Origin of the sequence: Desulfobacter sp., assembly GCA_028768525.1 — a bacterium.
GTDB lineage: Bacteria > Desulfobacterota > Desulfobacteria > Desulfobacterales > Desulfobacteraceae > Desulfobacter.
In genome coordinates this window covers 4,546,444-4,603,477 of sequence record CP054837.1, presented here as the reverse complement: position 1 = coordinate 4,603,477, position 57,034 = coordinate 4,546,444, and the positions used below count along the sequence as shown (strand labels likewise).

Here is a 57,034-nt window from a genome sequence, read left to right as displayed (position 1 = left end):
CCCGGTTCATGGTTTCGGTATCCCGGTCAGGGAGCAGCTTCATCCCCTCAACGGCCGGCACCAGGTCAGAGAGCACCAGCAGTTCGCCCTCGGCCACCCCGCCCTTGAGGATCACCAGATCCCCCATGGAAAATTCAGGGTCGGCCCTGCGGACGGCCAGGCGGTTCTCCGGGGTGCACAGGTAGATACGGCCGTCGTGGACCGCGCTTCTCGGAAGGGCAAACCGGCCGGCCAGGGGCCTGCCGGATAATTCCACGGTCACGTACATATTGGTAGCCAGGGGCGGCCGCTTGCCCGGAATCACACCGGCATAGGGGGTATCCACTGTGACAAAAAAGGTCAGGGCACCCGTGGCCGGATCGACCGCTTCACCGGTTCTGGAAAATAGTCCCTCCCACTCAATGGTCCGTCCGGTGTCCAGGGGCAGCCTCACCTTTGCCGAAATGCCCATGGCCCGGCGGATGGTATCGATTTCCGGAATCCGGGTAAAGGCTTCTACACTGTCCCTGGGCATCAGTTTGAGAAACTGGCGGGGGGTCAGCTGGACCGGCACCTCCGCCCGGCCGATGCCCTCGGCCTCCAGCATGACGCTCCCTGCCGGGGCAAACTGCATCTGCTCCACATTCACCTTGGATACCCGTCCGTCAAAGGGGGCAAGGATTTGTGTCCGGGCCACATCCAGGCGGCGCTCGGCCACCGAGGATTCCCCGGACCGCTTCTGGGCCAGCAGGGCCTTTTTCTGGGCCGGTATCAGCTTCAGGGTGTTTTTAAAATTGTTCACCGCGGTCTGCCGGGCCAGGAAACTGGTCTCTTCCCTTTCCAGGTCAGAGGCGGAGATAAACTGGCGGTCAAAGAGTTTGCGTTTCCGTTCCAGTTCCTGGGCTGCCAGCATCAGTGCCTTTTGCTCAATGGCCAGCAGCCGTTGGGTATTCTTTCTGGACTGCTCCAATTCCTTCAGCCGGGCATCCAGATTCATGACCTCGGCCACCCCTTTGGATTCGGCCAGGCCGTAGGACCGGGTATCAATTTTAAAAAGCAGCTCGCCCTTTTTGATGAAATGCCCTTTTTTGATCTTTTCATCCATGAAGACCACCTGGCCGCTGACCTCGGGGATGGCCTGCCAGGTCCGGTAGGGCTGTACATACCCATACCCCAGGGTTCTGGGTACCACAATCCCCTTTTCCAGGGGCATCACCCGCACCGCCCGGACCCGCTCCCGGTTTTCCAGGCGCACCGGCGGTTTCTTATTGGCCTCCATCACCACAAGGAACCCGATGCCGCAGATCACCGGAAGGATGATCACCAGTCGCTTGATGTATTTCATGGCTTATTTTCCTATTTCACCCGTAAAGGATTCCGGCGGCCGGCCGTAGAGGGAAAGGCAGGCGTTGTCCATCATCTTGTCCAGGCCCTCCCGGATGATTTTCATATGATCAGGATCGATATCCTTGACCAGGGTATCGTGCCAGCCCTTGAGCACCCCTAAAAACTGCCCTTCCATATCCCGGGTCCGCTGGGTCAAAAACACCCGCTTGACCCGGTGCTGGTCCGGGTCGGGCCTGCGCTCCAGCAGCCCCATTTTCTCCAGCTTGGCCACGGCCCTGGCCGTATAGGATTTATCCACATGGACGATCCTGGACATTTCATCCTGGCTCAGCCCGGGACGAAAAAAGAGGATGATCAAAAAGGTGTAATCCCCCGCCCCGATCCCAAGTTTCTTCATCTCGGTTCGCAAATGGCTCATGGTGAGCCGGAACAGCAGATTGATCCGCCGTGCAATGGCCTCTTCAACAAATGTATTATCCATAATCCTCCCTCAGTTGACTTTGCAACTGAGAATACCCAAAGTCAGTTGCAAAGTCAACTGAAAAAAAATCAACCTTAAGGCGAAAATTAAAACTTGGGGCTGTAGTGACGTTTCAGCCAGGAGCTTAAGCCGTCCAGGCCGGGGAAAAGCACTCGCTCGGTGATATTGCACTGGTCCAGCTTGTCCCGGCATTCCCACTTAAGTTCTGCCGGGATGATGATCCGCCTGAAGAGCTCCGGATGAAGTTCCAGCCAGTCATCCACCACCCGCCTGGGATTGGGCATGATGGAAAAAAGGGCGTATTGATTGACGATGCGGCCGTCAATGGAGGGGGGTTCAAAAAAGAGGAGGAATTCCTCGGGCTCCCCCAGGGAATCAAACTGGGTCAGGGTTTCCACATACCGGTGAAAGGCCTGCCCCCCGCTTCCCCCCCTGCCGTCAGGGCCGCACTCCTGTTCCCGGCGGCTGATGCTGGTGAGCAGTTCAACGGTAAAGGCCTGGGCCCCTTCGGTGTGGAGCTGGGTCTTTAGGACCCCGGGCAGCCGGTCATGGGCCATTTCATTGTTTACACACCAGATGGCCCCGTCGGTGTCAAAGCGGTCCAGGCTGGCCAGGGCAAAGTGGAGGGCCACAAAGGGCGAATAGGTCCAGTCCAGAAGCCGTGTGGGCAGCCCGTGGTGCTGGGCCACGGCCAGCAGATGCCAGAAAGAATCCGGATCCCCGGCCACCGAGGCCTGGGCGTATTTCCGGAAATTCCGCAGCAGGTGCTTCTCCAGCTGCCAATAGGCCCCGCCCAGGCGCATCAAAGAGGTTTCCAGGCGATAGCTGCTGTCGGAGAGCCCGCGGAACACATAGGGGGAACGGTAGCGGGAAATGGCCTGGTTCCAAGAGCCTTTGAACAATTCATCCTGGAGCTGCTCCCAGGATTCAACAATGGTGTCCGGCATGATACTCTCCTGATATGATTGTTTTAATGCTTATAACCGCCCGCCAGCCAAAAATCAATCCATCGCAACAAATGTTCAACCACCGGGCGGAACCCGCCCCCCGAACAGTGCTCAATCACAATGTCTCCATATATTTCAATTTAAATGCCTTGCCTTTTGCTGCTCTGGATATTATTCAAATCCGCATGTTATTCAACAACGGCACACCCATAATTATGATGCATTAAAAAGTACCATGGAAATTAAAATAAAATACGATACAAAAAATATCGACTGGAATAAGATTGCTGATACATTGAAATCAGTCGGCATGGCACACTATGAACCCCAAAAGCATAAAAAGGCCTTTCAAGCAAGTTACCGCACTGTCTTTTTATTTGACCGAAAGGTAATGGTTGGTTTTGGCAGGGCGATATCGGACGGCGCATACCAGGCCGCCATTTATGACTGTGCAGTGATTAAAGATTACCAAGGCCGCGGGCTTGGTAAACTCATTGTACAAGAACTGCTATCCGCACTTCCCGAGTGTAATGTTATTCTCTATGCATCTCCGGGGAAAGAGGGGTTTTACGAAAACCTCAATTTTAAGAGGATGAAAACCGGCATGGCATACTTTCTCAATCGTGACCGGATGACAGCAAAAGGCTTTACAGAATAACAATACTTATAGCGTGGTTATCCGTTTAACCCGTCTTGGTTGTCTTTCGGTTGGACGGCTTCAATCTTTTTTCTGATCTTTTCCAGCAGTTCGGCGGCCACATCGGCCTGGCCGGGATCAAGGTCTGGCAGCACCTGCTCAATGATTATGGCCTCTTTTTCCCGGGCCCTGTCAAGGGCCTGCCTGCCGGCCTCCGTCAGCACCAGGAGTTTGGACCGCTTGTGCATGGGATTTTCCGTATTCCGGATATATCCCGCCGCCATGAGACTATTGGCGGTCTTCTGGACGGACTGGCGGGAAATTCCCAATGACAGGGCGACCCTGGGTACGGTGACGCCATTCTCCTTTTCCAGCACCTTCATGAGCCGGCGCTGGGGGGTCCCCATGCCGGCCTGTTCATGGACCCTGTCCGTAATGGCGGCAAGACAGCCATGGAGGCTGTAGACCTCCAGGAACAGCCTGTGGATCAACCGCCCCCGGACCGCCCTTTCCCCGGTTTTCACAGCCACCGCCTGACCGTTCGGCAATAGGCCAGGTACTCCTCCCCGAACCGCCTTTCCATATAGGCCTCTTCCCTGGGGACCACATAGGCGGCCAGGTAAATGCCCAGGGGCAGCCAGGCGGCAAGCATCCATACACTGCCGGCCGCAGCACCCAGCCCCAGAAAAAAGGCTGAGCCGCCCACGTACATGGGGTTGCGGCTGAACCGGTAGGCGCCTGTACTCACGCAGCAGGCGGCGGGCTGATCTGTCGGGACATGGGTATCCACGGACTTGAATTTTTCATGGGCCAGTAACATGAACCCAAAGCCGGCCGCCCCAAACACAACCCCTGCGATACGCGGCCATAGCCCGGAGAGCAGCGGCAGCTCCAGGGGAAGGATGACGTGTAAAAGCCCGCCGGCCATAAGGCAGATGAAAAATACCGAAGGCGGCATAAAGGTGACACCGGGATTATCCTGGGATGTTTCAAGCCGGGATATATCTGTATTCATATCGTTCCTCCAGGGATTAAAATTGGCTCATGGTCAAAATATAGGTATTGACAACTAAGTTGTCAAGTTGACACCCAAATTCCCAATCCAAAATTCACTTGATAATTCTTTTGGTTCTTTCTATTGTTGTATATGCCTTTTAATCCGTTCACATTGGCCTTTGCCCGCCAATGGGCAGACCTTGAACCGGGATTTCTGGATTTTCATTTTAAGGAATCCCTGGGGCGGATACGCCTGGCCATCCTGGCGGCGGTTTTCTTCTATGCGGTATTCGGCATCCTGGACCATGTAATGGTGCCCGACAAAAAACTGGTTTTCTGGTCCATCCGGTATCTGGCGGTCATCCCCTTTGCCCTTGTGGTATTGTTCCTCTCATTTCGGCCTGGATTCAAAGAGAGAAGCGCCCCGCTCCTGTTCTCCATGTGCCTCATCGGCGGCCTGGGCATTGAATACATGATCATTCTGGCGGACCCGCCGGCCACCTATTCCTATTACGCCGGCCTCATCCTGGTTTTCATTACCGTTCATACATTTCTGAGCCTGCGGTTCTTATGGGCCAGCGCCTGCTCATGGTCCATTGTCATTTTATATGAAATCGCCGCCCTCTGGCTGTCGGATACCCCTGCCATTATTCTCATCAACAATAATTTCTTTTTCATATCTGCGGTATGTCTCTGTATGCTGGCCGGATATACCATGGAAATGAATGCCAGATACCGATACCTGGCCGCCCATATGCTGACCCTGGAAAAGGAAAAGGTGGGGCGGATCAACGAAGACCTGGACAGACTGGTCAGGGAGCGGACCAAAGAGCTATCCCGGGCCTACCACTGCATTAAGGTGGAAATGGATGAACGGGAGGAGAGCCAGGCCCGGCAGCTGAAACTGGAAAAAGAACTGAACCGGAAACAGAAGATGGAGGCCATCGGTACGTTGGCCGGCGGCATTGCCCATGATTTCAACAACATCCTGTCCGCAGTCATCGGGTATACGGAACTGGCCATGGATGAACCGGAGGAAGAAAAACGGCGGGACAACCACTCCCAGGTGGTTAAAGCGGCGCTCCGGGCCAAGGATCTCATCGGACAGATCCTTGCCTTCAGCCGCCAGGGCGAACATGAACTGGTCCCGTTAAACCTGAAACCTGTGGTGAAAGAAGCCCTGAAACTGCTCCGGGCCTCCCTTCCCGCGGGCATTGAAATAAAAACACGCCTGGAAACCGACAGCCTGGTCATGGCCGACCCCACCCAGATCCACCGCATCATCATTAATATCTGCACCAACGCCCTCCATGCCATGCCGGATCACACCGGTATCCTGGATATCGCCCTGGAAGAGGTAAACATGTATGCGCTGCTGGACATCAACAGGGATGGGCTGGCACCGGGAAATTATATCCAGCTCACCATCAGCGACACCGGCTGCGGCATGACGCCGGAAATCATGGAAAAAATTTTCGATCCATTCTTCACCACAAAAAAGACGGGCCAGGGGACTGGCATGGGGCTGTCCGTAGTCCACGGCATCATAGAACAATACCGGGGCAGCATCCGGGTATCCAGCGAACCGGGCAAAGGCACCACCTTTATCATCCGTCTCCCCTGTACCGGAAACGGGGCCGAAGAGCTTCAGGCCCTGTCACCAGATGCCATCCCAAGGGGCACCGAATCCATCCTGGTGCTGGATGACGAAATCGCCCTTTCCCGGATTCTTGAAAAGACCCTCACCGCACTGGGCTACAGTGTCACCGCATTTTTTACCCCCGAGGCGGCGCTTTCCCACCTCAAAGAGAATCCAGCACGTCCAGACCTGATCATCACCGATTTCGCCATGCCCAAAATGAACGGCATCCAGTTTGCCCAAAAAGTGAATGCCGGCACAGATATTCCTGTGATCCTCTGCACCGGCTACAGTGAAAACATCGCCCGTGAAAAAATGTCCTCAGCCAATATCAAGGGATTTTTGCTCAAGCCATTGACCCAGCAAACCATCGCCGAAACCGTTCGGCAGGTGCTGGACGGCTGAAAACCGGCCATTAAGAGCAGGAACGGGCCGCACATTCGGGTTTGACAGCTTCGCCGGCCTTGATCAGCAGGTTTCCCAGCCGGGTCCGAATGCCGGCGGCCAGTCCTGGATTCCGGGGCCGGGCGGCCCGGCGCAGCCGTATTAATTCCGCCTCCCTCCTGAAATCCATATCCTTCTGCTTTGCCATCAATGAATAGTAATACCAGTCATTTCCCATGGCGTCCTCCTTTTAAAACTGCCCCAGCCCGCTGAGCCCGGCATCACCCGGGCCGCCGGCCAACAGATCCTTGACGGCATCGGCCATCAGTTCAAGCCCCTTAAGTATTTCCTCCTCACCGGTCCAGGCCCATCCCAGCCGGAAAGCGTTCACAAAGCGCTGGTCCATATCAAACACCGGTCCCGGCACCATATTCACCCCTTTGTCAAGCAGGGAGATCAGCAGGGCAACACTGGAATATCCGTTGGGAAGGGTCACCCATACATAGAAACCGCCCCCGGGATTTCCCCATGTGACCCCCTTGGGCATGAGGTCATCAAGGGCACCCAGCATGACCGCCCTTCTCCGGGCGTAAATTTCCTTTGTCTTTTCCAGATGGGCATCAAAGGCCCCGGATCTAAGGAAGGCCGCGGCCACGCCCTGCATCAGGGGCGGCCCGGTCTGGGCCATGAGCCGCTTAATCCTTGTGAATTCGGCGATCCGCTGGGCCGACCCGATCATCCACCCCACCCTGAGCCCCGGCATCAGGGATTTGGACAGGGAGGATATTGAAATGGTCCGCTCAGGCCCCAGGATCTCCATCATGGAAGCGGGCCCTTCCCCGTCCAGACGCAGATCCTGGAAAATTTCGTCACTCAGCACCAGGTGGTCACCTTCCATTGCCCAGTCTGATATCTGCCGGCGCAGGGCATCCGGCATGACCTCGCCGGTGGGATTCTGGAATTCCGGGCAGATACTCAATATGGCACCCCTGCCCGACGGGGCCCCGGCCAGTTGGCCCGCCACATCGACGCCGGGCAGGTTGGTGATTGTTGACACCGAATTTCCCAGCCCGGCAAAGGCATCCACCACCCCCTGGAAACCGGGGGCTTCAATAATCACATGGCGGCTGTGCTCTGCGGCATCCAGGGCGGCGATACTCGCCCCCTGCTGGGAGCCCTGGGTAATCAAGACCTGCTCCGGCGAAACCATGACGCCGCTGTCTTTATACCTCCGGGCAATCAATTCCCTGAGTTCCGGATCCCCTTCAAGCTTCCCATAGGGCAGATAGGCCGCTTCATCCGTTTTCATGGCCAGGCCGACCATTTCAGCAAACAAGCCCTTATCCATGAGCCCGGGATCGGGGACCCCTTTGGCAAAATCAATGGTACCCGGCCGGGAGGCGGCACACATGAGATCACACAATCCCTTTGACACCCGTCGCCTCAACTGCCAGGCGGCCCGGCCGGACCGGGCATAGCCACTGGCTGCGCCCCGGCCTGAACCAGCATCCGCCTTGGGCTCCGGAGGAGCGGAGACAAAGGTGCCCCGACCCACGTAGCTTTCGGTGAGCCCCTTCTCTTTCAGGTCTTCCAAGGCCCTTCGCACGGTGGCCTGGGTGACGCCGATCTCTTTTGAAAATGCTGCCACCGTCGGCAGCTTATCCCCCGGGGACAGTTCATTATCCGATATGGCCTTTGCAATCCGCTCGGAAATCTGCAGGTATAAAGGCCGGTCCGATTTTTTGTCGATCTGAATAGAAACCATAACACCTCCACATTGATACCGAATTAATATGGTATTAATGTGGAGGTTGTCAAGCAGATAATTGCAGAATAATGGCGGACGCTAAAAAAATCGGCGGCCCCCCACCCCATTATGCCAGTTTATTTGTCGGATCCCCTTCCGAAATCATTTGATCCAACAGCACCTTTTCACTTCCCGTGGGCAGTATGCCCCTTAGGAGAACCTGGGCCACCTGCACCCCCTCCCCATTGAAAAACAAACCTTGGGCTTCTGCCCTGCCGTTATCCTCCAAGCGGTTCAGGGTAATCCGGCACTCAATGGTCTCATCAAAGTACACCGGCCGGATGAATTTAAATTCCATGCCCGAGGCCAGCCATCCCACCTGCCCGCCGAATTCACAGATCATCCCCCCGACCAGCAGCCCGTGGCAGATCAGGCCGTCAAAACCCTTGGACCGGGTCCACTGCCCATCGTAATGAACCGGGTTATAGTCCCGGGTCAGATCTCCGAAATCATTGGTTTCTTCCCGGCTGAAGGTTCTCTTGATCACAAAGGTGTCGCCTGTTTTCAGGCCGTGGGCGGCTTGCTCCCTCAGGGTTTGGGTCATGGGTGCTCTCCTGGAAATAAGTTCGGATTGACATAAAAATAAAAACGCCTCCACCGTACATTCCGCTAAGGGGAAAGCAGTACGATGGAGGCGCTTTTTAATGCTGTATCAGCGATTAATTCTTATAAAAGTTAATCCATCGGCCGTCCCTCTTCAACCCCGTGGCAGGCCACGAATCCACCGTTGTCCAGCTGGATCAGTTCGGGGACTTCCTGCCTGCAGCGGTCGTTGGCATAGACGCAGCGGCCATGAAAGACGCAACCTGTGGGAAGATGCACCGGAGTGGGGACCTCGCCCTTTAGCTTGATGTGCTTGGCCGCTTTCTCCCCCACCTTGGGGATGGCCGAAAGCAGGGCCCGGGTGTAGGGGTGGCGGGGCTCGTAAAACAGGTCATGGGCCGAGGCCAGTTCGCAGAGGGTGCCCAGGTAGAGCACGGCCACCCGGGTGGAGATATGGTGGACCACCGAAAGGTCATGGGTGATGAAGAGATAGGTCAGATCCAGGTCTTTTCTCAGTTCCATGAGCAGGTTGAGGATCTGGGCCTGGATGGAAACGTCCAGAGCCGAAACCGGTTCGTCTGCCACAATGAACTGTGGATCCAGGATCAGGCCCCTTGCAATGGAAATCCGCTGGCGCTGGCCGCCTGAGAATTCATGGGGGTAACGGGTGATCCAGGCCGGGTCGACACCCACCTTTTCCATGACGTCGGCCGCCTTGTCGGAGATCTCCGCCGGCGTCATCTTAGGGTTATGGAAGCGCAGGGGTTCTTCCAGGGTCTGGCGTACGGTCTTCCTGGGGTTCAGGGAGGCGTAGGGGTCCTGGAAAATCATCTGCATCTTTTTCCTGTAGGGCATCCACTGATCATGGGAGAGGTTATCGATACGCTCCCCGCCAAACCTGACCTCACCTGAGTTGGGCGGGTAAAGCCCCATGATCACCCGGGCCAGGGTGGATTTACCGCAGCCGCTCTCCCCGACCACGCTTAAGGTTTCCCCCTTGTTCACAAAGAGGGAGACATTATTCACCGCCTTGACCGTGGTCTTTTCAATCTGGAGTTTTCCGCCCTTAAAGGTCATCTGGTCCAGGAGGCCGCCGGAAATATCAAAGTGCTTCACCACATTGTCTATGGTTACTAAAGGTTGTTCAGTCGTCATTGTCTATCCTTTTTCGCTATTTCATATGGCAGGCCGCCATGATCCCGTTGCCCTTATCTTCCAGGACCGGCACTTTTTTAGTGCAGATATCCTGGCAAAGCTCGCACCTGGGGTTGAAGGCGCATCCCGGCGGAATGGCCGTCAGGGTGGGCATCATGCCCGGAATCTGTTTCAAGTCTTCCCCGGGGGGAATGGAGCCGGGGATGGAACCGATCAACCCGCTGGTATAAGGGTGAACCGGATGATGCACCACCGCATCCGTAGGGCCGTATTCAATGACCTTACCGGCGTACATGACCGCAATTTTTTCCGTCACCTGGGAAACCACCCCCAAATCGTGGGTGATGAGGATCAGGCCCATTTTTTCCGTTTCACACAGTTCCTGAAGCAGGTCCATGATTTCGGCCTGGATGGTAACGTCCAGGGCTGTGGTGGGCTCGTCGGCAATGATAATGGCCGGATCCACCAGCAGGGAGATGGCGATGATGATCCGCTGGCGCATCCCTCCGGACAATTCGTGGGGATACTGGTCCAGCCGCTCTTCAGGGGAGGGGATTTGGACTTTTTTCAGCTTCTCCAGGGCAATATTCCTTGCCTCGGTTTTAGAAACATTTTTATGGGCCAGGATGGTTTCCACCATCTGGTAGCCGATGGTGAATACCGGATTCAGGGTCATCATGGGGTCCTGAAAAATCATGGCAATCCGGTTGCCGCGGATTTTGCGCATCTTGGCATCGGAATATTTTGAAATCTCATTGCCCTCAAAAAAGATGCTGCCCCTGGAAATAAATCCCGGCTTGGAAATCAGGTTGATGATGGAAAAGCCGGTGACGGATTTTCCGGCCCCGCTCTCCCCGACCAGCCCTAAACGTTCGCCCGCATCCAGGGTAAAGCTGGCCCCGTCGATGGCGGTGATATCTCCGAACCTCAGGGCGAATTTCACCTCAAGGTCGTTTACTTCTAACAGATGTGACATGAAATCCTCCCTATCCTTTGTAGAGTTTGGGGTTGAGAACGTCCCTGAGCCAGTCGCCCAGCAGATTGATGACCAGGACAAAGACCACCAGCCAGATACCGGGGAAGATGGTGATCCACCAGGAACCTGAAAAGAAAAATTCCTGGCCGGCCCGGATCAGGGAACCAAGGGAGGGTTTGGTCACAGGCATACCCAGCCCCAGAAAGGAGAGGGCCGCCTCGCTCATGACGGCGTTGGCCACCTGGATGGTGGAAATGACCATCACAGAGGTCAGCGAGTTGGGTAGGATGTGGCGGAACATGATGGTCCACTTGGGCAGGCCGATCACCCTTGCCGCTTCCACATACTCCTTGTTCTTTTCGCCAATGACAGAGGCCCGGATGGTCCGGGCGAACATGGGCCAGTTGGACAGCCCGATGATAAGAGTCAACAGGGGAACGGCCAGCCGCTCAAAACTGCCCAGTCCGAAAACCACCTGGAAGATGGCGGACATGAAAATGGCCACCATAAGATAGGGAAAAGAGAACTGGATATCGGCCAGACGCATGAGAATGGCATCGGTCTTCCCCCCCATGTATCCGGCCAGCAGTCCCACAACAACGCCGATGATGCCCTGGAGGGCCACGGCGCCCAGGCCGATGATGATTGAGGTTCTAAGGCCGTAGAGCATGGTGGAGAGCATGTCGCGGCCCTGGTTGTCCGTGCCCAGAATAAATTCACTGGTGCCGTCGTCCATCCACACCGGGGGGATCTCCGAATTCATGATATCTATGTTGGCGGCATCGTAGGGATTCATGGGAGAAATCCAGGGTGCCGTTAATGCCAGAATCAAAAATATGGTCAGGACAATAAAGGAGAAAATCGCCACCTTGTCCCGCTTAAAGCTGTATAGAAAATAAGATTCTTTAAATTTTTCAAGTTTAGTTTTCATTTTGTCCCTGTAATTCTGACGGTGGGATTAATAAAGCCGTAGAGGACATCCACTACCGTATTAACAAATACGAACAGACAGGCCACCACCACCAGATAGGCGATGAGAAGCGAAATATCCGCCCGGTGCACAGCCTCCAGAAACATGAATCCCATGCCCGGCCACTGGAATACCAGCTCCGTGAGCAGGGTAAAGGCAAACATGATCCCGATCTGAACCCCGAATACCGTGATCACCGGCAGCAGGGTGTTCTTAAAGGCATGGACCATCCAGACCCGTGAAGGCGCCAGCCCTTTGGCCCAGGCATATTTAATGTATTCGGTTTCCAGAACCTCCATCATTTCAGAACGGATCAGGCGGATGAACAGGGGCAGCATTAAAGTGGAAAGAGAGACACAGGGCAGGATGAGATGTTTAAGTCCGTCAATGGTGAGCATACCGGAGTTCCACCACCCCAGGCCGAAAATATCTATGGTTTCGCCCCTTCCGTAGGAGGGCAGCACCTGCCACTGGATGGCAAAAAGGAAAATCAGCAGGATGGCCGTCAGATAGACCGGCATCGAGACCCCGAGGGTGGAAAAACTCATGGTAAACCGGGATAACAGCGTTCGTGGCCGCAGGGCGCAGTAGACCCCCAGGGGCAGGGAAATGAAAATAATGATCAGTGCCGTGCCGAATACCAGTTCAATGGTGGCCGGGGCATGGTGGAGGATCACCTCCAGGTTGGGTTTGTTATAGAGGAAGGAACGGCCCAGGTCCCCCTTGGTCACGGCATTTTTCACAAACCGGAAATACTGGGTAAAAAAAGGATCGTTAAGACCCATCTGCTCTGCGATCTCGGCCCTTTCGGCCGGGGTTACCCGCTCGCCCACCAGGTCCCGGACCGGATCCCCGATCTGGTCCTTGATTGAAAATCCCACCAGGCTGATGACCATCATGACCACCGCCGCCTGGATGACTCTTCGTACTATGAATGCAAACATGTGTTTTAACTTTTCTTTTTAGGCATCGTCCTCCCGGGAAAGCTCCCGGAAGGACGATGTGTGGTTGTTGTCGAACAGTGAATCGTCAGACAATTGATCCTGGGATCAATGTATCCTCAGCTATTCGATGACCAGGTCTCCGAAGTAGGGGAAGTTCATGGCATTGATGATCGGTTTAACCCGGATGTTCTTTTTGGCGCCATAGGAATGGTTCTGCCAGTGGAAGGGGATGAAGGCAGCATCATCATAGAGGATCTGCTCAATTTCCTGGAGCATTTTTGCCCGTTTGTCCAGGTCGGTTTCAGACTGGGCGGCAAGGGTCAGTTCATCCACTCTGGGATTGCAGTAGCCGGAGTTGTACTGGCCGTAACCGGTTTCCTTGTTTTCGCACATCATCAGGAACTCGGAGAAGTTGCCGGAGTCTTCGGTGTCTGAATGCCAGCCGATCATCATGATGTCGGCGGCTCTGGCGTCGAATTCGTTCCAGTACTGGGCCTTGGGCATGGTTTTCAGATTTACCTTGATACCGATTTTACCCAGCATCTGAGCAGTGGCTTCGGCGATCTTGGCATCGTTGACGTAACGGTTGTTGGGGGCCATCATGGTGACTTCAAAACCGTTGGCATAGCCGGCTTCCTTCATCAGAGCCTTGGCTTTGTCCAGGTCGTATCTGGGTTTGAGTTCGGCTTTATAGCCGGCGTAACCTCTGGGACCCTGCTGGGCGGCGACAGTGGCGGTGCCCTTCATGATCTTTTTAACGATACCGGTATTGTTGACGGCGTGGACAATGGCCTGGCGGACGCGGACGTCTTTGAGGGCCTCGTTACGGTTCTGGTTCATCTGGAAGGTGATGATACGGCCGCCGGAGATGGTGACCAGTTTTACCTTGTCGTCTTTATGGATCCGTTTGAAATCCTGGGGGGGAACCGGAGAGATGAAATCAACATCGCCGGAAAGCAGGGCTGCCACGCGGGTGGCGTTTTCCTTGATGGGGGTGAGGATGAAGTTGTCAACGTTGCCCGGGCAGTTTTTGTCCCAGTAGTTGGCATTTCTTTTCATTTCAAGAACCACATTGTGCTCTCTCTTGGTCACGATGAAGGGGCCGGTGCCGGAAGCGTTGTTCAGGGCAAAGGATTCACCGACCTTGAGGATCATGTCCTTGGGCTGACCGTTGGCATCGGTGCCGGTGTAGAACTTGGAGTCCATGGCAAAGAAATAGGTGGACATGTTCAGCAGGAGGGCATAGGGCTTCTTGGTTTTAACGTCAACAGTGTAGTCATCGACGACGTAGCAGCCGTCAAAGGGTTCCAGAAGGCCTTTAAAGTCGGCGGATTTTCTCATGCGGTCAAAGGACCATTTTACATCCTTGGCAGTAAAGGGGTTGCCGGAATGAAACTTGACGCCTTTTCTCAGGTAGAACCGCATGGTCAGGTCGTCCAGGCGCTCCCATTTGGTGGCCAGACGGGGTTCAAAGGTCAGTTCCTGGGTCCAGCGTACCAGGGGATCAAACACCCAGTGGGAAAGCTGAAGCATACCGCCGGAAAGCTGAACCTGGGGATCCAGGGAAACCGGGTCAGCATCCAGGCCGACTTTCAATGTCTTTGCACCGGCGCAGACAGTGAAAGATAGGGCCATAAAAAGGCATAGCATCAGATAAACAATTTTTTTCATCCTAATCCTCCAAATTAAAATTTAAGTTTTTCACCGGCGGACGGTCCTGCCCGGCCGGCAATAATTGTACTACTTTACATTCCAACATAATCACCTAACAAAAAAAGTTGACCCGGTCAAGTAATACCTCGGGCCGGTTTCAAGCTAATTATCCGAATTTTATGCATATATTTACGCATAAAATTATCATTTTATGCGCTTTGCCAGATCATCGATCTCATTTTCACTAAAAACAGATATCCCATGACGCCGTAACAACGCCGTTGTCACCCCCATACCGGGAATCAGGGTGCCGGTAAAATGACCATCATATATACGGTTACTTCCGCAGGAAGGGCTCCGTTCCTTTAGCAGGGCAAAACAAATTCCTTTCTCCCCGGCCAGGGCCAGGGCGGCCCTGGCCCCCATAAGAAAAGGGGCGGTGACATCGGCCCCGCGGGTGACGACCCTGGCGGCATCGGCCAGGACATCAGTTCCGCCGCCCCCGCATATTTCCGCAGGCGGCCTTGGTATGGGCAGCCCCCCTGCCGTTTCAGGACAGAAGGGCACCAGCCGTCCCTGTCTCTGCCATTCATGAATCATGGGATGCGCCACGGGCTTGGACACCCCGTCGTACCGGACCGGTTCCCCCAGCAGGCATGCTGAAATCAATATTTTTTCCATAAACACCGTTATACCAGCAAACCATATGTTTGTAAAAAAATCATTGACTAGATGATAATTTAGTGTAATGAATGACTATTCATTATAAATGGCACAAAAAACACAAGAGAGGCATTAAAGAATAACTCATTTAAATTTAAAATAAATTGATCCGATTTTAGATAAAGGAACACTTAATAATCACTTAATTCTTGAATGAGTATAAATTCATTAAGTTAAATCACCAGGAGGAAACATGGCACAGGTTATTTCCGATCGTCGGGACATTGAATTTGTTCTTCACGAGGTACTCCAGGCTGAAACCCTGGCAGACCTGAATGAGGAGTTTGCAGATTTCAACAAAAAGACCATTGACATGGTCATCTCCGAGGCCAGAAATTTTGCGGTCAAGGAACTGCTGCCCGCATCCAAGGAAGGTGATGAACAGGGCTGCACCTTAAAAGACGGCCAGGTCACCACACCGGAATCCTTCAAGCGCCTCTTTGATCTGTTCAACGAGGGGGAATGGCTGGCACCCACCGAAGATCCCGAATGGGGCGGCCAGGGCATGCCCAGAACCGTGGCCTCTGCTGCGGCCGAATATTTCAACGGCGCCAACTACCCCTTTATGATGTACCCCGGCCTCACCCAGGGCGCCGGCCACCTGGTGGAGCACTTCGGCACCGAAGAACAGAAAAACCTGTTTCTGAAAAATATGTACACCGGCAAATGGTGCGGCACCATGCTCCTCACCGAGCCCGGCGCAGGCTCCGATGTGGGGGCCCTGACCACCAAGGCCATTCCCAACGGTGACGGCACCTATAATATTGTAGGTGAAAAAATATTTATCTCCGGCGGCGAGCACGACCTGGCCGAAAACATCATCCACCCCGTCCTGGCACGTATTGAAGGGGCACCCGCCGGCACCAAGGGCATCTCTCTGTTCCTGGTACCCAAATTCCGGGTAAACAGCGATGGCTCCCTGGGCGAATTCAACGACGTGATCTGCACCGGCATCGAGCACAAGATGGGCATCCACGGCAACAGCACCTGCTCCCTCTCCCTGGGATCCAAGGGCGGCTGCGTGGGCACCCTGCTGGGAGAAGAAAACAAGGGCATGAAGGCCATGTTCCTGATGATGAATGCGGCCCGGCTGCTGGTGGGCTTCCAGGGTTTTGCCTGTGCCACCACCTCCTATATGTACGCCCTTGACTATGCCAAGAACCGGATCCAGGGCCGGGATCTCATGGAAATCATGAACCCAGACGCCCAGTCCGTGGCCATATTCCGCCACCCGGACGTCCGGCGCCAGCTGCTCATGATGAAATCCAATGTGGAAGCCATGCGGACGCTGCTCTACTTTGTCCACTACTGCTCGGACATGGCCAAGCATGCCCCCACAGACGAAGAAAAAGCCAAATACCAGGGCTTTGTAGAAGTGCTCACCCCCATTGCCAAGGGCTATGTCACCGACCGGGCCTTTGACGTCTGCTCCCAGGGCATGCAGGTATACGGCGGCTACGGCTTTATCGAAGAGTATCCCATGGCCCAGCTCCTGCGCGACTGCCGGATCACCATGATCTACGAAGGCACCAACGGCATCCAGGCCATGGACCTTCTGGGCAGAAAGCTTGGCATGAACAAGGGCAAGCCCATCATGGATCTTTTCGGTGAAATGCAGAAAACCGTTGCCAGGGCCAAGGCCGTCCCCGAGCTGGAAAAACAGGCCGCCAAGGTGGAAGAAGCAATGAACAAACTGGCCGAAGTGGCCGTTCACATGGGCCAGACCGCCATGAGCCCCAAAGTCCTGGCCGCCTTTGCCAATGCCCATCCCTTCCAGGATGCCACCGGCGACACCACCATGGCCTGGATGCTGCTGTGGCGTGCTGTGGTCGCCTGTGAGAAACTTTCCGGAAAGGCCAAAAAGAAAGACAAACCCTTTTACCAGGGCATCATTAAATCCTTAGATTTTTATGTGGAAACCGTATTGCCCGTGACCATGGGCCGGTTTGCCGCATTGATGAATACCAGTTCCGTGGCCGTTGACATTGAAGACAATATGTTCCCCAGCTAAGCCGCAGAACCGGTTGTAAAAAAGTAAATCAGCTTTCCTTTTTTGGGGCTGCCGGATCCGGTCCGGCAGCCCTTTTTTATTTTCCAGCCTTGACCCTTCTCCAATCCGACTTAATATTCCTTACAAATTCTCTGGAATTTTTCCGGGCTTTCAATAGCCCCTTAATAGAGGTCAATCATCAGAAAGAAATAAAATGAACATAAGAGAACCGGACCATTTAAACCTGCTTTGCGACATCGGCGAGCTGACCTCCATTGTAACGGGGGACTCCGACATCGAAACCTTTCTGGACAAAACCGTCGCCCTTGTTGCCAAACACCTGAAAGCCAACGTCTGTTCCATTTATCTTTATGACGCCCTTTCAGGGGATCTGGTTCTCAGAGCCACCCGGGGGCTGAATCCCCAGGCCGTTAACCGGATCAGGATGAAATCCGGAGAAGGCCTCATAGGCCAGTGCTTTTCCCAGGACAGAATCCTGAGGGTGGGCAACGCCCCCATCACCCCGGGATTCAAATTCTTTGACAACGCCGGAGAAGAGCCGTTCAGTTCATTTTTATGCGTCCCCATCCGCAGGGGCGTGGCCAAAATAGGGGTGCTGGCGGTCCAACACAGGAAAATGGACCATTTCACCCTCTTTGACGAACGGGCCCTGAAAACCGCCGTGACCCAGTTGGCCGGGGCCATTGAAAATGCCCGGCTGCTCATGGCCCTCTCCCAGGATCGGGAAATCCAACCGGTGATGGGAACGCCCCAGGGCATCCCTTCATTTATCAAGGGAAAATCCAACGGCACAGGATCGGCCTACGGCAGCATCCGCCCCTCCCGGCTGAACAAAAAAGCATTGCTCTTTGAGCCGGACAGTTCAGGCGCCGAATACTCGGCAGCGGATTTCAAAAAGGCGCTGAATAAAACCATTGACGACCTCAAGGCCCTCCAGGATAATTTTGCCGCCAGCCTGCCTGAAAGCGCCTCCCTGATTTTCACGGCCCATTTTATGATGCTCAAGGATAAAAACTTCACCGGCAGGATGACCGCCATGGTAGAAAAGGGCCTCCCGCCGGTGGAAGCCATCCAGACCATGGCGGGGAAATATATTGATATTTTCTCCCAGAGCCCCCATGCCTATCTGAGGGAAAAGGCGGTGGATGTGGAGGATCTGGGCATCCGGCTGCTCTCCAACCTCAAAGATTCCCCCAAATTCTCAAGCAAGGGCAATATTGCCGTGGTCCGGGACATTTACCCCTCGGATATTCTAAAGCTTTCCGCCGACGGCATCCGGGGCATTGTCCTGGTGGGGGGCGGGATGACCTCCCACGTGGCCATTCTGGCCCGTTCCCTGAATATACCTTTGATCATTGCCGATGATCCCGTGCTCCTGGACCTGCCCGGCGAGACCATGCTGCTGCTGGATACGGGCCAGGGCAATATTTTCATCAACCCCGATGAAGAGACCCTTGCCCTGTTCCAGGCCAGCACCGAAGCCGAGACCCGGCCCGGGGACATGGCTGAAACCACCCATACCCGGGACAAGGAACGGATACGCTTGCTGGCCAATATCAACCTGCTCAGCGAAATCCGGCTGGCCAAGGAGCTCAAGGCCGAGGGGGTCGGGCTGTACAGGACCGAATTTCCCTTTCTCATCCGCACCAGTTTCCCCTCGGAGGATGAGCAGTACATCATCTATAAGCGGCTCTTTCAGCAGGTGGGAGAGGACCGGGTCACCACCATCCGCACCCTGGACGCCGGCGGTGAAAAATCCCTGAGCCATGCGGGGTTTGCCAATGAAGCCAATCCCCTTCTTGGCCTGAGATCCATCCGGTTCACCCTCAGGTACAAGGAAATTTTCCAGACCCAGATCCGCGCCATCCTGCGGGCGGCGTACGGCAGCACCGGGGCCAGGCTCATGTTCCCATTGATCTCATCCATTGATGAATTCACCGAGGCACGGCAGATCGTGGCGGAATGTGCGGCAGATCTGGACAGCGAGGGAATTGCCCATGAACCGGACGTGGCCGTGGGCATGATGATCGAACTGCCCTCGGTTCTGCCCATCATTGATGAATTTGCCCAGATTGCCGACTTTTTTGCCATCGGCACCAATGATTTTGTTCAGTACATGCTGGGGGCGGACCGGAGCAATGAACTGGTAGCCGAACATTATATCCCATGCCACCCCGCTGTCTGCCGTGGCATTGCCGCCATTGCAAAGGCCGGCCGGAAACATGGGATTGATGTTTCCGTATGCGGTGAGATGGCCCATGATCCGGATTTTATCCCTTTTCTTCTGGGCACCGGAATCTCCACCCTGAGTGTGGATCCCAAATTCCTGCCCCGGGTGCAGCAGTCCATCGCAAAAATCACCATGGACCAATGCCGCAGTTATGCCAACGACCTGCTCAGCCGGACAAGGGTTGAAGAAGCCCTGAAGGTGATTGAAAACCGGCCCTTCTGACTTCATTTTTCCCACCCGGACTTGACCCCTCCCCAAAAGCCCTTATATTGTTAGGCATAGCAAATTATTGCTAAGCAAACTAAGGAGGATATTATGAGTTCAAATCAATGTATTCCCCAGCGCATATCAAAAGCCGCCCTTGGATCCATCCTGCTGGCCGCAGCCTTTGGCCTGGTGGTCATCGGCCTGACCCTTCTGCCCATCATCGGTTTTGTACTGGCTGTCCCCGTGGCCGGTCTGGCTTTTTATTTTTTCAGGATCCATCTCAATGACCAGTGTGAAATGGATTTTTCAACGGACTGATCCCGGCCGGGCAATCCGACAAAAAGATAAACCATAATAAAACCCCGCTCCTGAATGCCTTCGGGAGCGGGGTTTTTTACTTGTGCGGCCTGAGCCGATGCGGCTTAAGCCTTATTGTTGAAGTAGGACCTTGTCTCCTTAACAATGACAGGGGTCAACAGCAGCAGGCCCACCAGGTTGGGGATGGCCATAAGCCCGTTGAATGTGTCCGAGAGGTTCCATACCAAATTCAGCTTGGCCATGGCCCCCACCCCTACAAAAAGCACAAAGATGATACGGTAGGGTTTGACCGCCTTGACGCCGAAAAGGTATTCAATGGATTTTTCACCGTAGTAGCTCCAGCCCAGAATGGTGGAGTAGGCAAAGAGGATCAGGCCGATGGTAACGATATAGGCGCCGCCGGGGATGCCGTTCTGAAAGGCGACAGTGGTCAGTTCAGCACCGGTTTTACCAATGGCCCAGGTATCGGTAAGAATCAGCACCAGGCCGGTCATGGTGCAGACCACGATGGTGTCGATGAAGGTCTGGGTCATGGAAACCAGGGCCTGGGAAACCGGATGCTTGGTCTGGGCGGCGGCAGCGGCAATGGGAGCGGAGCCGAGGCCCGATTCATTGGAGAACACCCCCCTGGCAACCCCCATGCGGATGGCCAGCATAACGGTGGCACCGGCAAATCCGCCGGTGGCGGCAGTGGGGGTAAAGGCCTGTTTGACAATCAGGGCGACGGCAGCCGGGACATGGGCAACATTGAGCAGGATAATGGACAGGGCTCCCAGCACATAAAGAACAATCATGACAGGCACCAGGATTCCGGTAACCTTGCCGATCTTTTTAATCCCGCCCAGAATAACGGCTGCGGTGCATACCATGAGCACCACCCCGGTGACGGCGGGCGGGATATGGAAGGTGGCTTCAACCGCATCGGCAACGGAGTTGGACTGCACCATATTACCGATGCCGAAGGAAGCGATGGCGGCAAAGGCGGCAAAGACAACACCCAGCCAGGGAAGGTTCAATCCCTTTGATATATAGTACATGGGCCCGCCGCTCATCTCCCCGTTTTCATCAACCTCACGGTACTTCACAGCCAGCACGGCTTCGGAATATTTGGTGGCCATGCCCACAAGGCCGGTGATCCACATCCAGAACAGGGCACCGGGGCCGCCTGCGGCAATGGCCGTGGCCACACCAGCGATATTACCCGTCCCCACGGTGGCGGACAATGCGGTCATCAATGCCTGGAAATGGGTGATATCCCCGGGCTCATCCGTATCTTCCTTACGTTTGATCAGCGCAAGATATAGGGAATGCCACAATTTTGTAAACTGAAGTCCCCTCAGGGAAAAGGTCAGCCAGAAGCCGGTGCCCACCAGCAGAAACAGCATGGGCGGCCCCCATGCAAAGGCCCCAACTTTGCCGACAATTGTTTCAAACCCCTGTAAAACGTCCATACCTGTACCTCCTTACGGTTTTCGTTGCCAATGGCCCGGGATCTCCCGAACCGCTTAATGCTATATGTAAAAAATTACATATATACTATATTACCTTTCATTTTTTTAGTTTTTCATCAATTTTTTCCAAGTTTAATATGCATAAACTAAATTTTTACTATTGTCAAATATTTATAAAAAAAGGCGTATTCCCCTGCTAAAGGGAATACGCCTTTGGAATGAACGAAACTGCCGAAGGGGCCAGAATCAGGAGAGTGTAAACCGGTCCATCATCTCCCTGAGACGCGCTGCCAGAACAGCAAGCTCTTTTGCCGTTCCCTTGACATCAATACTCCGGTCTGAAATCTCTCCCGAGGAGAGGCTGACCGTTGCAATATTCTCAGCCACCTCGTCCGCCACCTGTGAACATTGGGAGACATTTTCCGTGACTTCGGCAATACCCAGGGATGCCTGGGATACATTCTGGGCGATTTCATCGGTCACGGCGGCCTGCTGATCCACCGCCTCGGCAATGGATGTCACACTGTCATTGACCTCGTTGATCACCCGCATGATTTCATTTATTTCGCTGGTAGTTTCCCTGGCAGACCCCTGCATCCGCTCAATCTTGGCCTTAATTTCCGTTGTCGCCTCTGCCGTCTGGTTGGCAAGCGCCTTGATTTCATTGGCGACCACGGCAAAACCTTTGCCCGCCTCCCCTGCCCTGGCCGCTTCAATGGTGGCGTTCAGGGCCAGCAGATTAGTCTGTTCGGAAATATCGGTTATGGTTTCGGTTACCTTCCCGATTTCCATGGCGGCGCCCCCCAGTTCCTCGACCTTCTCAGAGGCATGGTTGGCCTGGCTCACCGCTGTGGCGGTCACTTCCCTGGACTGTTCGGAATTCCTGGCAATATCATTTATGGTGGCACTCATCTCCTCTGCAGCCGCAGAGACCGAGTTGACATTGGTGGAGGTTTCTTCAACCGCCGCCGCCACTGTATTCATATTGGCGCTCATCTCTTCGGCGGCTGCGGCAACGGAAACCGCCATATCCGATGCCTCGGCCGATTTTTCAGACATGGCGCGGGAGGTATCGGTGAGTTCGCTTGACGATCCGGACAGGGTCTGGACGCCGTCATTCAGATCGCCGATCATGGTGCGCAGGTTCAGAATCATCCCGTTCATGGCCCGGGCCAGCTTGCCTGTTTCGTCATCCTGAAGGGATTCAAAATCCCGGCTCAAATCACCTTGGGCCATCTTTTCGGCAAATGCCACCCCCAGGGTCAGCGGCCGGGTAATGGACCGGGTCACAAAAAAGAAGACCGCTCCGGCCAGGGCAATACCGATAATGACAATGAGCACCGCCTTGAGCACACGGGAACGGAATGCCGCATCGGCCTCATCCATGGACTGGATGACTTCAAACGCCCCGTGGATCTCCCCGGTTTTCCAGTTTTCAAATGATCCGCCGGTGGGATCCCTGCCGTCTTCCCTTCCCCAAAGGGCTTTGGACTGTGCCGGGTCCCCGTGGCAAACCAGGCACACCTCGGACAGCCTCACCGGAAGAAAGTACCGAACCGAATTGGCCGCCTCATCCACCACATAATATTCATCCAGATTTTCGGCCTTCATTTTTTTCAAGGCCGGTCCTTCAATTTTTTCATCCTGGCCGTAATCCGGTTCATTTTCAGGGCGCCTGGGGTTGAACTTGGGCACCCGGAAGGTGTACCCGCCGGCTTCAGCCTTCCGCATGGCGGCTTTCCACGCCGTTACCACGGGGATAACCGCCAGCAGTTTTTCTTTCTGCCCGGCCTGGGCATAGGCCTTAATATCTTCAGTGGAAAAAAGGCCAAGCCGCCATTTTTCCTCCATTTCGTCCCGGACGGATTCCGATATCAGGCAAATGGACCGTGCTTTTTCCACGATGGATGAAACGGTCTGGCTCCTGTCGCTTTTCTGGTACAAAAACAACAATACACCGGCCAGTACAACAGTGGTTCCGATCCCCACCGCTAAGAATTTAATAAAAATAGGTAAATCCAAAATTTTTTTCATCCTCTCCTCCGTTTTTCCTCAAGACAATTCAGACCGTACACACCAATGCCGAACAAACTGAATCATCGACGCCTGCATATTGAATCAGTTTGTTTTCACAGCCAATATGGCAACCCCTTCCAACTCCCGAACAAGCTTGATGCAAAGATCGCCCTTTACAAACTCTTCTGCTTTTGATTTTTTCCTCCGGCCGATGACGACCATGGAATATTCCCCCTTTTTATACTCTTCTATGATTCCGTCCGCAACGGTTTCACAGGGTTCATTAACTATTTTAATCTCGACATCCTCCTGGGACAGGCCGTTGATGACCAAAGACAGTTTTGCCTTTTCAAGCAGGGCAAGGTATCTGGCCGGCTGCTCTTTCATGAATTTTTTACCCATCAGTTCATCACCGGCAGCGGGTTTCCGGAAAACATGAACCAGGGTGACATGGATGCTTCCCGGGCTGAAATGCAGGGTTTTAAAATATTCCAATGCGGCTTTTGAACTGAAGGAATCGTTAACTGCGATTAGTATGGAAGTTTTCATTATTCAATCCTCCGCTTTAATGAAAGCGTCTTTAAACAAGCTGCTAAAATTCATCAAACGCCTGAACACACCTGTTGATGTCCTCAATGATTTCATCCACCCGTTCGTAAAAAATTTCGGTCTTTTTTGAAAAATGCATCAGGATATTATTCATGGTACTGGGAATAACAGGGTATAATTTTTTAAGATTAACCAGCCGGCGCTGGTCCAGAACGGAAAAGTCATCTGCCGTCAAACGGCTGAGTACCTCCCCATAGGTCTCTTTATCGTTTCGCATCATATAGGCGGTGTGAAAGCCTTTGCCGATGGTGTAGGTCAGAATGTTTCCCAGGCCGAAAATATCCAGGCTGAACGGATTTTCCGTTGTTTCGTAATCATAGTCAAAATCAATCCAGACATAATTGCCCGTTGTCCTCTCCACAAACAGGTGATCGTTTCGTATATCCCCGTGTTTGAAACCGTTCCGGTGCAAAAAGCTGATGGCCTCAAAGGCCGTGGACAGCTTGCGGAGGATACCGGGCAGGATGGTCCTGAAATATGCCTCATAGGACAGATCATTGAAGTTGCCCAGGTATTGCAGCAGATTCTGCCCCCTGACAACATCCAGAATCCTGATATTGTTCCCCTTGGGGTCAAAAACGGTCTTCCCCTGCATAAACAGGGAATGGCCGTCAACCAGTTCAAGGATTTTACCTTCTTTTTCCGGACTCCTGAAGCAGTTGATATTCACCCCCCCCAGATTCGTCTGAAAGGTTTCGAAAAAAGCCAGCTTAATATATTGTATGTCCCGGGTGTTCAGGTTTATCACCTTTTTCACCCAGAATTTGGGATCCTCAATGCCGAACCGCTGTTCTTTTGCATGGCCGATGACCTTAAACTCCTGCCCGTCCACAAGGAGAATATCGCCCTTGTCTATGGAATAAAAATCACTGGTATCACGTATTCGATGTTTTTCCATCGTTGCGTATCCCGATTATCGGCCGTAATTATCCTGCTGGATGATCAATCCAGAAGCCGGGGCGGCAAATTATTCATGGCCACTTTAAAATGCTCGATAAAATGATTCAGCCCGTTATTTTCAATGACCACCCCAAGGTGCTCCAGCAATACGCCCAGGGACTCCACATCCTGGTGGTCTATGGCCAGGGGGGCGTGGTGATACATGCGCAGAACCCCGGTGACCGTATTTTTGAATTTGATGGGGATGGAGAGCATTGAAACAATATTTTCCTTTTCGGCTTCCCGGGGATACTGCACCCTGGGATCGGTCTGCATATTTTCAATATAAACCGGTTCCCCTTTGACAAGGGCCGTATGTTTGTTGTCAATAAAGATCGGCCCCTTGTCCAGATAGTCCCTGCTGATGCCGTGGCTGCTGACAATGAACATCTGCTGCTCCTTTTCGTCCAGGATAAGGGTGCAGCACCCTTTTATCTTAAAGGTCCGGGTGACCCCTTCCGTGATATGCTTCAGCAGCAGGTCCAGGTCATCGTAGGTTGAAATGGCATGGCTGATGGATCGAAATTGTTCCAGATTAAACTTGCGTTCTCCCTCTTTGGTCATTTTAAATCTCCTTGATAAATTACAAGCTCGACAACGACAAGATATAGAATGCGTTTCCGGACCGGCGGGTTAAGTACAGAATTAGATTTCCCAAGGCTGGCTGTAATGGGTATTTTAGCACAGCGGAATCGGCGAAAACAACCTATTTCGCCAGGTATTTCAACCTGGAATTTGACAATGCCGGGTTTTGGGCACATAATCCCCTGCCATGAAAAACGACCGAAATTTTGATGATCTGGCGCCCCGGTTCCGGCGCAAGGTATACGGCGGACTAAAGGGCCGGATCAGGCTGGCGGTCCTGGAAAAAGACCTGGGGGAATTCTACCCCGGGGCCATGGCCCGAGCGGCTGATCATCCCCTCAACATTCTGGATGCCGGCGGCGGGCACGGGCCGTTTTCCCTGGGGCTGGCCCGCCTGGGCCATCGGGTGACCCTCTGCGATATCTCCCGAAAAATGCTGGACATCGCAGAAAAAAACTTTTCCGCAGAAGGGCTGGGCAACCGCCTGACCCTCTGCCACGGCCCGGTCCAGGAACTTGCGGCCGGCAGCCCTCCCCCGTTCGACCTGGTTCTCTGCCACGGGGTGCTGGGCTGGGTGGCGGATCCCCAGGGGTTTATCCACCACCTCATGGATCTTTTGCCCGCCGGAGGCTGTCTTTCCTTAAGCTTTTACAACCTTACGGGAATGATTTACAAAAACCTGCTCAGGACCAATTATAAAAAAATCATCACCAGGGCCTACACCGGATATCCGGGCAGCCTCACCCCCACATGGCCAAGAGAGCCAGAAGCGGTTTTACGCTGGCTTGGGCAGCATCCCTTTGAAATCCTGTGCCACAGCGGCATCCGGGTTTTCCATGATTATATCCTCACCCCCGGGGACCAGAACCGACAGCCCGACACTGTGGTGGATCTTGAACTGGAACTCTCCCGCCAGCTTCCCTACCGGGACCTGGGCCGGTACCAGCACATCCTGGGCATCAAGCACTGACGTTTCTCCTTGTAGATACAAAATAATTGTGGTATATTTTTTGCTACATTCATCTTCAAACCCAATAGCCTGAATACCAACGTTATTAAGAGGAGCCTCCCAATGCCCGACCGTAAATGTGCTGCTGATTCCTGTGTACTGATCTCCCGCGTCATGCTCCCTGAAGATGCCAACCCCGCCGGTATTGTACACGGCGGGGTCATTATGAAGGAAATTGACAATGCCGCTGGCGTTGCCGCAGTGCGCCACACCCGGAATATCTGTGTGACCGCATCCATCGACCGGCTGGATTTCCATAAGCCCGCGTTCATCGGCAACCTGATCACGGTCAAGGCCAGCGTGAACATGACCGGCCGCACCTCAATGGAAATCGGGGTGCGGGTGGAAGCCGAAGACCTTCTGGCCGGCACCAAGACCCATCTGGCATCGGCCTACCTTACCTTTGTGGCCCTCGGCAAGGACCACCGGCCGGCACCGGTGCCGCCCCTGGAGCCGTCCACCCCCGAAGAGGTCCGCCGCCATAAGGAGGCCTTGACCCGAAGGGCGCTGCGGCTGTCGGAAAAACAAAGGGAAGGGGAATGCCAGACAAATAGCAGCAAATGTTAAAAAATGCCGGGCTTTTATAAGCCAAACCTTACGATGACAATTGAAAAACAAGCCTTATGTTCAGATAAAGCCTGCTTGTTTTTTCAGGGATAACAGCCGATATAATATTAAAAAGGCCTTTGCAGAGGAGAAGGAGGGAACCATGAGCAAGGGAAACCAACCATTTGAAGTCGAAAAATCTTTTGGGCTCGGCGTATTGCTCAAGCTGACCAAAAAAAACCTCAAAGGGATCGATATTTCCACCCAAGGAAATAAATTCATCTCCAACCTCAGCCGCAGCGAGATGAATGAAGCGGTGAACCGTGTCATGCGAACCCACAACATCCATATAAAACTCAAGTGAACCAAAGCATTCCTGTGGGTAAGCCAGTCTCAGTCACAGACATTCCCTTTGAGTCCTATGAACACAGTGTCCCGCTAATTCTTGACAGAATCGGCGCAGCTGGTCTGCTGTCTGAAAAGGACCTTATTCTGCTCAAGCCCAACCTGGTCAACGCCAGCCCCTTTCCGGTCACCACCTCCCCGGACCTATGCCGGGCGGTGATCCGGTATATACGGGGCTGCTCCCATGCCAGGATAGTCATTGCAGAGGGATGCGGGGATGCAGTGCTGGAAACCGGCGAAATATACAGCACACTGGGTTATGACCGCCTGGCCCGGGAAACAGGCATCGAGCTTCTTGATCTCAACCACGCTCCGGTACAGCGGCTGCAGTACCCTGGGAACAAAATTTTCCCGGAATTTTTCCTTCCTGAGATTGCAAAAACCGCATTTATTTTTTCCCTGCCCGTGCTCAAGGCCCACTCCCTTGCCCAGATCACCGGCACCCTGAAAAACATGATGGGCTTTGCACCTCCCCAATACTATTCCGGCGGCGGATTTTGGAAAAAAGCACGCTTTCACCAGCACATTCAACAATCCATTATCGAACTGAACCGGTACATTCTGCCGGACCTCACCCTAATGGACGCCAGTGTGGGCTTAAGCCAATACCACCTGGGCGGCCCGCTCTGCGATCCGCCCGCCGCCCGCCTTATCGCAGGCACAAATCCCTTTGAACTGGACCGGGCAGCCGCCGGCTTCCTCGGCCTGGAACAGGACGCCATTCCCCATATCCAGCCCCCCGGTTAACCATAGGGCCATATTCATGGTTTTTTCCTTGACGCCCTTGGGGCCGGAATATTACAATTGGACACCGTAGAGCTTCAATCACCGCCGCACTTCATCCACCCAGCCGGCCATTCACGCTTCGCCACAGCCGATCAGGATATCATTCTTTTATTAACCTTAAAATAACCAAGGAGAATAAAAATGAGAATATGTCCGAAACACATCATGTGTGCCGTTGATTTTTCAGGATTCGCCCCCCTGATCCTGTCCTATGGCAAGGCCTTGGCAGCCGAATTCGATTCCGCCCTGACCATCTGCCATATCGTTCAGGACACAGTGATGCTGTCCAGCCACGCCCAGGCGGGCTTTTCAACGGAAGAGGTCACGGCACAGCGCCTGGAAGACTCGGGAGAAGCCATCCGGCATCTGGCCGAACAAGAAGAAATCAAGGCGGAATCCCTTGTTTCCCTGGGGCATCCGGCCGATGAAATCACCCGGCTCACAAAGGAAAAAGATGTCGACATGGTGATTGCCGCCACCCACGGGGGATCGGGCATCAAACGCTTTCTGGTGGGATCGGTTACGGACCGCCTGGTCAAAACCCTGGAATGCCCCCTTCTGGTACTCCACCCTCCTGTCCGGGATGACGGATACAAGGTAAAACTGCCCCTGGAACGGATTCTGGTTGGATGTGATTTTTCAAATGACTCAGACCTGGCCTTCCGCCACGCCCTGAGCCTGGCCCAGGAATTTGAGGCGGAACTCCACCTGGTCCATGTCATCAAGCCCCGGACCTATATCCCCGTAGGGCCGGCCGGCAGCATTGATTTCCGGGAAGACCATTTTCCCATTCTGCCGGAAGATGCCCCGGAAGACGACACAGAATACCAGCGCTACCTCATTGAACAGGTGGAAAAACGCCTCAGCCGCATGATTCCGGAGGAATGCTGCCATTGGTGCACCCCCATCACCGCCATCCGCCGGGGGGAGCCCTACCAGGAACTGCTTGATTACACCATGGATTTCCATATTGATATGATTGTACTGGGCATCCACGGGCACAGCCTTCTGGACCAGTTCCTCGTGGGGTCCACCACGGACCGGGTGATTGCAAAGGCGGATTGCCCGGTGCTGGCGGTCCGGCAAACCGGCTGAGCCCCGGCAGTTTCTGCCGCCCATACTAAGGACACCGCCCGGGGCCCCGGTTTCAGGAATTCTCGCTTTTTAAGATAAAAAGTGGTATAGCTACCCTTTACTTAAATTTTTGCTATTGAGGTAAATTAGGACCATGACATCATTTAAACCCAATGCACGCCCCGTTCTGGTGGGCAGCCTGCCCATGAAAGACCACGACGCCGCCACCCGCCTCGTTCTGGAACATACCCCTGAAATTCCCCTATGGGTCCAGCTGCCCCAATACAAGGAAGAGGGGATGGTCAACCAGTTCATGCCCGGGCTGCCGGGGTTGAGGGAAGAGGGGGACAAACTCTTCCTGGATACCGGGAAAGACACCTTTGACCAGGAATTCTTAGAGTTTTTTGAAGATTATCTGGCCCTGTCCGAACCGGATGCGGATCTGGAAGGCTCCAGATTCACCTTTACCCGGGCCACCGGAAAAGGCTTTGCAGAATTCATCCGCCAGGTGGACGCCGGCGGCAGCAGTTTCGCCGCCCTCAAGGGACAGGTTACCGGCCCCATCACCTTTGCCACCTCGGTGAAGGATGAAAACGGCCGGGACATATTTTACAATGACCAGCTCAGGGATGCGGCCATAAAACGGCTGGCCCTGAATGCCGGATGGCAGACCCGCACCTTTGCCCAGCGGGGAGCCGTTCCCATCATTTTCCTGGATGAACCCGCCCTGGCCGGATTCGGCACCTCCGCCTATATCACCATTACCCGGGAGGATGTGGCCGGCGCCGTCAACGAAATCGTGGAAATCATCCACAGGGAACAGGGGCTGGCAGGGGTCCATGTCTGCGCCAACACCGAATGGGATATGCTGCTTTCCACGGACATCGACATCATCAACTTTGATGCATTCTCCTATTTCGACCGGTTTATCCTCTACCCGGATGCCATCAAGGCATTCATGGACCGGGGCGGTATCCTGGCCATGGGCATCGTTCCCACGGAAAAGGCCGATGTCATCGCCGCCCAGACCCTTGAAGGGCTGACCCGGATGTTCGAGGGCCAGGTATCACAGCTTTCAGCCATCACAGGCATGGACCGTGAGGCGCTTCTGGCGCAGATCCTCATCACTCCCAGCTGCGGCACCGGTTCCCTGGATTTTGATTCGGCCAAACGGGTGCTGGAACTGACCCGGGATCTCTCCGCCGCCGTCAGACCGGCCTAGTGCCTGAAGGAAAACGCGCTTTAAACCGGGCGTAACCTATAAATTCTCGGCCAGGGCATCTGCCTTAAAATCGGCGGTGCCCCGGCTCCCATTTTTATAAAAATCAGGATAGGTCGCCTTAAAGGCCCCTAAAATCATATCCCAGGGCAGATCGGCAAAACTGCCGTGGTCATTGACATATTCCATGTGCCGGTCTCCCTTGGCATTAAAGGGGTGAAATACGGAATCCGCCCTTCCGTCGAATTCCAGGGGCAGCACCCCGAATGCCTCGCACAGGCTCAGGTTAAAGGCCGGGGTGGCCTTCACCCACTTTTCCCCTAAAAACACATCCGTATATCCGTGCCAGACAAATAGATCCGTTCCCATCTGCTCTTTCAAACGCCGGGTGTTGAGATGGTTCTTTACATCGGCAAACCCCAGCCGGGCCGGAACGCCCTGGCTTCTCAGGCAGGCGGCCAGCAGCACGGCCTTGGCCACACAATACCCCTGCCCCTTTTCCAGCACCCGGCTGGCCCGCATGCTTTCCCTGTCCGGGTCAATATCATAGGGGTTGTACCGGATTTTATCCCTGACCCCGTAATAGATCCGGACGGCTTTTTCAATATCCGTATCCGCGTCCCCCGTAAGATCCCTGGAAAATTTTATGATTTCGGGATGATCTGACTCGATAAAATAGGTGGGTGAACAATAGTCGTCCATCTGTGATCCCTTGATTTATGGTAAGCGTTACTTACCCTATACCCCCTGCAAAAATTTAAATCAACTCCGTCCTGCCTCACCAATGTATCAAGACACATTTTTGTTCCGGCGTTTTGAGACAGAAGCCCCGCCGGAATCGGATCCAATTGCAAAGGCTGTAAAAATTCAGGCCTGCTTTTTATCTTTTCCCCAAAGTCTTATCATCGCCAATTAATGAACGGTCAACACCTGTTCTTCTCCGGGTTTCTCCTTAGATTTAACCGGGCGGATGCTTGACTAAACCAATTGATTATTATAACAATACCATCATTATATCTATTGATTTCACAATCCGATCAGACGGGATAGATTCAAACAAGCGATTCAATCCGGAACATGATTCAGGCGGCCCCCCTGGCTCATGATGATTAAAAATTACGATATTCATTTTTCTTTGTTTTTAGCCAGATCAAAATATTAATCTTCCAATGACAAGGAGAATCAAATGGGAAAAATGTCAGATGGACTGCAGAAAGCGCATGAAATAGAAGCGATTGCCAGCAAATATGGTATTCCCCATGTTGGGAAAATAGGAATGAACCAGGTCATCGATTCTGTTCCCTATGCGATACGCTATTGCATCCAAAAACAGAAGACATCGGATAAATGGGCTCGGTCTGGGACGGCTCTAAGTAGTGCCGGCGTGGCTGCAGGGTTGGTTTTGGGGATCCCGGCCGCGGCTCTTATGGGGGGAATAGGCGCAACAGTAGCAGGCCCGGTGGGCCTCGCAGTGTTTGGGGGCGCTACCGAAACCGTTGTCGGGGGAGCAGGCGCCGCGACCGGATTCTTTTTCAGCAAGACCATCGTGAGAAAAGGAAAGGGGTTTATCAAATATTTAATGGGGAATCGCGGTGTGCATCGGAAACAGGCAGCTGATGCACTCTTGTCAGAAGGATACAAAGCTGTTCTCTGGGCCAACATGACAGGTTTAAGTGATGATGAGCAAAAATTAATAAACGCTGCCCATGAAACACTCCAGGTATTTGTCACCCACAATGTACTCCAGCAGGTATATCACAGATGGGATGCGAACCTGGGAGATGCGAGAGCCAATTGCGTCACACTGATAGGGGAATACCTGAAATCATAGAAAATAAATTCCACCACATGTCGTTTCACCCACATTTGATTGTCCCCCTCCATGATCGGGCCCATCCTCCTGGACCTGTCGGCAGCCGTTTGCGGATAGACGGTGGGGGTCCGGCACGCCCGCCCCTATCCCCTGTAGCTGCCCATCCGCTGGCATAATTTATGCTGTTTATCTCTTTTAAAAGCGGCCGTAACAGCCGGTAATCCTAAAGTAAAGGCAGCCCATGAAACCCTACGGCAGACAAACCAGAAAAGAGGTCCGGAAAATACTTGAAACCTGCACCCGCGGGGAAGCCCTGGACCGTTTGGCCAGAATCCCGGATGAGCAGCTCACAGGGCATTTGTTCTCCCATTTCTACCACATGGATGAACTGATCAAATTCAGAAGCGCCACGGCCATGGGGGAACTGGCACTGAGGTTATCGGGACGATCCATGGAAAAAGCCAGGATCATCCTGCGGCGCCTCATGTGGAACCTGAACGACGAATCCGGGGGCATCGGCTGGGGCTCCCCTGAAGCCATGGGGGAAATTCTCAGCCGAAGCCCGGAACTGGCCTCGGAATTCAAGTCCATTCTCTTTTCATACCTGGATACCGGCGGCAACCATATTGAGCATGACATCCTCCAGCGTGGGGTAATCTGGGGCGTCGGCACCTACCTGGAGACCGCCCCGGAAGACCTGACAGAATCCAACCGGGATCAGCTGTTTAACCACCTGGGCTCCCCGGACCCTGTCAAGCGGGGATATGCCATTCGGGCCCTGATCAACGGACGGGCATTTGACTGCCAGAACGTTCCGGACCCTATCCGGAAGGATACCCGCCCCGTCAACATATATACCGGATGGAATGTCGTGGAGACACGGATATCGGACATGTACCATGCCTGCGCCAGGAAATTTGCCAATGCATAAAGGGTAGTGGCACGCAACTTGTATTACCAAAATTCAGATTTTAACAGGGCCGTCTGCACAAGGCCAAAAAGAGAGACAGACATGTTAGAAAAAAATTGTGACAAAAATATTGCCCGTACCATTGAACTGGCCCAGGAAATGATAGAACTGGCCCAGAAGGGCTACGAGCAGCAGGAAGATCCGGGATGCGGGGTACTTTACGGCATCCTTCTGGATTCCGGATACCGGATACTGGATCTGGCACAAAAAGAAAAACATGCCCATGTGCAGAAGGGCTGGTGGAATAATTTAATCAACAAGGAGAACAATTGATGAAAACCTATGTATGTTCAGTTTGCGGCTATTCCCATGAAGGTGACGATGCACCTGAATCCTGCCCCCAGTGCGGGGCGGTAAAATCCAAATTCACCGTACAGGAAGGTGAACTGGTCTGGGCCGACGCCCATGCCATCGGCGTGGCCAAAGATGTGGATCCTGAAATCCTCCAGGGCCTGAAAGATAATTTCATGGGCGAATGTACCGAAGTCGGGATGTACCTGGCCATGAGCCGCCAGGCCGACCGGGAAGGATATCCCGAAGTGGCCGAGGCATACAAACGGATCGCTTTTGAAGAGGCTGAACATGCAGCCAAGTTTGCCGAACTGCTGGGTGAGGTAGTTGAGGCGGACACCAAAGCCAACCTCCAGGCCCGTGTCCTGGCTGAAAACGGCGCCTGCAAAGGCAAGAAGGATATTGCCGTACGGGCCAAAGAACTGGGCTACGACGCCATCCACGACACCGTCCATGAGATGTGCAAGGACGAAGCCCGCCATGGCATGGCCTTTGAGGGCCTGTTAAACAGGTTTTTCAAATAGAAACCAGACAATAAGAAAGGATTCCCATGAAAATTCCGGTACTTGATATGGCTGAATGCATACTCTGTGAAGTCTGCATCGACCTGGCGCCCCATGCCTTCCAGATCAACGATGCCGGGTTTGTGGAAGTGCTTCCCCTGGGCGATTATGAAGGTGAGGAGATCCACGAAGCCGTAAAAAACTGTCCCAAGGACTGCATTTCCTGGGAAGAATGAATATCCCCGGCCGGGGCACCTGCCCCGGCCGGATTTCCTATCAAAGAATAGGCCGCCCCATCCAAATTTTTCAGCTATTTCCCTAAAAAATCATTGCACCTGATACACAAATGTGCCATTTTCAGGCCCAGGCTGGATACACATCCTGAAATGATAATATAATAACTGCCGGATATGCTGAAATGAAAAACCTTACCCACTCCCTGCTGGACCGGGACAATCTCAACCTGGTGCTGGACAACCTGAAACTGGGGGTTATCGCCCATACCCCGGAACGGATCATCACTGTTTTCAACAAAGAAGCCGAAAAGATCACCGGGTACACCAAGGCAGAGGTCATCGGCCGGGACTGCCACGTGGTCTTCCAGGCCCCCTTCTGCGGCAATAAATGCTCCTTCTGTAACGATTCGCCGGAATTCTGCGCCGAGACAAAGGAATACCCGGTGACCATGATCACCAAATCCGGCGACACCCGGCACCTGGAAATGAGTGTGGCCGCCATCATCGACAATGACAATGTTTTTAAGGGCGTCATTGCTTCTTTCAGGGACATCACCGACACCCTCCGCCTCTCCCTTCAGGCTGAAAACCTATCCAGTTTTGCCGGGATCATCGGAAAAGACATGGCCATGCAGGATATCTTCCGCCAGATCCGGGATGTCTCTTTGTACAATTATCCGGTCCATGTCTCCGGTGAAACCGGAACGGGCAAGGAACGGGTGGCCTGTGCCATCCACGACATCTCCTCTTACGGAAACGGGGCCTTTGTACCGGTCAACTGCGGGGCCATTCCCGAGGGCATCGTTGAAAGCGAACTTTTCGGCCATGTCAAGGGGGCCTTTTCAGGGGCAGTAAAAGAACGGAAAGGCCGTTTTGAACTGGCCCACAAGGGGACCCTCTTCCTGGATGAGGTGGCGGACCTGCCCCTGAAAACCCAGGTCAAGCTGCTCCGTTTTCTCCAGGAAGGCTCTTTTGAAAAGGTGGGCGGGGAAAAAAAGGTGGCCGTGGATGTGCGGATCATTTCGGCCACCAACAAAAACCTGAAAGAAGAAGTCATGGCCGGGCGGTTCAGAGAAGATTTATACTACCGCCTCAACGTCATCCCCATCCACCTGCCGCCCCTGCGTGAGCGCCGCCAGGACATTCCCCTGCTGGCCGCTCACTTCCTTATAGAAGCCGAGCAGGAAAGCGGCAACCCCGTCCCCGGCCTGAGCGACGAGGCCATGAACCTGATGCTCACCCACCACTGGCCCGGCAATGTCAGGGAGTTGAAAAACGTGATCCAGTTTTCTGTGGTTCGATCCAGGGGGGAAACCATCCGTCCCGAGGACCTGCCCATGGAGTTGAATCCGGCCCTGTATCAGAAAGCGGACCCAGCCCACGGGACAGAGGGAATTTCTCCCGGGACAATGCCGCCCCGGCCAGTTGCTCCGGGCCAGCCGGTCTTGCATCCCCCCCTGACCTCCGGAGCAGGCATCCCCCGGGGCAAGCTCACCGAAGAAAGCGTCCGCGCCGCCCTGGTCAAAACCGGGGGCAATAAATCCAAAGCCGCCCGGGTGCTCGGGGTGGGACGGGCAACCCTTTACCGTTTTCTAGGACAGAACCCCGGCGTTAAGGACTTTGCCTCGGAATTCTAAAATTACCGGCCGGTTCTCAGGGCTTCTATGCCCTTTCGTGCCCTCTCCAGGTCAGCCGCAAGCCGGTTGATTTGACGGATAAAGGCCGAGGCATTGTTCCGGCTGTCCAGGGGGAAGCGGTCAAATTCCCCCTGGGACCGCATCCTGCCCAGAAACACCATGAACCGGCTGAACCGCTCATTAAACGCCTGATCCTCAAAGGCCTGATCCTCTCTTGCGTAGGACTCCAGAGCTGAAAACAGCCGGTCAAGGCAGGCCACCACCCCCTGGCATTCGGCCAGGATACTGCCGTGAAAAACGCCGGAGGATTTGCCAACGGTGGAGGCCATGGCCGTCAAGGTCCGGTGGACGCCTGTGAAAGCGTCCGCCAGATTGACCAGTTCCTGGCGCTGGGATGCCCGCAACCCGGGTTCAATGGCGGCATCGGTGAATTTTTCCGTGCAGGCGTCGAGGTGCTGCACGGCCGTCAGCCGTCCGGCCAGCAGCCCTGACATATCAGTGTCATCGCCGAAATAAGCGGCCACCAACTGGGAAAAATGGCGGTGCTGGGCCGCGATTAAATCCCCCATTTCCCGGCGCAAATTTTTCCTGGCAAAATTCGGCCAGACCAGAAAAGAGGCCCCAAGGCCGATGGCGATCCCCAGCAGGGTATCCGCCATCCGTTCTGCGCCTCCCTGCCAGGTGTGGGAAAATACCGTTCCCAGAATCAGCACCAGTGCCACGGTCAGGGTGGCGGTAAATAGAACATAATGGTGGGCTTTAAAATAGAAGATAAAAAAAACCATCACCAGAACCAGGGCGGCCACAACCGGGGCAGGCAGCTTAAGGCAAACCATGAGCACCCCCGCAACAGCCCCCATGGCGGTTCCGGCAAACCGCTTCCAGCTGATGTGCAGGGTCCCCCCCAGGGAGGGGCGCATCACAACAAGCACGGTCACGGGCACCCAGACGGAATGGGCCAGCCCCAGCCCCCGTGCAGCAGCAATGGCAACGGTGATGGCAAGGGCCGCGCGCAGGGCATGGCGGAATACAGGGGATGACAACCTGAATTCATCCGCAAGCCCTTTTACCCCCCTGGCCGCCATTATTTCTTTCCCAGCCTGAAGCGTTGATCTGCCATTGACATCATATCCCGCTGGCCCTCGGCCACATTTTTGAGTTCATATACCGCCGCCCAGGCATCAAGGTATTTATCCCGGACCTCATCTCCCCTTCTATAGGCGCCCATGTTCCAGAGCGATTCCTCAATCCCCTCAATGTCCCGGATGATCTTATCAAAATCGGGCCGTTCATACCGGCCCGCCTTCATGCCGGAAAAGGCGTCAAACCCCCGGGAAATATCTTCGGCGGTATTGGAGACCGCCTTCCGGACCCCATCAAACTCAGGCCGGTTGTCGGAAAAATGAATATGGTTTAAAAGGCCGGTAAGGGATTCAAACAGCCGGATCAGCCCAAAATAGAATAACCCCGGTCCGCCGGCGGCCCGACAGCCCTTCAGGGGGTCGATATTAAAGCTTTCCAAAAAAATGCGGTATCTGCGGACGGAAGCCACAGCGGTTGCGCTTAAACGGGTAAGCGGCTCATCCGCCGTTTCGGGACGGCCCATCCGGGCACACAGCGCCCGGAAAAAGGCGCCCATATCCTCCACAGCCAGCTTTGCCGATGACAGCAGCACTTTTTCAGGATCAAATGGCCAAAGGTAGAATATAACCCAAAAGGAGATCATCCCTCCGGATAAGAGGCATGCGGAGCGCAGGAGCCCCTGGCCCAGCTCCGCCGGTGAAAAAACAGAAATCAGTGAAACGACGATGCACCCGGTGCCCAGGGTGGAGGCGGACACCCCCATTGAAGAGACAAAAAAACAGACAAAGGACAAGACAAAAATAAACACCAGGCTGAACACCCCGTAATTTCCGGCAAGGGCGGCTGCCGGCACGGCCACGGCTGCGGTCCCCAGCAGGACCAGGGCATATACCTTTCGCCGCCCATGGGTGCTGCCGGTGCGGAACAGCACCGTGCAGACGGCTCCCGCCATCCACCAGAAAAAATACGGTCCCTCTACTCCGGACAAAAATGCGGCCAGAAATGCCGCAAGGCAGGCCACCGCAGCCTTGCCGGCATATTTGGCAATGAAAAGCCCCGGATCAACAGGACGTATGAATTTCAGATATAATCTGTTTAAATATCCCGGCATGAATACCTGCCCGGCCGGCGGGCCCTAAGGGTGCGGCCGCAGCTAAAATTCCCAATGCGTTAGTTCCCAGATCTTCTGGGGTACCAGGAATTTTTGTCCGGGTCAACACCCTGTGTCCGCCGATCGGCATCCAGGTTCAATCGGCCAGCACCAGGGCGCTGCCGCTGCCGTCAAGGGTGAACCGGGCGGTCTGCCCTTCCAGGAACCTGCCCTTGAGGATGGCCATGGACAGGGGATTTTCGATCTCCTGCTGGATCACCCGCTTCAGGGGACGGGCGCCGAACCCGGGGTCATAGCCCTTTTGGGCCACCAGCGCCATGGCCCCCTGGTCCAGTTCAACGGCCAGTTTCCGGGCGGCCATCCGCTTATTGAGCAGTCCGATCTGGATGGCCGCAATATCCATGATATTCTCCCGGGTCAGGGCATGGAAGGTGATGATCTCGTCAATCCGGTTCAAAAACTCGGGCCTGAAGGCGGACTTGAGGGCGGCGGCCACACCGGCCTCTGTTTCCGCCTCAGGGGCATCTGTGGTCTCCAGCAGCAGCCGGGAGCCGATATTGGAGGTCATGATAATGATGGTATTCCTGAAATCCACGGTGCGGCCGTGGCCGTCGGTCATCCGCCCGTCATCCAGTACCTGGAGAAGGATATTGAAGACATCGGGATGGGCCTTTTCGATCTCGTCAAATAGCAGCACCGAATAGGGCCGGCGCCGGACCGCTTCGGTCAGATACCCCCCTTCGTCATAGCCCACATACCCCGGAGGGGCGCCGATGAGCCGGGCCACACTGTGCTTTTCCATGTATTCGGACATATCCAGCCGGACCATGGCCTCCTCGGAATCAAACATAAACTCGGCCAGTGACTTGGCCAGTTCGGTCTTGCCCACCCCCGTGGGCCCCATGAAAATAAAGGTGCCGATGGGGCGGTCTTCGGGCTGGAGTCCGGACCGGGCCCTTCTCACAGCGTTGGATACCGCGTCAATGGCCTTTTCCTGGCCGATCACCCGTTTTCGAATATGGGTCTCCATTTGCACCAGTTTTTCCTGTTCACCCTGAAGCATTTTGGAAACGGGGATACCGGTCCAGGCGGACACCACCTCTGCCACATCCGCCTCATCCACATCCTCCTTGAGCATCTGCCGGGTTTCCTGGAGACCGGCCAGGGCCTGCTTTTTATCCTCCAGCTTCCGGTTGAGGTCGGCAATGGCGCCATAGCGGATCTGGGCCACCTTCTCAAGGTTCCCGGCCCGCTCGGCCAGCTGGGCCTCGGTCTGGAGCCGGTCCACCTCTTCACGGATACCGGAAATCTCCCGGATCATGGACTTTTCATTGTCCCAGTGCAGCTTCAGGGGGCGGATTTCTTCTTCCATGGCCGCCATCTGCTGTTCCAGTCCGGCCAGCCGTTCCTTTGAGGCCGCATCCTTCTCCTTGATCAGGGCCTGGCGCTCAATCTTGGCCTGGGTGATCCGGCGCTGGATCTCGTCGATGGCCCGGGGCATGGAGTCTATCTCAATACGCAGTTTTGAGGCGCATTCATCCACCAGGTCAATGGCCTTGTCCGGCAGGAACCGGTCGGCAATATACCGGTTGGACAGGGTGGCCGCCGCCACCAGGGCCGCGTCCTTGATACGGATGCCGTGGTGGACCTCGTATTTTTCCTTTAGCCCCCTGAGAATGGAGATGGTATCCTCCACCGTGGGTTCCAAAGCGGTTACCGGCTGGAACCGGCGTTCCAGGGCCGCATCCTTTTCAATGTATTTTCGGTACTCATCCAGGGTGGTGGCCCCGACGCATCTCAGGCTCCCCCGGGCCAGTGCCGGCTTGAGCATATTGGAGGCATCCACAGACCCTTCGGCGGCTCCGGCCCCGACAACGGTATGCAGCTCGTCAATGAAAAGGACGATCTCCCCCTCGGCCGCTTCCACCTCCTTGAGCACGGCCTTGAGCCGGTCCTCAAACTCGCCCCGGTACTTGGCCCCGGCCAGGAGCTGCCCCATATCCAGGGCGATCACCCGGCGGTTCTTCAGGGAATCGGAAACATCCCCTTCCACAATGCGCTGGGCCAGGCCTTCCACAATGGCGGTCTTCCCCACCCCGGGCTCGCCGATGAGCACGGGATTATTCTTCCGCCGGCGGGAGAGCACCTGGACAATGCGCCGGATCTCCTCGTCCCGGCCGATGACCGGGTCCAGTTTTCCCTGCCGGGCCAGATCGGTGAGATCCCTGCCGAATTTCTCCAGGGCCTGGTACTTGTCCTCGGGATTCTGGTCGGTGACCCGCTGGTTTCCCCGGATCTCCCGGAGAACGGACAGGATGGCGTCCTTGGTCACGCCGGCCGAGGACAGGAGTTCCCCGGCCTTGTCCCTGGCCTGGGTGAGGCTGATGAAAATATGTTCCAGACTCACATACTGGTCCTTCATCTTGGCCGCTTCCTTAAAGGCCTTATCCAGCATCTTTCTGGAATCGCTGGAAAGATACGGGTCGCCGCCGGAGACCTTGACCATGCCTTCCAGGGCGGTTTCAACCTGGCCGCTAATTGACTGGGGGCTGATGCCGATTTTATTGAGGATGGATACAGCAATCCCCTGGCCGTCCCGGAGCATGGCCCCGAGGAAGTGGATGGGTTCAATGGCCTGGTGGCCTTTTTCTCCGGCAAGGGAATGGGCCTGCTGGATCAGCTCCTGGGATTTCATGGTTAATTTATCAAATGTCATTGCGGCCTCCGGTATAAATTTTCATTACTTTTTATTTTCATATCAAGAAAAGTAATACAGCCTCATTTATCGTCAATATCAGAAATGAAGGAAACAGAATTTTTATTCTTGTCTTTTCCATCCGGAAATGCTTTTCTACCATGAAATAAACTCAATGAATCGGCAAGATGTATCAATCATAGGTATTCGCTCTAGGAAGAGACAATGACGCCACTAAAAATTATATTCTCTCTCATTCTCACCCTGATTTCCCTATTTGTGATTATTCAGTTGATCCGGCTCTTTCGAAAAGTCAAACAAACCTCGGGCAGTGCCACGGCAAAAAACATTTACGTTATCAAATACAATAACGATGAGGAATATGAAGAACCGGTGACGGAATCCCGGACCGGGCCCGCCGCCCCGCCAGCCTCCAAACCGGACGGGACGGAAAAGAGAAGATACCCGAGAAGAGAATTCCAGGGGTTTGTGGATTTCATAAAAGAAGGGACCCTCTACAAGGAAAAAGCCCGGGACCTGAGTTATTCAGGCATTTTCATCCGGTCCAACACCCCGGACAAATACAAAAAAAACGATTTTATCACCATGACATTTCAGACAGACCAGGCCGGTCCCCAGAAACGGAACGGCAGGATCGTAAGAATAGATACAACCGGTATCGGCGTTAATTTTGTCCCCTGATCCCATGCCCGTATTTTCATAAGGCCTTTTTATTCAATGCATTCCATCCCCCGGATTGACAAGCCCCACTTTGTGGTATAATTTAAGTCACTATATTAGTGTATAGAGACAGACAGGACACCCCATGGAAAACCGACATTTCAAACGCATCAGAACCCGGTTGGGCAAAACCCAGAAAGAACTGGCCCAGCTTCTGGGTGTTTCCATCAAGGCCATCCACAGCTACGAACAGGGATGGCGGAAAATTCCCCACCATGTGGAACGGCAGATGCTTTTTCTCCTGTCCAGGGTGGCCGGGGAAAACCGGGACACCAGACAATGCTGGGACATCAACCAATGCCCTGAAAGCAAACAGGCCACCTGCCCGGCATGGGAATTCAAGTCCGGTGACCTCTGCTGGTTCATCAACGGCACCAAATGCAGCGGCAAAGCCCATAATTCCTGGGAAAACAAGATGGAAGAATGCCGGACCTGCGAGGTCTTTTTTAAATTTTTTGAGAACGAACAAGGAATATTGAGTGATGAGTGAATTTATCATGGATCCAGCGGCCTGCCAGACCGGCCGGGAGACCATGTCGGAACACCGCAAAGCACTGCCAGATGCCATCAATGAAGTGATGGCATCCCTGGACGACGATACCTGCTTTGCCCATATTGGAGACGAACCCATCCATTTCACCACCTCGGTGCGTGAAATGATCGACAAATTCAGAGAGATTATCTTCCCAGGATATTTTTCCGCCGAAAAGGTGGACGGTGCCAACCTGCCCTACCACATGGGCCAGGCGATTTCCCAGCTCTATGACATCATCTGTGAACAGGTGATCCACGTGCTGCGACATGACTGCATCCGGTATGAACTGGCCTGTGCCGAATGCGAACCCCGGGGCAACGAGGTCGCCCTTAAGATGATCCGGGCCATCCCCCACCTGCGCCGCTGCCTGGCCGAAGATGTCCGGGGGGCCTATGACGGGGACCCGGCCGCCAAGAGCCACGATGAAGTGATTTTCTCCTACCCCGGGCTCTATGCCATCACCGTCTACCGCATTGCCAACATCCTGTATACCCTCAAGGTGCCCCAGCTGCCGCGGATCATGACCGAATACGCCCACAGCCTCACGGGAATTGATATCCACCCCGGTGCCACCATCGGCAGACGGTTTGTCATCGACCACGGCACCGGCATCGTAATCGGGGAGACAGCGGTGATCGGCAACAATGTCAGGATTTACCAGAATGTCACCATCGGGGCCCTTTCCCTGCCGCCGGGTGCCGGAGAAAAGCTTCGGGGTGCCAAGCGCCATCCCACCATTGAGGATGATGTAATTGTCTATTCCGGGGCCACCATCCTGGGCGGAGAGACCGTTATCGGTGCCCGGTCGGTGGTGGGCGGCAATGTCTGGCTCACCGAGTCCATTCCTGCGGATACCAAAGTTTTTATAGAGACCCCGCGGCAGATTTACAGGAACCAGGACAAGGAGAAATAACAATGCCCCCACTCGATAATATCGTACAGGCCTGCGGCAATACCCCGCTGGTCTATCTTGAAAAACCGTCCAGGGCATGCGGGGCAGACCTCTATGCCAAGCTGGAATATTTCAATCCCCTGTCCAGCGTAAAAGACCGGGTGGGACGGGCCATGATCGAGGCCGGTTTCAGGGACGGCTCCATCAATTCCAAGACCCTCATCGTGGAACCCACATCCGGAAATACCGGTATTGCCCTGGCCTTTGTGGCCCGGATAAAGGGGCTGCGCCTCATTCTGACCATGCCCGAAACCATGAGCCTGGAACGGCGCCAGCTGCTCCAGCATTTGGGGGCGGAACTGGTGCTGACCCCGGGGGCCCAGGGAATGAAAGGGGCCATTGAAGAAGCCAAACGGATTGTGGCCTCCCGGGACAACGCCATGATGCCGGACCAGTTCTCCAACCCGGCCAACCCGGAAGCCCACCGCCGGACCACGGGCCCTGAAATATGGGAGGCCCTGGGCGAAAAAATAGACTTTTTTGTGGCCGGCGTAGGCACCGGCGGCACCCTCACCGGGGTATCGGAATTCATCAAATCCAAAAAACCGGGCCTGGTTTCCATTGCCGTTGAACCGGCCGACTCTCCGGTGATCTCCGGAGGCTCCCCCGGGCCCCACCCCCTCCAGGGCATCGGCGCAGGCTTTGTCCCCGAAAACCTGAACCGTGGCATCGTCGACCGCATCCTTCTCATGGAAGGGGAGGACGCCCTGGCCGGCGCCAGAACCCTGGCAGCAGACTGCGGTATCCTCTGCGGCATCTCCTCGGGGGCCAATTTCCATGCCGCCTTTGAAACAGGTAAAGAAAATCCCGGCGCCACCATTGTATTTCCAGCCTGTGACACCGGGGAGCGGTATCTGAGTACGGATCTTTTCAAATCGCAGTAATTTTTTTAACAGGACAACTTGATTTTTACTTGCCAACCTGGTCTAAGTGCATAATTTACTGCATTTAAACCAGGGGCAATTATGAACCAGAAATTAAACGGCACGCTGTTCGGCCTGGCAGCCTTCGTGGCCTGGGGCCTTCTACCGGTCTATTGGAAACAGCTTCAGGCGGTGAACGCCTTTGAAATTCTCTGCCACCGTATCATATGGTCCTGTATTTTCCTGGTGGGCATCATTGCCTGGCAGCGGCGGTGGCATGAGGTCCTGGATATTATTCACAACCCCAAGGCCCTAGGCCGTCTCGTCATCAGCAGCGGAATCATCGGCCTGAACTGGTTTCTCTATATCTGGGCCGTCAATAGCGGCCGGGTGGTGGAAACCAGCCTGGGGTATTATATCAACCCCATGATCAACGTACTGCTGGGATTTACCCTCCTGGGGGAACGGTTCAGCCGGATCCAGTGGATTGCCGTGGGCTTTGCCACTGCCGGGGTTGTCTATTCCCTGGCAGCCTACGGGTCTCTGCCGGTATTCGCCCTGGCCCTGGCCGTATCCTTTGCCCTGTACGGATTTTCCAGAAAAAAAATTGATGCCGCCCCCATTCCCGGCCTGTTCATCGAAACCCTGGTTCTCTTTATTCCGGCCCTGGCCTACGTCGGGTTCCGGGTGGGGCTGGGCACCAGCCCCTTTCTTGAAGACACAAGCCTCTCGCTATGGTGCCTGGGATCCGGGGTGGTTACCAGCCTGCCCCTGCTCTGGTTTGCCGCGGCGGCCAAACGGCTCAACCTCTCCACCATCGGCATCCTCCAATACCTGGCCCCTTCCATCGCCTTTGTCCTCGGCGTTTTTGTCTACAAGGAACCCTTTACCCGCCACACCCTGGTCACCTTTGCCTTTATCTGGGCCGGGGTGCTGCTGTACATCTGGGAATCGGGAGTTCATTCCAGGCACCGGCAATAAAAAAGGCCCGGCACCCCCTGGGGTCCCGGGCCTTTATACTAAACGAATAAATACCGCTGCGCTAAACCATCTTCCCGTCCTTCCAGAAGGGAGACATCATCCGGAGCCGTTCAATGGCCGGAACCAGGGTCCCGACAATGGTGTCCATCTCCTCTTTGGTATTGTAATGGGAGAGGGAAAACCGGATGGTGCCGTGGGCGGATTTAAAGGGCACTTCCATGGCCATGAGGACATGGGAGGGGTCCAGGGAGCCTGAGGTACAGGCGGAACCCGAGGAGGCGCAAATCCCTTTCTGGTCCAGAAGCATGAGGATGGACTCCCCTTCAACGGCGTCGAACCCGATGGACAATGTATTGGGCAGGCGGCTCTCACGGTCCCCGTTCACCGATGTCCCGGGAATTTTTTCAAGGAGCTGTGTTTCCAGATAATCCCTCAGGGCCCTCACCTCGGTGTTCATCAGGGGCAGGTGTTCCTTGGCCAGCTCACATGCCTTGCCCAGGCCAATGATGGAGACCGTATTTTCAGTGCCCCCCCGGCGGCCGCTTTCCTGGTGGCCTCCGATGAGAAAGGCCGGAAATTTAATTCCCTTTTTCACGTACAGGGCGGCCACCCCTTTGGGTGCATGGATTTTATGCCCGGAGAGGGAAAGCATATCCACTCCGGCCTTTTTCACGTCAATGGCCACCTTTCCCGTGGCCTGGACCGCATCGGTATGAAACAGTATCCCCTTTTCACCGGCCTTTTTTGCCACTTCCTCAATGGGAAAAATCACCCCGGTTTCGTTGTTGGCCCACATCAGCGAAATCACAGCCGTATTTTCGGACATGCTGCTGTAAAGGATGTCCATATCCAGGCGCCCCTTTTTATCCACGGGCACAAAGGTGACCTCATACCCCTTTTTATCGGCCAGGTATTTAAAGAGGTTTCTGATGGCCGGATGTTCCACTTCCGAGGTAATGAGATGCTTTTTTTCGGGAAATGCCGTAATGGCCGCATTGATGGCGGCATTGTCGCTCTCGGTGCCGCAGGAGGTAAAGACAATCTCATCGGGATCGGCATTGATCAGGTCGGCCACCTTCTGCCGGGCCTTTCTGATTTTTCTGCCCACCTCATCCCCAAAGGCGTACATGGACGAGGGGTTGCCGTAAAGTTCCCCGAAATAGGGGAGCATTTCCCGGATCACTTCATCTGCAACTTTTGTGGTGGCGTTGTTGTCCGTATAAATGACATCCATGGCAGGTTCCTTAATTATTGATTTTTTCAGCGGTTTCGTTCCGGGTCTCTACAACGATCTCCTCTATACGGTCCAGGCATTTGCCGCAGCCGCCTCCGGCCTTGAGGTAATTGGTCACATCTTCAACGGTCTCAAGCCCGTTGGTTTTCACCGCCTCAATGATCTCAAGATCGGTGACATCAAAACATTCGCAGACCATTTCACCGGGTTTTTCAAGAATCTGGATTCCCCTGTAATCGGCGATGGCCTTTTTCAATGCGGCCTGGCCCATGACCGAACAATGCATCTTTTCCTTTGGCAGACCGCCCAAAAAATCGGCAATATCGTCATTGGTGACCTTGGCCGCCTCATCCAGGGTCATGCCCTTGATGATCTCGGTCAGGGCCGAAGAGGAGGCCACGGCGCTGGCACAGCCGAAGGTCATGAAGGAGGCATCAATGATCCGCTCGTTTTCATTGACCTTCAAAAAAAGCTTCAGCGCGTCCCCGCAGCTCAGAGAGCCGGTTTCGCCCACGGCGTTTGCCCCTTCAAGCTCCCCCACATTTTTGGGGTTTAAAAAATGTTCCTTAACCTTATCTGTATAATCCCACATATTTTGTCTCCTTGATCTGCTATTGAGATCTTCCGGGTCTCATTCATGATATCTGGATACAAAAATACTACATGGTGGTAGATTGTCAACTCCCTAACCGGCCCGCAGTCAAAAACCCGGTATTAAAAGTTGGACGCAAGGATTGACTCGTAATCCAGATCCACCGGTACGGAACGCCGCAGGCGTATAATCCCCGCCTCCGGGAGGATCTCCACATCCCGGGTGATGATCTGCACCCCTTTTCCCGCTGCCCAGGCCAGTTTTTGAGCATACACCGGATCAATATCGGCGGCCGGGGTGAACCGCTCGGCATCCATGCGCTGGATCAGATAAAAAATAACCGCCCCGTGCCCCTGTTCATGCAGGCTGACCAACTCATCCAGATGTTTCTGCCCCCTTGTGGTCACTGCATCGGGAAAAGAGGCCAGGCCATGGTCCACCAGGGTGCAGTTTTTAATCTCCACATAGCAGCGCCGGCCCTGATTATCTTCCAGCATCAGGTCCAGCCGGGTATGGGCCGAGGTCTTCACCTCGGGCTTTACCTTGGTATAGTCCGCCAGCTCCGCCACCAGACCCTTTTCAATGGACTGCTTCACCAGCTTATTGGGCACCTGGGTGTTGATGCCGATACAGGAGGTCTTGGTCCGGATCAATTCCCAGGTGTATTTGAGTTTGCGTTTGGGATTGTCACTTTTGGAAATCCACACCGGCGCCCCGGCCTCGGCGCACCCTTTCATGGATCCGGAGTTGGGGCAGTGGGCCGTGACCAAGCTCCCGTCCTCCAGCTCAACATCCGCCAGAAACCGCTTGTACCGTTTCACCAGTCTCCCCTGAATCAGCGGGGGCAGCTCATATCCTCTATATTCATCTCTCATTAGTCATCATCCTTTCTGATAAACGTTTTCAAATCCTCTATCTCAAACTGCTGCCGGATACCGAACCGGGTCAGGGCGAAATCGTATTTTACTGGATCCGGGGGATTGAGCCGCTTAAATCCCCGTGTGATTTCCACGGCACATTGCTTATCTGCGCTTTTTCGCCGGGTAAAGCCCAGAAGTGTACCGATTTTATACATATGTGTATCAACGGGATAGACCAATTGCGCCGGAGATACACCGGCCCAGCCACCGGGGTCCACCCCGTCGCACCTCACCATCCACCGCAGAAAAAGATGGCTCCGCTTGCAGGCCGATGTTTTTTCAGGATCCGCCAGCAGATGGCCGGCGTCCCCGGCCGTTGAGATGGTTCGGTAGAGGCGCCCAAGCCCCTGGGCGGCTCCGCCGGAGATCCCCCCCGCCCCGAAACAGGCCTCCAGAGAATTGTATGCGTTAAGCACCACCTGCATTCCCAGAATCAAATTGCTCAAATGCTCTTCCGTTGCAAACCGGTATTTGAACCCTTTAAAGGTATTTTCCAGATCTTCCCGCCGGGCCCCGGCCACGAAATCCCTGGGAGACGGCCCCATCTTTTCCAGCACAGCGCCAACGGTCTTCATAATCATAGCCACCCGGCCGTAGGCCAGGCATGAGGCAATCATCCCCACGACTTCCCTGTCTTCCGTCCTTGGATAATCGTAGAGAAAGAGCAGGGGATCGGGGTCTACGTATTCCCTTTTGTTGTAAAGCCGATATAGCCGGTCGAGTTTTTCTTTTAATTTGTCTTTTCTTATTCTCATCATTTTAAAATAAAATGCATCTTCCGGGCCAATCGTCCACCCCATAGCCAAGTCCGGCAAAAAAATACCCGGTTCAGCCCGGATTGACATGAGGGCCGGATATCATTCCTTGCGTTTTTATTACATTTTATCTATACATTTACCTTTAATTATAACACATTGCCTTAAGGAAACACCCATGCCATCATCACTGATGACCCGGATATGGATTCCGGTATTTGTTCTTTTCATCGGACTGATTCCGCCGGCCACCGCCGCGGAACCGGACCTTTTGTCCAGAATGACGGCCCGTACCGAAGAAAAGATGCAGGCCACATTCATGGTGCCGGATTTTTTCAAAATAAAGGAAAAAAAAGGGAAAACCGAATTTTCCTCAAAGGACGGGTCCGCGGTGATCAGTTTCCAGCCCATGGCCACCAAGGCTTACGGGGGAAAATACAAAGACGCCGAAGAAATGACCCAATACCTCTCCCGGCAGATGATTGAGAAGGTAAACGCCAAGGTAGAACCGGCACGGAAACGGAATATCGCCGGCCGGATTGCCTGGCAGCTGTTCATGGACTGGAAGATCGAGGGACAGCCGGTCAAGCAGTGCGAAACCATCCTGGTTGAAAAAAAACGCCTGGTCACCTTCACCTTTATCGCCACCCCCGCTTCCTGGAAAAAATACTGGCCCTTTTATAAGGAAACCCTTCATTCCTACCGCAGGCTTGAAGGGGATACCGGCAATGCAGGATCGAAAAAGAAGGATGCAAAATTCCTGAAACTCACCGTGGACGGCGCCCCCCTTGATGTCACCCTGGAAAAAAAGAATGTGGGCGTCCTGTTCAAGACAGGGGAGGCCGGCAAATATACCGTTAAAAGCACCAATATGAGGGAGGCCTCGGCCCTGCTCACCCTCTACGACACCGAGGGGAACAAAATCACCGACAATATCTCCAAGGATAAAAAACTGACCATCGGTTTCAGGATAAAGCTGGCCGAAAACAAGGTATACATGGTGGTGGTCAGCGCACTTAACGAAAAACAGCATGGCCGGGTCAACCATCTTGTGGTCACCAGCCCCATTCCCCAGCCGAAAACGCCCCCCGTCCCCGAAGAAGAACCGCCAGTTGACGACCGGCTGGTGCCCTTTACAGATGAGGCGGCCCTGATGGCCCGGATTGAAGAGAATCCCACGGAGGACGACGTCAATGCCCTTGCCGCCACCAGGGCGGCCAAGGCCAGGGACCTCCTGGTATATGCAGAAGAAAACCGGGACGGCCATGCCTTCAGCCTGGCCCTGGACTATGCGGAATCCGCAGGGGAACTCAACCCCGACTGCACCGGGATCAAAATGCTAAAGGCCGGCCTTTATGCCAGGGCCGCAGACCTGCCCCTGGCGGATCAGCTAGCCGAAACCCAGCTGGTGGACATTCTCCAGACCGAACCCGATAATTCAGAGGCCCTGCTGCTTTTGGGGGAACTTTATTTTTCCCGCCAGCGGTTCTTTGACGCCGTCCCCGTGTTTGAAGACCTCCTGAGAACCGGGTTCCAGATGAACGGCAGGGTGGTGACCATGGTGGTCAACGCCTATGCCCTGGCAGGGGAGACGGCCAGGGGCAGGAAATTCATCGCAGACCTCAGCCTGAGCCGGGGCAGCACGGTTCCGCTGAATATAGCCGGCGCCCTTCTTGCCAGGCATGGGGGGGATAACGGCACCGCCATGGTCTATATCACCCAGGTCATCAACACCCCTGATGCCGATGAAAAATACAGGCTCTATGCCAAACAGCTCAAAACCATCTGGGCCAAGGAGGCGGAATAATGAAAAAATTGATCACCGGTGCAGCAGTCCTTGTTTTCACCGCCCTGCCCGTCTGGGCCGCAGAGATTTTCAATGCCATGGACGTCAAAGAAGACATGCTCCAGTTCAGGGAATTTGTCCACAAGACCTCGGACATCCCCGCCGCAGACCGGTATGAGTTTGACCAGCAGATGCTGAAAATGGCCCGGACCCAGAATGAGGGCAGGGATGAAATCCTTGCAAAAATATTTAAAAAAGCCGGCATCCAGCCCCTGAAACAGACCGGCACCCCCTCCACCTCCAAATATTCCCAGGGGATATTCGGAGACGCCGATTTTGAAACCATTTCAAAAAAGAATTTTGACAAGATCCTCAAGGCGGCCAGGGATTTGGGATACACCATTGTTCCCGGCGGCGGAGGGTCTGCCACCATAAAGGAACTGGACAGCACCTTTTTCCACGATACGCCCAAGGGGTACAAGTCCCGGGCCGCTTTCCAGGACCCTGAAATGATGACCAGCTTCAAGCTGAAAAAAGGGGAGCTGGGCATGAAAAAAGCGTACAGCATCACCCTTTCGGACAACATGAAAAAAATGCACGGCAGCCTGGATGTGGATCCGGAAACCCTGTTAAAAAAAAACAAGGTGCAGGAACTGGCCAAAAGCACCATGCGCATCCAGGACGCCATGGACCAGTTTAAATCGCCGGGGATCAAAAAGGACAGGACCATCAAGGAATTGTTCCAGGCCCATGACGATTTTTATAAAACGCCGGCCAACCGGGGCAAGAGGCTTAGCGATCTCACCTTCAAGGAAAAGCTGACCATGGTCAAGGCCGGTGTCAGCCTGGAGACCGCAGGGGTGGTGCAGCCCGGGGCCTCCGCCCAGGAGAGAATCCGCCAGGTCGAAGCCTTTCAGAATGAATGCAAAAAAATAGTGGACAAGGGGCTGGCCGAGCGGCTCAAGGCTGAGACGGATGTGGACAGCATGCTCAAGAAGCAATACGCAAAAAGCATAGAGTCAGGAAACTATAAAAAGGCCGCCGGCATCAGACAGGAAATGATGGAAAACGGAGCCATGCGCAACTACGCCGACGAGGGCATCCACGGGGAAGGCAACCGCAAGCTCATTGCCGAACACGAAGGATTCGAGGTCAAAAAGATTAAAAATGCCGGCACCGGCAAGACCTACGATGTGTATCAACCAGTGAACCAGGAGGTCCCCGACCGGTTCAAAAAAGGGGGAGTGAAGGGTGCCTTAAACCAGAAGCAATTCGATGCCTATGTCCGTCAAAAACGGGTAAAAAAACTCATTGATATTCAAAAATTCGGAAAAACAGACACCCTCTCACGGGTGGTAAAACTCACCGGCCCCAAGGCCGTGACCTCCAAGAATGTCAAGCTGACCCAGGCCGATGTGGACAAATACATGGCCAAGAAAAAGTTCAAGCTCACCGGAATGAATATCGCCGGCGGCATTATCAACGCCTACGAAATCTACGAGGCCCAGAAGCGGTCCCAGGAGGACATCGTGCAAGAGATCACAGCGGACACCACCGACCTTGAACTGGCCGGAAAAACCGTAAAGCATCTGGCGAAAACCTTTTATTACACCACCCCCCTGGCCGGGCTGGCCGACGTCTCCCAGCAGGAGTATAAAAAGGCGGCCAGGGAATATGAAGAGGCCCTGGCCAATGGGGAAGATCCATCCCTGGCCTGGGCCGTGGCCAAGGGGACGGCCAAGACCGTGGGCCAGTTTTCCTGGGGAATGGTCAAGGCGGTCACCGTAAAGCCCAAGGACGACATCATCGCCCTGGCCAAAGGCAGCGTGGGCACCCTCTCCGACTGGAAAAGCCAGTATGACGCCCAGTCCACTTCAACGGAAATGACCGCCAGGGTCAAGGACTACAAAAACAGAATGTTCGCCCAAAAGGCCCAGCTGGAAAAGACCCTGGGGAAAATGAAGGCCACCCCTGGCACCGGCAAAAAAGTAGACTGGGAGAAAATGTCATCGGAATATGTGATGACCCACACCGTTGCCTACCTTGAGCACCGGATGCGCATGGCGGAAAAAGCCTACAAGGAGGCCCTGAAACAATCCAAGGGGGTCAAGACCACAGCCGTGGCCCAGGCGTTTAAACGGGTAGCCGGATACGTGGAGACCATTAATAGAAGCCTTGCGGATCCGGAATACGGAAAAATGGTCGCCCAAAGGGAACAGCATATCCATGCATTGGAAATCGTCAGAGCCCGGTTGGCAGCACTTTCCAAAGGCACCAGGGCCGCCTCCCCGAAAACAGTCTCTTCCATTGATCCCCAAATAATTGCCGGCCAATGGTCCACCACCTGGGGAGACATGACGATCCGTGTAAAAGGTAAACAGGTTACCGGCACCTATGACTATCAAGGCGGCAGAATTTTCGGCGTTGTAAAAGGAAGATCCCTTTCCGGTAAATGGGTTGAGAATCGTACCAAAGTCAAATGTGCCTCCTCTGTGGACGGTTCTTCACACTGGGGATTTTTTCAGTTTGAGTTGGTAGGAGACCACCTCGAAGGCTCATGGGAATACTGTGAGCCCAAAGAAGCAGGCGGGGTGTGGAACGGAACAAGAAAGGATACCAAAAACGGATCCTAAATTTTGTAAAGGATGGATTATGGAAACCAGCTTTTTTGAAGTCCTCACCCTGTTTATTGTATTTTTCTCCGTAAACGGGGTGCTGCTGGTGATGATTTTCAAAAAGAAATTCCGGCCTGCCCCCCTGATCCTGAAAGATAAAAAAGGCAACCGCTACAGGGTGGCCATCCCCGGAACAATGGAGAGGGAGAATACCCGGGAGATGAGGGAATAATATGGAACAGAATACCCCATTTGAAATTGCGACCCTGTTCATGGGCATCCTCATGTTTCTCCTTTTCCTGGTCTACAAGATTAAAAGCGGCAGGGTGCGGAAAAGGGAAAAAAAGCTTCTGGGCGAACAGCTCATGACCTTTGTGGACAAGGGGTATGCCGACCTGGAAGATGATGAGGGCCGGGATATTCTATATCTGGCCGCCACCGGCGGGTTTGCCCCTGTAACGGCCGCGGCCATTGAAAAAGGGGCGGACCCCAACCGCCTATACGGGGGCGATCCCCTGCTCCGAATTCTGGCCAGGGACCATCCCCTTGGGACAGGGGCGGCAACGGTGCTCCTTGAAGGCGGTGCCCTGCCCGACGGACCTTCCGGCGCCGAGGTCAGCCCCCTGTGGCAGTGCGCCTACCTGGACCACGGCGACATGGCCAAGCGACTCATTGACCACGGGGCCGATGTCAATTTCATCTCCCCCACATCCGGAATGACCCTGCTCATGACAGCGGTTTTCCAACACTCCGTTCAGGTGGGCCGGCTGCTGCTCAAGGCCGGTGCAGATGTCCATATCCGGGATAAAAAAGGCAGGCAGGCCGTTGATTTCGCCCATAAGAACAGTGAGGGGCCCAGAAGGCACAGCGGCGGAGACAGTGCCGGGCCCGAGGATACCCACCCCCATGAATATAATGAAATGCTCCGGCAGATCCGCTGTCTCATGGCCGCCAAACCCTATCGATACAAAAAGTTCAAAAGATCAAGCTCTCCGGACAGGGAATAAACCGCCCTGGCCCCCCTGCCACGCCGGCCTTGCCACGGCCGGCCCGATGGTGGTATAGATCAGGCCATGGACACCAATGAAAAATATGAGGCCCAGGCCCGGATGCTGGCCAACCGGGTCAAAAAGCGCTACAAGCATCTGTACAAACGGTACAAAAAACAACACCTTGAGGTATTCCGCCTCTACGACTGGGATATTCCGGAGATCCGTGCGGTGGTGGACTGGTATGGCGGCCACCTGGTGGTGGGGGAATACAGCCGGAAACAGTCCGCTCCGGAATGGCTGCCCGCCATGGGCAAGGCCGTGGCGGCGGCCTTAAATGTTCCCGGAGAAAAGCTTCACCTGAAAATCCGCAAGGCCGGCATCCAGGAGGGGACCCGGTACCAGCGCCTGGAAAACCGCAATGTCAAAATTCCCATGTGGGAAAGGGATCTGCAGTTCCTCATCAACCCCAGCGATTATGTGGACACCGGGCTGTTCTCCGACCACAGGAACACCCGGCAGCGGGTGAGGGAAATGGCCGCCGGCAAGGACTTTCTAAACCTTTACTGCTACACCGGGGCCTTTACCTGCTATGCGGCCAGGGGCGGTGCCGCCTCCACCCTATCCGTGGACCGGTCTGAAACCGCCGTCAACTGGGTAAGGGAAAACCTGGCCCTGAACAAACTGGACGGCCCGGCCCACCGGCAGATCCAATTGGACACCTTTGACTATCTGAAAAAAGCGGTGAACCAGGACAGGCGGTTCGACCTGGCTGTGGTGGATCCCCCTTCCTATTCCACCACCCGGCTCACAGAACAGCACTTTGACATCGCCCGGGACCACCCGGAACTGCTCAACCAGGTCTTTTTGCTCATGCGGCCCGGGGCCACCCTGTTTTTCTCCACCAACCACCAGAATTTTGATCTGAAAACCCACCGGCTCGACGCCGGGGACATCAGGGAAATCACAGACCAGACCATTCCCGAGGATTATGTGAACAAACGCAAAACAATCCACCGGTGCTGGGAGATCCGTTTCTGATGTTCGATCCCTTTGAAAAGCGGGCCAGCCGCGACATCCGCAACCGGCTGTCCGAATATTTCCTCAACACCCTGGCAGAAGGCGGATGGCAGGCATTTGAAGCCGAAGCCCAGGCCTTGAGACGCGGGGCGCCGGACGGGGACCACCGGGCCTATATCGACCACAGGATGGCAGCCTACCTGAAGGTCTATAACGGGAAAAAGGGAAAAAATGAGGTGGAACTGGCCCGCCTTCTCTGGGACAAGGGTCTCTTTTTTGAATGCCACGAATGGGTGGAACCCCTGTGGATTGCCGCCCGGGGATCAGAAAAAAAGGCCCTTCAGGGCATCATCCGGGCAGCCGGTGCCCGGGTGCTGGACCAGGCCGGACGCCGGGCCCCGGCAATCTCATCCGCCCAAAAGGCTGCGGCGCTCATCCGTGCCCACGGCAGCCACATCCCGGCCCCCTTTAATCCCGGGGAACTGATCAAGGCTCTGGCGCACCTGCTTCCCTAATAGACCTTGGCCTTCTCATTGAGATGCCCATCCACGTACCGGGCCAGAATCTCCGCCGTTGCCCGGGGCGGCCGGGCCGCCATATAATTGTCAATGACGGCATGGGCCACCTCATGGGCCAGCATCCCTGAAAAAAGATCCTTAACATTCACATAGATGGTATTCCGTTCAAATAGATACCAGGCCCGGAGCTGGCGCCGTTTTCTGAATAATTTGAAATAGGCTTCGTGAAGGTCCCGCTTATTGGGATAGAGGCGGACGTTGATCCGTATGGGTTTTCTCATGTCCAGGATAAGCTGAACCTTTTCCACCAGGCGGTCCACCTTGTCCGCCAGGGGGCCGAACCGTCCTGTCCTGGGTTCCCCTGCACTGAAACTTGAAAAACCGGCCAGGTGTTTCACCGGCTCAATGCAGTCATCAAATTGTTCGATATCGGACGGGTAGCGGTAATAAAGGGTGAGATACCGGGTTTTCACCACCTTCCAGGGGACGGCCCCGGCCCCCCCGGGCAGCACCAGGAAAAGGGCAAACACCAGAACGGCCAACCTGAGACCCAACATCATCTGCACCCGATTCAAAGGATAAACTTTTCGTCGATGGTCTTTATCACCTGCACCGCACCCTCATCCCCTTCTGCGGCCAATGCACCGGCCTTGTCCCTGACCGCCGAGACCCGCTGTGCAAGCCCCTGGGTCATATGGTTCAGGGATACGGCCAGCTCCTGGAACTGATCCCCTTTTCTGATGCGGATCCGGTACTTCAGGTCCCCCTGGGCGATGCGGAGGATATCCTTCTCAAACCGGTAGATGGGACCGGCGATTTTATGGGAGGCCAAAAGGGTAACGATGGCGACCACCGCACCAATGAGGCCTGTCGTCAGCAGGGTGGTTAATATAACCGACGGCATGATGGCCAGGGAGGTGCTTTTGATCACCAGCCGGGAATCCACATAGGTGGAGGTTAGCGACCCCTGGGTGTTGAACAGGGTCAGGGCCACGGTGGCCGCAGCCCCCAGGACCAGAATCAGGCAAAACCTGAAAATGAACCGGGCCTGAAACCCCCTTTTGATAAAATACCGGCGGCGCTTGATTCCATTTGCATGGGCAGGCATGGCATCCCTCCTTATTCTCCTTTTATATAGCCATGGTTCACGGTAATGTCTGCTGAGGTACGCAGTTGCGTTGTCCAGTTCTCAAGTTTTTTCTCCAGGTGCCTGGTTTCAAGGATGCTTTGGATACTCTCCTTTACCTCGTCAAAGGGGCGGCCGAACTCGTCCTGATGGGCCAGATAATATGTTTCTATTTCCTCCCGGTTCACCAGGATATTCTGTTTCACCTCCGCTGTTTTCACATCCAGAAGGTTGCGAATCAGGGTGGATTCCCAATATCGCTCCATGGCCTGGACAAAAGCGGTTCTCTGATCCAGTTTGAGCCGTACCGCCTCCTGGAGCATCAGTTCCCGCTGAATCAGGTAATCGGCAAACCGCTCCCGGGTCTCCCGGGTAATCTCCATCTCCGGGTCGGCATAGGCATCCAGCTTAATCTGTTCATTAAATTCCCGGATGGAGATCACAGAACCGTTGACTGACAGCGCCATCCCTCCATCCGGTTT

At 54.6% G+C, this 57,034-nt stretch carries 58 protein-coding genes (2 of these 58 running past the window's edge); 28 read left to right on the top strand and 30 right to left on the bottom strand.

What is annotated here, in order from left to right; genetic code table 11:
* From HUN04_20300 to HUN04_20290, 3 genes are all read right to left on the bottom strand, one after another.
* Positions 1-1,324: the 5' portion of a hypothetical protein gene (locus HUN04_20300; protein ID WDP91926.1), read on the bottom strand. 32 nt of this gene lie to the left of the window's left edge; 1,324 of the gene's 1,356 nt are visible here — the first part of the coding sequence; it begins with the start codon at positions 1,322-1,324; its stop codon lies beyond the left edge, outside the window.
* A 3-nt stretch (positions 1,325-1,327) separates the two neighbouring features.
* The gene (locus HUN04_20295; protein ID WDP91925.1) at positions 1,328-1,807 is read right to left on the bottom strand and encodes a MarR family transcriptional regulator; all 480 of its coding nucleotides are present in this window, start codon (positions 1,805-1,807) and stop codon (positions 1,328-1,330) included.
* Positions 1,808-1,893: 86 nt separating this feature from the next.
* Complete coding sequence (locus HUN04_20290) at positions 1,894-2,754, bottom strand: FRG domain-containing protein (protein WDP91924.1); 861 nt, start codon at positions 2,752-2,754, stop codon at positions 1,894-1,896.
* A 235-nt stretch (positions 2,755-2,989) separates the two neighbouring features.
* On the opposite strand from HUN04_20290, the gene HUN04_20285 reads away from it, so the two are divergent.
* Positions 2,990-3,412, top strand: a complete 423-nt coding sequence (locus tag HUN04_20285; GenBank protein WDP91923.1) for a GNAT family N-acetyltransferase — start codon at positions 2,990-2,992, stop codon at positions 3,410-3,412.
* A 17-nt stretch (positions 3,413-3,429) separates the two neighbouring features.
* Here HUN04_20285 and HUN04_20280 read toward each other — a convergent pair whose 3' ends face one another.
* Positions 3,430-3,939 (bottom strand): winged helix-turn-helix transcriptional regulator, encoded by a 510-nt coding sequence (locus HUN04_20280; GenBank protein ID WDP91922.1) that lies wholly within the window; start codon positions 3,937-3,939, stop codon positions 3,430-3,432.
* Positions 3,912-4,406, bottom strand: a complete 495-nt coding sequence (locus tag HUN04_20275) for an isoprenylcysteine carboxylmethyltransferase family protein (GenBank protein WDP91921.1) — start codon at positions 4,404-4,406, stop codon at positions 3,912-3,914. Before HUN04_20275 ends, HUN04_20280 begins: the two co-directional genes overlap by 28 nt.
* 132 nt (positions 4,407-4,538) lie before the next feature.
* On the opposite strand from HUN04_20275, the gene HUN04_20270 reads away from it, so the two are divergent.
* Entirely contained in the window at positions 4,539-6,431 is a 1,893-nt protein-coding gene (locus HUN04_20270; protein WDP91920.1) for a response regulator, read from the top strand.
* Between the two features lie 10 nt (positions 6,432-6,441).
* Here HUN04_20270 and HUN04_20265 read toward each other — a convergent pair whose 3' ends face one another.
* The 9 genes from HUN04_20265 to HUN04_20225 all read right to left on the bottom strand — a co-directional run bounded on the left by HUN04_20265 (position 6,442) and on the right by HUN04_20225 (position 15,139).
* Positions 6,442-6,648 (bottom strand): hypothetical protein, encoded by a 207-nt coding sequence (locus tag HUN04_20265; GenBank protein ID WDP91919.1) that lies wholly within the window; start codon positions 6,646-6,648, stop codon positions 6,442-6,444.
* 12 nt (positions 6,649-6,660) lie between these two features.
* Positions 6,661-8,175 carry a PLP-dependent aminotransferase family protein gene (locus HUN04_20260; GenBank protein WDP91918.1) on the bottom strand — a complete coding sequence of 505 codons (1,515 nt, stop codon included), beginning with the start codon at positions 8,173-8,175 and terminating at the stop codon, positions 6,661-6,663.
* A 109-nt stretch (positions 8,176-8,284) separates the two neighbouring features.
* On the bottom strand, positions 8,285-8,761 hold the full coding sequence (locus HUN04_20255; GenBank protein ID WDP91917.1) for an acyl dehydratase: 477 nt from the start codon (positions 8,759-8,761) through the stop codon (positions 8,285-8,287).
* Between the two features lie 131 nt (positions 8,762-8,892).
* Positions 8,893-9,915, bottom strand: coding sequence for an ATP-binding cassette domain-containing protein (locus HUN04_20250; protein ID WDP91916.1), 1,023 nt, complete (start codon positions 9,913-9,915; stop codon positions 8,893-8,895).
* Positions 9,916-9,931: 16 nt separating this feature from the next.
* Positions 9,932-10,891 (bottom strand): ABC transporter ATP-binding protein, encoded by a 960-nt coding sequence (locus tag HUN04_20245; protein WDP91915.1) that lies wholly within the window; start codon positions 10,889-10,891, stop codon positions 9,932-9,934.
* A gap of 10 nt (positions 10,892-10,901) precedes the next feature.
* Positions 10,902-11,822, bottom strand: a complete 921-nt coding sequence (locus HUN04_20240; protein WDP91914.1) for an ABC transporter permease — start codon at positions 11,820-11,822, stop codon at positions 10,902-10,904.
* On the bottom strand, positions 11,819-12,805 hold the full coding sequence (locus tag HUN04_20235; protein WDP91913.1) for an ABC transporter permease: 987 nt from the start codon (positions 12,803-12,805) through the stop codon (positions 11,819-11,821). The genes HUN04_20240 and HUN04_20235 overlap by 4 nt, the downstream gene beginning before the upstream one ends.
* Before the next feature lie 120 nt (positions 12,806-12,925).
* The gene (locus tag HUN04_20230; GenBank protein ID WDP91912.1) at positions 12,926-14,476 is read right to left on the bottom strand and encodes an ABC transporter substrate-binding protein; all 1,551 of its coding nucleotides are present in this window, start codon (positions 14,474-14,476) and stop codon (positions 12,926-12,928) included.
* Positions 14,477-14,662: 186 nt separating this feature from the next.
* Complete coding sequence (locus HUN04_20225) at positions 14,663-15,139, bottom strand: DUF523 domain-containing protein (protein WDP91911.1); 477 nt, start codon at positions 15,137-15,139, stop codon at positions 14,663-14,665.
* Between the two features lie 235 nt (positions 15,140-15,374).
* On the opposite strand from HUN04_20225, the gene HUN04_20220 reads away from it, so the two are divergent.
* The 3 genes from HUN04_20220 (at position 15,375) to HUN04_20210 (ending at position 19,947) form a co-directional block, all read left to right on the top strand.
* Entirely contained in the window at positions 15,375-17,192 is a 1,818-nt protein-coding gene (locus HUN04_20220; protein WDP91910.1) for an acyl-CoA dehydrogenase, read from the top strand.
* 193 nt (positions 17,193-17,385) lie between these two features.
* A complete protein-coding gene (gene ptsP / locus HUN04_20215; GenBank protein ID WDP91909.1) occupies positions 17,386-19,644 on the top strand; it encodes a phosphoenolpyruvate--protein phosphotransferase in 2,259 nt (752 codons plus the stop codon).
* A 93-nt stretch (positions 19,645-19,737) separates the two neighbouring features.
* A complete protein-coding gene (locus tag HUN04_20210) occupies positions 19,738-19,947 on the top strand; it encodes a hypothetical protein (protein ID WDP91908.1) in 210 nt (69 codons plus the stop codon).
* A gap of 104 nt (positions 19,948-20,051) precedes the next feature.
* On the opposite strand, the gene HUN04_20205 is transcribed toward HUN04_20210, so the two are convergent.
* The 5 genes from HUN04_20205 to HUN04_20185 all read right to left on the bottom strand — a co-directional run bounded on the left by HUN04_20205 (position 20,052) and on the right by HUN04_20185 (position 25,526).
* Entirely contained in the window at positions 20,052-21,398 is a 1,347-nt protein-coding gene (locus tag HUN04_20205; GenBank protein WDP91907.1) for a sodium:alanine symporter family protein, read from the bottom strand.
* A gap of 246 nt (positions 21,399-21,644) precedes the next feature.
* Positions 21,645-23,432, bottom strand: coding sequence for a methyl-accepting chemotaxis protein (locus HUN04_20200; protein ID WDP91906.1), 1,788 nt, complete (start codon positions 23,430-23,432; stop codon positions 21,645-21,647).
* Positions 23,433-23,516: 84 nt separating this feature from the next.
* On the bottom strand, positions 23,517-23,963 hold the full coding sequence (locus tag HUN04_20195; GenBank protein WDP91905.1) for a universal stress protein: 447 nt from the start codon (positions 23,961-23,963) through the stop codon (positions 23,517-23,519).
* Between the two features lie 43 nt (positions 23,964-24,006).
* Positions 24,007-24,921 carry a protein kinase gene (locus HUN04_20190; protein ID WDP91904.1) on the bottom strand — a complete coding sequence of 305 codons (915 nt, stop codon included), beginning with the start codon at positions 24,919-24,921 and terminating at the stop codon, positions 24,007-24,009.
* Between the two features lie 44 nt (positions 24,922-24,965).
* The gene (locus HUN04_20185; protein ID WDP91903.1) at positions 24,966-25,526 is read right to left on the bottom strand and encodes a GAF domain-containing protein; all 561 of its coding nucleotides are present in this window, start codon (positions 25,524-25,526) and stop codon (positions 24,966-24,968) included.
* Positions 25,527-25,734: 208 nt separating this feature from the next.
* Between HUN04_20185 and HUN04_20180 the strand changes: the two genes are divergently transcribed.
* From HUN04_20180 to HUN04_20155, 6 genes are all read left to right on the top strand, one after another.
* On the top strand, positions 25,735-26,517 hold the full coding sequence (locus HUN04_20180; GenBank protein ID WDP91902.1) for a methyltransferase domain-containing protein: 783 nt from the start codon (positions 25,735-25,737) through the stop codon (positions 26,515-26,517).
* A 102-nt stretch (positions 26,518-26,619) separates the two neighbouring features.
* Positions 26,620-27,123: an acyl-CoA thioesterase gene (locus HUN04_20175; GenBank protein WDP91901.1), complete on the top strand. Its 504-nt coding sequence runs from the start codon at positions 26,620-26,622 to the stop codon at positions 27,121-27,123.
* Positions 27,124-27,265: 142 nt separating this feature from the next.
* Positions 27,266-27,466, top strand: a complete 201-nt coding sequence (locus tag HUN04_20170) for a hypothetical protein (GenBank protein WDP91900.1) — start codon at positions 27,266-27,268, stop codon at positions 27,464-27,466.
* A 14-nt stretch (positions 27,467-27,480) separates the two neighbouring features.
* On the top strand, positions 27,481-28,254 hold the full coding sequence (locus HUN04_20165; GenBank protein WDP91899.1) for a DUF362 domain-containing protein: 774 nt from the start codon (positions 27,481-27,483) through the stop codon (positions 28,252-28,254).
* A 180-nt stretch (positions 28,255-28,434) separates the two neighbouring features.
* Positions 28,435-29,388 (top strand): universal stress protein, encoded by a 954-nt coding sequence (locus tag HUN04_20160; GenBank protein ID WDP91898.1) that lies wholly within the window; start codon positions 28,435-28,437, stop codon positions 29,386-29,388.
* A 133-nt stretch (positions 29,389-29,521) separates the two neighbouring features.
* Positions 29,522-30,589, top strand: a complete 1,068-nt coding sequence (locus HUN04_20155) for a hypothetical protein (GenBank protein ID WDP91897.1) — start codon at positions 29,522-29,524, stop codon at positions 30,587-30,589.
* A 36-nt stretch (positions 30,590-30,625) separates the two neighbouring features.
* On the opposite strand, the gene HUN04_20150 is transcribed toward HUN04_20155, so the two are convergent.
* Positions 30,626-31,288 carry a transglutaminase domain-containing protein gene (locus HUN04_20150; protein ID WDP91896.1) on the bottom strand — a complete coding sequence of 221 codons (663 nt, stop codon included), beginning with the start codon at positions 31,286-31,288 and terminating at the stop codon, positions 30,626-30,628.
* 484 nt (positions 31,289-31,772) lie between these two features.
* On the opposite strand from HUN04_20150, the gene HUN04_20145 reads away from it, so the two are divergent.
* The 6 genes from HUN04_20145 to HUN04_20120 all read left to right on the top strand — a co-directional run bounded on the left by HUN04_20145 (position 31,773) and on the right by HUN04_20120 (position 36,036).
* Positions 31,773-32,417 (top strand): hypothetical protein, encoded by a 645-nt coding sequence (locus tag HUN04_20145; protein ID WDP91895.1) that lies wholly within the window; start codon positions 31,773-31,775, stop codon positions 32,415-32,417.
* Between the two features lie 223 nt (positions 32,418-32,640).
* Positions 32,641-33,330 carry a hypothetical protein gene (locus HUN04_20140; GenBank protein WDP91894.1) on the top strand — a complete coding sequence of 230 codons (690 nt, stop codon included), beginning with the start codon at positions 32,641-32,643 and terminating at the stop codon, positions 33,328-33,330.
* 81 nt (positions 33,331-33,411) lie between these two features.
* Positions 33,412-33,642, top strand: coding sequence for a hypothetical protein (locus HUN04_20135; protein ID WDP91893.1), 231 nt, complete (start codon positions 33,412-33,414; stop codon positions 33,640-33,642).
* On the top strand, positions 33,642-34,184 hold the full coding sequence (locus HUN04_20130; GenBank protein WDP91892.1) for an NADH peroxidase: 543 nt from the start codon (positions 33,642-33,644) through the stop codon (positions 34,182-34,184). The genes HUN04_20135 and HUN04_20130 overlap by 1 nt, the downstream gene beginning before the upstream one ends.
* Before the next feature lie 26 nt (positions 34,185-34,210).
* Complete coding sequence (locus tag HUN04_20125) at positions 34,211-34,399, top strand: ferredoxin (protein WDP91891.1); 189 nt, start codon at positions 34,211-34,213, stop codon at positions 34,397-34,399.
* 182 nt (positions 34,400-34,581) lie between these two features.
* Positions 34,582-36,036: a sigma 54-interacting transcriptional regulator gene (locus HUN04_20120; GenBank protein WDP91890.1), complete on the top strand. Its 1,455-nt coding sequence runs from the start codon at positions 34,582-34,584 to the stop codon at positions 36,034-36,036.
* A 2-nt stretch (positions 36,037-36,038) separates the two neighbouring features.
* Here the strand turns inward: HUN04_20120 and HUN04_20115 are convergent, their stop codons facing one another.
* The 3 genes from HUN04_20115 to clpB all read right to left on the bottom strand — a co-directional run bounded on the left by HUN04_20115 (position 36,039) and on the right by clpB (position 40,946).
* On the bottom strand, positions 36,039-37,121 hold the full coding sequence (locus HUN04_20115; protein ID WDP91889.1) for an FUSC family protein: 1,083 nt from the start codon (positions 37,119-37,121) through the stop codon (positions 36,039-36,041).
* A complete protein-coding gene (locus HUN04_20110; GenBank protein ID WDP91888.1) occupies positions 37,121-38,230 on the bottom strand; it encodes a hypothetical protein in 1,110 nt (369 codons plus the stop codon). The genes HUN04_20115 and HUN04_20110 overlap by 1 nt, the downstream gene beginning before the upstream one ends.
* 136 nt (positions 38,231-38,366) lie before the next feature.
* A complete protein-coding gene (gene clpB, locus HUN04_20105) occupies positions 38,367-40,946 on the bottom strand; it encodes an ATP-dependent chaperone ClpB (GenBank protein ID WDP91887.1) in 2,580 nt (859 codons plus the stop codon).
* Between the two features lie 204 nt (positions 40,947-41,150).
* Here clpB and HUN04_20100 point away from each other — a divergent pair, with 204 nt between their 5' ends.
* The 5 genes from HUN04_20100 to rarD all read left to right on the top strand — a co-directional run bounded on the left by HUN04_20100 (position 41,151) and on the right by rarD (position 44,997).
* A complete protein-coding gene (locus HUN04_20100; protein WDP91886.1) occupies positions 41,151-41,627 on the top strand; it encodes a PilZ domain-containing protein in 477 nt (158 codons plus the stop codon).
* A 124-nt stretch (positions 41,628-41,751) separates the two neighbouring features.
* On the top strand, positions 41,752-42,156 hold the full coding sequence (locus HUN04_20095; protein WDP91885.1) for a helix-turn-helix transcriptional regulator: 405 nt from the start codon (positions 41,752-41,754) through the stop codon (positions 42,154-42,156).
* Positions 42,149-43,114: a serine acetyltransferase gene (locus tag HUN04_20090; GenBank protein ID WDP91884.1), complete on the top strand. Its 966-nt coding sequence runs from the start codon at positions 42,149-42,151 to the stop codon at positions 43,112-43,114. The genes HUN04_20095 and HUN04_20090 overlap by 8 nt, the downstream gene beginning before the upstream one ends.
* Positions 43,115-43,116: 2 nt before the next feature.
* Entirely contained in the window at positions 43,117-44,037 is a 921-nt protein-coding gene (gene cysK / locus HUN04_20085; protein WDP91883.1) for a cysteine synthase A, read from the top strand.
* 81 nt (positions 44,038-44,118) lie between these two features.
* Complete coding sequence (rarD, locus tag HUN04_20080; protein ID WDP91882.1) at positions 44,119-44,997, top strand: EamA family transporter RarD; 879 nt, start codon at positions 44,119-44,121, stop codon at positions 44,995-44,997.
* Positions 44,998-45,058: 61 nt separating this feature from the next.
* Here rarD and nifS read toward each other — a convergent pair whose 3' ends face one another.
* From nifS to HUN04_20060, 4 genes are all read right to left on the bottom strand, one after another.
* Positions 45,059-46,231 carry a cysteine desulfurase NifS gene (gene nifS, locus HUN04_20075; GenBank protein ID WDP91881.1) on the bottom strand — a complete coding sequence of 391 codons (1,173 nt, stop codon included), beginning with the start codon at positions 46,229-46,231 and terminating at the stop codon, positions 45,059-45,061.
* Positions 46,232-46,241: 10 nt separating this feature from the next.
* Positions 46,242-46,823 (bottom strand): Fe-S cluster assembly protein NifU, encoded by a 582-nt coding sequence (gene nifU / locus HUN04_20070; GenBank protein WDP91880.1) that lies wholly within the window; start codon positions 46,821-46,823, stop codon positions 46,242-46,244.
* A gap of 122 nt (positions 46,824-46,945) precedes the next feature.
* Positions 46,946-47,698 carry a DNA/RNA nuclease SfsA gene (gene sfsA, locus HUN04_20065; protein WDP91879.1) on the bottom strand — a complete coding sequence of 251 codons (753 nt, stop codon included), beginning with the start codon at positions 47,696-47,698 and terminating at the stop codon, positions 46,946-46,948.
* Positions 47,698-48,498 (bottom strand): TIGR02757 family protein, encoded by an 801-nt coding sequence (locus tag HUN04_20060; GenBank protein ID WDP93352.1) that lies wholly within the window; start codon positions 48,496-48,498, stop codon positions 47,698-47,700. Before HUN04_20060 ends, sfsA begins: the two co-directional genes overlap by 1 nt.
* Before the next feature lie 178 nt (positions 48,499-48,676).
* On the opposite strand from HUN04_20060, the gene HUN04_20055 reads away from it, so the two are divergent.
* From HUN04_20055 to HUN04_20030, 6 genes are all read left to right on the top strand, one after another.
* On the top strand, positions 48,677-50,305 hold the full coding sequence (locus HUN04_20055; GenBank protein WDP91878.1) for a hypothetical protein: 1,629 nt from the start codon (positions 48,677-48,679) through the stop codon (positions 50,303-50,305).
* Positions 50,305-52,917, top strand: a complete 2,613-nt coding sequence (locus HUN04_20050; GenBank protein WDP91877.1) for a hypothetical protein — start codon at positions 50,305-50,307, stop codon at positions 52,915-52,917. Before HUN04_20055 ends, HUN04_20050 begins: the two co-directional genes overlap by 1 nt.
* 19 nt (positions 52,918-52,936) lie before the next feature.
* Entirely contained in the window at positions 52,937-53,131 is a 195-nt protein-coding gene (locus HUN04_20045; GenBank protein WDP91876.1) for a hypothetical protein, read from the top strand.
* A gap of 1 nt (position 53,132) precedes the next feature.
* Positions 53,133-53,906, top strand: a complete 774-nt coding sequence (locus tag HUN04_20040; protein ID WDP91875.1) for an ankyrin repeat domain-containing protein — start codon at positions 53,133-53,135, stop codon at positions 53,904-53,906.
* Positions 53,907-53,972: 66 nt separating this feature from the next.
* Positions 53,973-54,929 carry a class I SAM-dependent methyltransferase gene (locus HUN04_20035; protein ID WDP91874.1) on the top strand — a complete coding sequence of 319 codons (957 nt, stop codon included), beginning with the start codon at positions 53,973-53,975 and terminating at the stop codon, positions 54,927-54,929.
* A complete protein-coding gene (locus tag HUN04_20030) occupies positions 54,929-55,423 on the top strand; it encodes a DUF309 domain-containing protein (protein ID WDP91873.1) in 495 nt (164 codons plus the stop codon). Before HUN04_20035 ends, HUN04_20030 begins: the two co-directional genes overlap by 1 nt.
* Here HUN04_20030 and HUN04_20025 read toward each other — a convergent pair.
* The 3 genes in view from HUN04_20025 to HUN04_20015 are tightly spaced (at most 11 nt apart) and all read right to left on the bottom strand, a layout consistent with a single transcriptional unit that may run on beyond the window.
* Entirely contained in the window at positions 55,420-55,986 is a 567-nt protein-coding gene (locus tag HUN04_20025) for a hypothetical protein (GenBank protein WDP91872.1), read from the bottom strand. The genes HUN04_20030 and HUN04_20025 overlap by 4 nt on opposite strands.
* Before the next feature lie 11 nt (positions 55,987-55,997).
* Positions 55,998-56,534, bottom strand: a complete 537-nt coding sequence (locus HUN04_20020; protein ID WDP91871.1) for a methyl-accepting chemotaxis protein — start codon at positions 56,532-56,534, stop codon at positions 55,998-56,000.
* A gap of 11 nt (positions 56,535-56,545) precedes the next feature.
* On the bottom strand, positions 56,546-57,034 hold the 3' portion of the coding sequence (locus HUN04_20015) for a SurA N-terminal domain-containing protein (GenBank protein ID WDP91870.1). It continues 90 nt past the right edge of the window; the window shows 489 of its 579 coding nt (coding positions 91-579); its start codon lies off the right edge, out of view — the gene reads right to left on this strand; the stop codon is at positions 56,546-56,548.

Bases quoted from the DNA above. Each gene is read 5' to 3' on its own strand.
- HUN04_20250 (WDP91916.1), bottom strand. From the start codon at position 9,915: ATGACGACTGAACAACCTTTAGTAACCATAGACAATGTGGTGAAGCAC.
- HUN04_20260 (WDP91918.1), bottom strand. From the start codon at position 8,175: ATGGTTTCTATTCAGATCGACAAAAAATCGGACCGGCCTTTATACCTG.
- HUN04_20210 (WDP91908.1), top strand. From the start codon at position 19,738: ATGAGTTCAAATCAATGTATTCCCCAGCGCATATCAAAAGCCGCCCTT.
- HUN04_20240 (WDP91914.1), bottom strand. From the start codon at position 11,822: ATGAAAACTAAACTTGAAAAATTTAAAGAATCTTATTTTCTATACAGC.
- HUN04_20290 (WDP91924.1), bottom strand. From the start codon at position 2,754: ATGCCGGACACCATTGTTGAATCCTGGGAGCAGCTCCAGGATGAATTG.
- HUN04_20195 (WDP91905.1), bottom strand. From the start codon at position 23,963: ATGAAAACTTCCATACTAATCGCAGTTAACGATTCCTTCAGTTCAAAA.
- ptsP (WDP91909.1), top strand. From the start codon at position 17,386: ATGAACATAAGAGAACCGGACCATTTAAACCTGCTTTGCGACATCGGC.
- HUN04_20275 (WDP91921.1), bottom strand. From the start codon at position 4,406: ATGAATACAGATATATCCCGGCTTGAAACATCCCAGGATAATCCCGGT.
- HUN04_20130 (WDP91892.1), top strand. From the start codon at position 33,642: ATGAAAACCTATGTATGTTCAGTTTGCGGCTATTCCCATGAAGGTGAC.
- HUN04_20190 (WDP91904.1), bottom strand. From the start codon at position 24,921: ATGGAAAAACATCGAATACGTGATACCAGTGATTTTTATTCCATAGAC.
- HUN04_20170 (WDP91900.1), top strand. From the start codon at position 27,266: ATGAGCAAGGGAAACCAACCATTTGAAGTCGAAAAATCTTTTGGGCTC.
- HUN04_20155 (WDP91897.1), top strand. From the start codon at position 29,522: ATGACATCATTTAAACCCAATGCACGCCCCGTTCTGGTGGGCAGCCTG.
- HUN04_20060 (WDP93352.1), bottom strand. From the start codon at position 48,498: ATGAGAATAAGAAAAGACAAATTAAAAGAAAAACTCGACCGGCTATAT.
- rarD (WDP91882.1), top strand. From the start codon at position 44,119: ATGAACCAGAAATTAAACGGCACGCTGTTCGGCCTGGCAGCCTTCGTG.
- HUN04_20135 (WDP91893.1), top strand. From the start codon at position 33,412: ATGTTAGAAAAAAATTGTGACAAAAATATTGCCCGTACCATTGAACTG.
- HUN04_20050 (WDP91877.1), top strand. From the start codon at position 50,305: ATGAAAAAATTGATCACCGGTGCAGCAGTCCTTGTTTTCACCGCCCTG.
- HUN04_20180 (WDP91902.1), top strand. From the start codon at position 25,735: ATGAAAAACGACCGAAATTTTGATGATCTGGCGCCCCGGTTCCGGCGC.
- HUN04_20205 (WDP91907.1), bottom strand. From the start codon at position 21,398: ATGGACGTTTTACAGGGGTTTGAAACAATTGTCGGCAAAGTTGGGGCC.
- HUN04_20230 (WDP91912.1), bottom strand. From the start codon at position 14,476: ATGAAAAAAATTGTTTATCTGATGCTATGCCTTTTTATGGCCCTATCT.
- HUN04_20200 (WDP91906.1), bottom strand. From the start codon at position 23,432: ATGAAAAAAATTTTGGATTTACCTATTTTTATTAAATTCTTAGCGGTG.
- HUN04_20175 (WDP91901.1), top strand. From the start codon at position 26,620: ATGCCCGACCGTAAATGTGCTGCTGATTCCTGTGTACTGATCTCCCGC.
- HUN04_20235 (WDP91913.1), bottom strand. From the start codon at position 12,805: ATGTTTGCATTCATAGTACGAAGAGTCATCCAGGCGGCGGTGGTCATG.
- HUN04_20285 (WDP91923.1), top strand. From the start codon at position 2,990: ATGGAAATTAAAATAAAATACGATACAAAAAATATCGACTGGAATAAG.
- HUN04_20055 (WDP91878.1), top strand. From the start codon at position 48,677: ATGCCATCATCACTGATGACCCGGATATGGATTCCGGTATTTGTTCTT.
- HUN04_20115 (WDP91889.1), bottom strand. From the start codon at position 37,121: ATGGCGGCCAGGGGGGTAAAAGGGCTTGCGGATGAATTCAGGTTGTCA.
- HUN04_20270 (WDP91920.1), top strand. From the start codon at position 4,539: ATGCCTTTTAATCCGTTCACATTGGCCTTTGCCCGCCAATGGGCAGAC.
- HUN04_20140 (WDP91894.1), top strand. From the start codon at position 32,641: ATGAAACCCTACGGCAGACAAACCAGAAAAGAGGTCCGGAAAATACTT.
- HUN04_20150 (WDP91896.1), bottom strand. From the start codon at position 31,288: ATGGACGACTATTGTTCACCCACCTATTTTATCGAGTCAGATCATCCC.
- HUN04_20125 (WDP91891.1), top strand. From the start codon at position 34,211: ATGAAAATTCCGGTACTTGATATGGCTGAATGCATACTCTGTGAAGTC.
- HUN04_20265 (WDP91919.1), bottom strand. From the start codon at position 6,648: ATGGGAAATGACTGGTATTACTATTCATTGATGGCAAAGCAGAAGGAT.
- clpB (WDP91887.1), bottom strand. From the start codon at position 40,946: ATGACATTTGATAAATTAACCATGAAATCCCAGGAGCTGATCCAGCAG.
- HUN04_20100 (WDP91886.1), top strand. From the start codon at position 41,151: ATGACGCCACTAAAAATTATATTCTCTCTCATTCTCACCCTGATTTCC.
- HUN04_20295 (WDP91925.1), bottom strand. From the start codon at position 1,807: ATGGATAATACATTTGTTGAAGAGGCCATTGCACGGCGGATCAATCTG.
- nifS (WDP91881.1), bottom strand. From the start codon at position 46,231: ATGGATGTCATTTATACGGACAACAACGCCACCACAAAAGTTGCAGAT.
- nifU (WDP91880.1), bottom strand. From the start codon at position 46,823: ATGTGGGATTATACAGATAAGGTTAAGGAACATTTTTTAAACCCCAAA.
- HUN04_20030 (WDP91873.1), top strand. From the start codon at position 54,929: ATGTTCGATCCCTTTGAAAAGCGGGCCAGCCGCGACATCCGCAACCGG.
- HUN04_20225 (WDP91911.1), bottom strand. From the start codon at position 15,139: ATGGAAAAAATATTGATTTCAGCATGCCTGCTGGGGGAACCGGTCCGG.
- HUN04_20035 (WDP91874.1), top strand. From the start codon at position 53,973: ATGGACACCAATGAAAAATATGAGGCCCAGGCCCGGATGCTGGCCAAC.
- HUN04_20185 (WDP91903.1), bottom strand. From the start codon at position 25,526: ATGACCAAAGAGGGAGAACGCAAGTTTAATCTGGAACAATTTCGATCC.
- HUN04_20090 (WDP91884.1), top strand. From the start codon at position 42,149: ATGAGTGAATTTATCATGGATCCAGCGGCCTGCCAGACCGGCCGGGAG.
- HUN04_20145 (WDP91895.1), top strand. From the start codon at position 31,773: ATGGGAAAAATGTCAGATGGACTGCAGAAAGCGCATGAAATAGAAGCG.
- HUN04_20255 (WDP91917.1), bottom strand. From the start codon at position 8,761: ATGACCCAAACCCTGAGGGAGCAAGCCGCCCACGGCCTGAAAACAGGC.
- HUN04_20045 (WDP91876.1), top strand. From the start codon at position 52,937: ATGGAAACCAGCTTTTTTGAAGTCCTCACCCTGTTTATTGTATTTTTC.
- HUN04_20095 (WDP91885.1), top strand. From the start codon at position 41,752: ATGGAAAACCGACATTTCAAACGCATCAGAACCCGGTTGGGCAAAACC.
- HUN04_20120 (WDP91890.1), top strand. From the start codon at position 34,582: ATGAAAAACCTTACCCACTCCCTGCTGGACCGGGACAATCTCAACCTG.
- HUN04_20040 (WDP91875.1), top strand. From the start codon at position 53,133: ATGGAACAGAATACCCCATTTGAAATTGCGACCCTGTTCATGGGCATC.
- HUN04_20110 (WDP91888.1), bottom strand. From the start codon at position 38,230: ATGCCGGGATATTTAAACAGATTATATCTGAAATTCATACGTCCTGTT.
- sfsA (WDP91879.1), bottom strand. From the start codon at position 47,698: ATGAGAGATGAATATAGAGGATATGAGCTGCCCCCGCTGATTCAGGGG.
- HUN04_20160 (WDP91898.1), top strand. From the start codon at position 28,435: ATGAGAATATGTCCGAAACACATCATGTGTGCCGTTGATTTTTCAGGA.
- HUN04_20245 (WDP91915.1), bottom strand. From the start codon at position 10,891: ATGTCACATCTGTTAGAAGTAAACGACCTTGAGGTGAAATTCGCCCTG.
- HUN04_20020 (WDP91871.1), bottom strand. From the start codon at position 56,534: ATGCCTGCCCATGCAAATGGAATCAAGCGCCGCCGGTATTTTATCAAA.
- HUN04_20220 (WDP91910.1), top strand. From the start codon at position 15,375: ATGGCACAGGTTATTTCCGATCGTCGGGACATTGAATTTGTTCTTCAC.
- HUN04_20025 (WDP91872.1), bottom strand. From the start codon at position 55,986: ATGATGTTGGGTCTCAGGTTGGCCGTTCTGGTGTTTGCCCTTTTCCTG.
- cysK (WDP91883.1), top strand. From the start codon at position 43,117: ATGCCCCCACTCGATAATATCGTACAGGCCTGCGGCAATACCCCGCTG.